This is a genomic window from Glutamicibacter arilaitensis Re117 (assembly GCF_000197735.1).
Lineage (GTDB): Bacteria > Actinomycetota > Actinomycetes > Actinomycetales > Micrococcaceae > Glutamicibacter > Glutamicibacter arilaitensis.
In genome coordinates, this window is sequence record NC_014550.1 from 1 (window position 1) to 56,505 (window position 56,505).

The 56,505-nt window shown below is 58.8% G+C and carries 57 protein-coding genes, 4 tRNA genes, 1 pseudogene and 1 riboswitch (1 of these 63 only partly in view); of the genes and pseudogenes, 32 read left to right on the forward strand and 30 right to left on the reverse strand.

Features of this window, described 5'->3' with window-relative positions; all coding sequences use genetic code 11:
- Positions 1-352 precede the first annotated feature (352 nt).
- The 11 genes from dnaA to AARI_RS00370 all read left to right on the forward strand — a co-directional run bounded on the left by dnaA (position 353) and on the right by AARI_RS00370 (position 11,401).
- Complete coding sequence (dnaA, locus tag AARI_RS00325; RefSeq protein ID WP_013347404.1) at positions 353-1,789, forward strand: chromosomal replication initiator protein DnaA; 1,437 nt, start codon at positions 353-355, stop codon at positions 1,787-1,789.
- A gap of 466 nt (positions 1,790-2,255) precedes the next feature.
- Positions 2,256-3,383 carry a DNA polymerase III subunit beta gene (dnaN, locus tag AARI_RS00330; protein ID WP_013347405.1) on the forward strand — a complete coding sequence of 376 codons (1,128 nt, stop codon included), beginning with the start codon at positions 2,256-2,258 and terminating at the stop codon, positions 3,381-3,383.
- Positions 3,384-3,441: 58 nt separating this feature from the next.
- On the forward strand, positions 3,442-4,605 hold the full coding sequence (gene recF / locus AARI_RS00335) for a DNA replication/repair protein RecF (RefSeq protein ID WP_013347406.1): 1,164 nt from the start codon (positions 3,442-3,444) through the stop codon (positions 4,603-4,605).
- Positions 4,598-5,155, forward strand: a complete 558-nt coding sequence (locus AARI_RS00340; protein WP_013347407.1) for a DUF721 domain-containing protein — start codon at positions 4,598-4,600, stop codon at positions 5,153-5,155. Before recF ends, AARI_RS00340 begins: the two co-directional genes overlap by 8 nt.
- 342 nt (positions 5,156-5,497) lie before the next feature.
- The gene (gene gyrB / locus AARI_RS00345) at positions 5,498-7,501 is read left to right on the forward strand and encodes a DNA topoisomerase (ATP-hydrolyzing) subunit B (RefSeq protein ID WP_081461199.1); all 2,004 of its coding nucleotides are present in this window, start codon (positions 5,498-5,500) and stop codon (positions 7,499-7,501) included.
- A 58-nt stretch (positions 7,502-7,559) separates the two neighbouring features.
- Positions 7,560-10,187, forward strand: a complete 2,628-nt coding sequence (gene gyrA, locus AARI_RS00350) for a DNA gyrase subunit A (RefSeq protein ID WP_013347409.1) — start codon at positions 7,560-7,562, stop codon at positions 10,185-10,187.
- Entirely contained in the window at positions 10,184-10,807 is a 624-nt protein-coding gene (locus tag AARI_RS00355) for a DUF3566 domain-containing protein (protein ID WP_013347410.1), read from the forward strand. Before gyrA ends, AARI_RS00355 begins: the two co-directional genes overlap by 4 nt.
- 122 nt (positions 10,808-10,929) lie before the next feature.
- Positions 10,930-11,003 (forward strand) — tRNA-Ile (locus AARI_RS00360).
- Positions 11,004-11,033: 30 nt separating this feature from the next.
- The gene (locus tag AARI_RS19980) at positions 11,034-11,153 is read left to right on the forward strand and encodes a DLW-39 family protein (protein WP_211286071.1); all 120 of its coding nucleotides are present in this window, start codon (positions 11,034-11,036) and stop codon (positions 11,151-11,153) included.
- A 7-nt stretch (positions 11,154-11,160) separates the two neighbouring features.
- Positions 11,161-11,233: transfer RNA gene (locus tag AARI_RS00365), tRNA-Ala, on the forward strand.
- Between the two features lie 95 nt (positions 11,234-11,328).
- A tRNA-Ala gene (locus AARI_RS00370) sits at positions 11,329-11,401 on the forward strand.
- 63 nt (positions 11,402-11,464) lie between these two features.
- Here AARI_RS00370 and AARI_RS00375 read toward each other — a convergent pair.
- Entirely contained in the window at positions 11,465-12,607 is a 1,143-nt protein-coding gene (locus AARI_RS00375) for a glycosyltransferase family 4 protein (RefSeq protein ID WP_041649179.1), read from the reverse strand.
- Positions 12,608-12,718: 111 nt separating this feature from the next.
- Here AARI_RS00375 and AARI_RS00380 point away from each other — a divergent pair, with 111 nt between their 5' ends.
- Positions 12,719-13,690 carry a bile acid:sodium symporter family protein gene (locus AARI_RS00380; RefSeq protein WP_013347412.1) on the forward strand — a complete coding sequence of 324 codons (972 nt, stop codon included), beginning with the start codon at positions 12,719-12,721 and terminating at the stop codon, positions 13,688-13,690.
- 131 nt (positions 13,691-13,821) lie between these two features.
- A complete protein-coding gene (locus tag AARI_RS00385; protein ID WP_013347413.1) occupies positions 13,822-14,691 on the forward strand; it encodes a DMT family transporter in 870 nt (289 codons plus the stop codon).
- 6 nt (positions 14,692-14,697) lie between these two features.
- Here AARI_RS00385 and AARI_RS00390 read toward each other — a convergent pair whose 3' ends face one another.
- Positions 14,698-14,904 (reverse strand): hypothetical protein, encoded by a 207-nt coding sequence (locus tag AARI_RS00390; RefSeq protein WP_013347414.1) that lies wholly within the window; start codon positions 14,902-14,904, stop codon positions 14,698-14,700.
- 170 nt (positions 14,905-15,074) lie between these two features.
- Here AARI_RS00390 and AARI_RS00395 point away from each other — a divergent pair, with 170 nt between their 5' ends.
- Entirely contained in the window at positions 15,075-15,620 is a 546-nt protein-coding gene (locus AARI_RS00395) for a peptidylprolyl isomerase (protein WP_013347415.1), read from the forward strand.
- A gap of 248 nt (positions 15,621-15,868) precedes the next feature.
- Positions 15,869-16,579 (forward strand): rhomboid family intramembrane serine protease, encoded by a 711-nt coding sequence (locus AARI_RS00400; RefSeq protein WP_049862517.1) that lies wholly within the window; start codon positions 15,869-15,871, stop codon positions 16,577-16,579.
- 481 nt (positions 16,580-17,060) lie between these two features.
- Here AARI_RS00400 and AARI_RS00405 read toward each other — a convergent pair whose 3' ends face one another.
- Positions 17,061-17,639 (reverse strand): LysE/ArgO family amino acid transporter, encoded by a 579-nt coding sequence (locus AARI_RS00405; protein WP_231849415.1) that lies wholly within the window; start codon positions 17,637-17,639, stop codon positions 17,061-17,063.
- Between the two features lie 121 nt (positions 17,640-17,760).
- Here AARI_RS00405 and AARI_RS00410 point away from each other — a divergent pair, with 121 nt between their 5' ends.
- Positions 17,761-18,633: an ArgP/LysG family DNA-binding transcriptional regulator gene (locus AARI_RS00410; protein WP_157867055.1), complete on the forward strand. Its 873-nt coding sequence runs from the start codon at positions 17,761-17,763 to the stop codon at positions 18,631-18,633.
- A 3-nt stretch (positions 18,634-18,636) separates the two neighbouring features.
- A riboswitch (guanidine-III (ykkC-III) riboswitch) is annotated at positions 18,637-18,704 on the forward strand.
- A gap of 11 nt (positions 18,705-18,715) precedes the next feature.
- Positions 18,716-19,033, forward strand: a complete 318-nt coding sequence (locus AARI_RS00415) for a DMT family transporter (RefSeq protein ID WP_013347419.1) — start codon at positions 18,716-18,718, stop codon at positions 19,031-19,033.
- Between the two features lie 60 nt (positions 19,034-19,093).
- Here the strand turns inward: AARI_RS00415 and AARI_RS00420 are convergent, their stop codons facing one another.
- Positions 19,094-19,351: a cell division protein CrgA gene (locus tag AARI_RS00420; protein ID WP_013347420.1), complete on the reverse strand. Its 258-nt coding sequence runs from the start codon at positions 19,349-19,351 to the stop codon at positions 19,094-19,096.
- Between the two features lie 222 nt (positions 19,352-19,573).
- On the opposite strand from AARI_RS00420, the gene AARI_RS00425 reads away from it, so the two are divergent.
- A complete protein-coding gene (locus tag AARI_RS00425) occupies positions 19,574-20,350 on the forward strand; it encodes a class E sortase (protein WP_013347421.1) in 777 nt (258 codons plus the stop codon).
- 175 nt (positions 20,351-20,525) lie between these two features.
- Positions 20,526-21,170: an anthranilate synthase component II gene (locus tag AARI_RS00435; RefSeq protein ID WP_013347423.1), complete on the forward strand. Its 645-nt coding sequence runs from the start codon at positions 20,526-20,528 to the stop codon at positions 21,168-21,170.
- 92 nt (positions 21,171-21,262) lie between these two features.
- Here AARI_RS00435 and AARI_RS00440 read toward each other — a convergent pair whose 3' ends face one another.
- The gene (locus AARI_RS00440; protein ID WP_013347424.1) at positions 21,263-21,787 is read right to left on the reverse strand and encodes a GNAT family N-acetyltransferase; all 525 of its coding nucleotides are present in this window, start codon (positions 21,785-21,787) and stop codon (positions 21,263-21,265) included.
- A 635-nt stretch (positions 21,788-22,422) separates the two neighbouring features.
- Positions 22,423-22,902: an NUDIX domain-containing protein gene (locus tag AARI_RS00445; protein WP_013347426.1), complete on the reverse strand. Its 480-nt coding sequence runs from the start codon at positions 22,900-22,902 to the stop codon at positions 22,423-22,425.
- 197 nt (positions 22,903-23,099) lie between these two features.
- On the opposite strand from AARI_RS00445, the gene AARI_RS00450 reads away from it, so the two are divergent.
- A complete protein-coding gene (locus tag AARI_RS00450; RefSeq protein WP_013347427.1) occupies positions 23,100-23,429 on the forward strand; it encodes a hypothetical protein in 330 nt (109 codons plus the stop codon).
- A gap of 369 nt (positions 23,430-23,798) precedes the next feature.
- On the opposite strand, the gene AARI_RS00455 is transcribed toward AARI_RS00450, so the two are convergent.
- The 16 genes and pseudogenes from AARI_RS00455 to AARI_RS00515 form a co-directional block, all read right to left on the reverse strand.
- Positions 23,799-24,188 carry a DUF6262 family protein gene (locus AARI_RS00455; RefSeq protein ID WP_041648253.1) on the reverse strand — a complete coding sequence of 130 codons (390 nt, stop codon included), beginning with the start codon at positions 24,186-24,188 and terminating at the stop codon, positions 23,799-23,801.
- Positions 24,175-24,375 (reverse strand): hypothetical protein, encoded by a 201-nt coding sequence (locus AARI_RS19985; RefSeq protein ID WP_041649181.1) that lies wholly within the window; start codon positions 24,373-24,375, stop codon positions 24,175-24,177. Before AARI_RS19985 ends, AARI_RS00455 begins: the two co-directional genes overlap by 14 nt.
- A 105-nt stretch (positions 24,376-24,480) precedes the next feature.
- Positions 24,481-24,609 carry a hypothetical protein gene (locus AARI_RS20240; protein ID WP_269446605.1) on the reverse strand — a complete coding sequence of 43 codons (129 nt, stop codon included), beginning with the start codon at positions 24,607-24,609 and terminating at the stop codon, positions 24,481-24,483.
- Between the two features lie 30 nt (positions 24,610-24,639).
- Positions 24,640-24,741: pseudogene (locus tag AARI_RS19990) on the reverse strand (hypothetical protein); the annotation flags it as partial.
- Positions 24,734-25,663 carry a tyrosine-type recombinase/integrase gene (locus AARI_RS19995; RefSeq protein WP_049862518.1) on the reverse strand — a complete coding sequence of 310 codons (930 nt, stop codon included), beginning with the start codon at positions 25,661-25,663 and terminating at the stop codon, positions 24,734-24,736. The pseudogene AARI_RS19990 and the gene AARI_RS19995, both read right to left, overlap by 8 nt.
- Positions 25,660-26,769, reverse strand: coding sequence for a tyrosine-type recombinase/integrase (locus tag AARI_RS00470; protein ID WP_041649182.1), 1,110 nt, complete (start codon positions 26,767-26,769; stop codon positions 25,660-25,662). The genes AARI_RS19995 and AARI_RS00470 overlap by 4 nt, the downstream gene beginning before the upstream one ends.
- Positions 26,770-27,063: 294 nt before the next feature.
- Positions 27,064-27,363, reverse strand: a complete 300-nt coding sequence (locus tag AARI_RS19040; RefSeq protein ID WP_049862519.1) for a TipAS antibiotic-recognition domain-containing protein — start codon at positions 27,361-27,363, stop codon at positions 27,064-27,066.
- Entirely contained in the window at positions 27,360-27,812 is a 453-nt protein-coding gene (locus AARI_RS19045) for a MerR family transcriptional regulator (protein ID WP_049862520.1), read from the reverse strand. The genes AARI_RS19040 and AARI_RS19045 overlap by 4 nt, the downstream gene beginning before the upstream one ends.
- Positions 27,813-27,826: 14 nt before the next feature.
- Positions 27,827-28,318 (reverse strand): VOC family protein, encoded by a 492-nt coding sequence (locus AARI_RS00480; protein ID WP_013347428.1) that lies wholly within the window; start codon positions 28,316-28,318, stop codon positions 27,827-27,829.
- Positions 28,319-28,610: 292 nt separating this feature from the next.
- On the reverse strand, positions 28,611-30,524 hold the full coding sequence (pknB, locus tag AARI_RS00485; protein WP_013347429.1) for a Stk1 family PASTA domain-containing Ser/Thr kinase: 1,914 nt from the start codon (positions 30,522-30,524) through the stop codon (positions 28,611-28,613).
- Positions 30,521-32,326, reverse strand: coding sequence for a protein kinase domain-containing protein (locus tag AARI_RS00490; RefSeq protein ID WP_013347430.1), 1,806 nt, complete (start codon positions 32,324-32,326; stop codon positions 30,521-30,523). Before AARI_RS00490 ends, pknB begins: the two co-directional genes overlap by 4 nt.
- On the reverse strand, positions 32,323-33,786 hold the full coding sequence (locus AARI_RS00495) for a peptidoglycan D,D-transpeptidase FtsI family protein (protein WP_013347431.1): 1,464 nt from the start codon (positions 33,784-33,786) through the stop codon (positions 32,323-32,325). Before AARI_RS00495 ends, AARI_RS00490 begins: the two co-directional genes overlap by 4 nt.
- Complete coding sequence (locus tag AARI_RS00500) at positions 33,783-35,180, reverse strand: FtsW/RodA/SpoVE family cell cycle protein (RefSeq protein WP_013347432.1); 1,398 nt, start codon at positions 35,178-35,180, stop codon at positions 33,783-33,785. The genes AARI_RS00495 and AARI_RS00500 overlap by 4 nt, the downstream gene beginning before the upstream one ends.
- On the reverse strand, positions 35,177-36,571 hold the full coding sequence (locus AARI_RS00505) for a PP2C family protein-serine/threonine phosphatase (protein ID WP_013347433.1): 1,395 nt from the start codon (positions 36,569-36,571) through the stop codon (positions 35,177-35,179). Before AARI_RS00505 ends, AARI_RS00500 begins: the two co-directional genes overlap by 4 nt.
- Positions 36,572-36,574: 3 nt before the next feature.
- On the reverse strand, positions 36,575-37,054 hold the full coding sequence (locus AARI_RS00510) for an FHA domain-containing protein FhaB/FipA (RefSeq protein ID WP_013347434.1): 480 nt from the start codon (positions 37,052-37,054) through the stop codon (positions 36,575-36,577).
- On the reverse strand, positions 37,051-37,866 hold the full coding sequence (locus AARI_RS00515) for an FhaA domain-containing protein (RefSeq protein WP_013347435.1): 816 nt from the start codon (positions 37,864-37,866) through the stop codon (positions 37,051-37,053). Before AARI_RS00515 ends, AARI_RS00510 begins: the two co-directional genes overlap by 4 nt.
- A 281-nt stretch (positions 37,867-38,147) precedes the next feature.
- On the opposite strand from AARI_RS00515, the gene AARI_RS00520 reads away from it, so the two are divergent.
- Positions 38,148-38,231 (forward strand) — tRNA-Leu (locus AARI_RS00520).
- Between the two features lie 84 nt (positions 38,232-38,315).
- Here AARI_RS00520 and AARI_RS00525 read toward each other — a convergent pair.
- Positions 38,316-38,771, reverse strand: coding sequence for a DUF523 domain-containing protein (locus AARI_RS00525; RefSeq protein ID WP_013347436.1), 456 nt, complete (start codon positions 38,769-38,771; stop codon positions 38,316-38,318).
- Positions 38,772-38,849: 78 nt separating this feature from the next.
- Here AARI_RS00525 and AARI_RS00530 point away from each other — a divergent pair, with 78 nt between their 5' ends.
- Positions 38,850-39,386 (forward strand): YdeI/OmpD-associated family protein, encoded by a 537-nt coding sequence (locus tag AARI_RS00530; RefSeq protein WP_013347437.1) that lies wholly within the window; start codon positions 38,850-38,852, stop codon positions 39,384-39,386.
- Here the strand turns inward: AARI_RS00530 and AARI_RS19515 are convergent.
- Both AARI_RS19515 and AARI_RS00535 read right to left on the reverse strand, forming a co-directional pair.
- A complete protein-coding gene (locus AARI_RS19515) occupies positions 39,375-39,536 on the reverse strand; it encodes a hypothetical protein (protein ID WP_013347438.1) in 162 nt (53 codons plus the stop codon). The two genes, AARI_RS00530 and AARI_RS19515, sit on opposite strands and share 12 nt — an antisense overlap.
- Before the next feature lie 9 nt (positions 39,537-39,545).
- Positions 39,546-40,595 (reverse strand): LacI family DNA-binding transcriptional regulator, encoded by a 1,050-nt coding sequence (locus tag AARI_RS00535; protein WP_013347439.1) that lies wholly within the window; start codon positions 40,593-40,595, stop codon positions 39,546-39,548.
- A gap of 150 nt (positions 40,596-40,745) precedes the next feature.
- Here AARI_RS00535 and uriH point away from each other — a divergent pair, with 150 nt between their 5' ends.
- The 9 genes from uriH (at position 40,746) to AARI_RS00580 (ending at position 47,737) form a co-directional block, all read left to right on the forward strand.
- The gene (uriH, locus tag AARI_RS00540) at positions 40,746-41,717 is read left to right on the forward strand and encodes a uridine-preferring nucleoside hydrolase UriH (RefSeq protein WP_013347440.1); all 972 of its coding nucleotides are present in this window, start codon (positions 40,746-40,748) and stop codon (positions 41,715-41,717) included.
- Between the two features lie 87 nt (positions 41,718-41,804).
- Positions 41,805-42,503, forward strand: coding sequence for a dienelactone hydrolase family protein (locus AARI_RS00545; protein ID WP_013347441.1), 699 nt, complete (start codon positions 41,805-41,807; stop codon positions 42,501-42,503).
- Between the two features lie 55 nt (positions 42,504-42,558).
- The gene (locus AARI_RS00550; RefSeq protein WP_013347442.1) at positions 42,559-42,990 is read left to right on the forward strand and encodes a universal stress protein; all 432 of its coding nucleotides are present in this window, start codon (positions 42,559-42,561) and stop codon (positions 42,988-42,990) included.
- Positions 42,991-43,077: 87 nt separating this feature from the next.
- Positions 43,078-43,794 (forward strand): LysR family transcriptional regulator substrate-binding protein, encoded by a 717-nt coding sequence (locus AARI_RS00555; protein ID WP_013347443.1) that lies wholly within the window; start codon positions 43,078-43,080, stop codon positions 43,792-43,794.
- Between the two features lie 42 nt (positions 43,795-43,836).
- Entirely contained in the window at positions 43,837-44,625 is a 789-nt protein-coding gene (locus AARI_RS00560; protein ID WP_013347444.1) for an enoyl-CoA hydratase/isomerase family protein, read from the forward strand.
- A 14-nt stretch (positions 44,626-44,639) separates the two neighbouring features.
- Positions 44,640-45,305 carry an alpha/beta hydrolase gene (locus AARI_RS18330; protein ID WP_013347445.1) on the forward strand — a complete coding sequence of 222 codons (666 nt, stop codon included), beginning with the start codon at positions 44,640-44,642 and terminating at the stop codon, positions 45,303-45,305.
- A 9-nt stretch (positions 45,306-45,314) separates the two neighbouring features.
- Positions 45,315-46,214, forward strand: a complete 900-nt coding sequence (locus AARI_RS00570) for a PfkB family carbohydrate kinase (protein WP_013347446.1) — start codon at positions 45,315-45,317, stop codon at positions 46,212-46,214.
- Positions 46,215-47,009 carry a Cof-type HAD-IIB family hydrolase gene (locus AARI_RS00575; protein WP_013347447.1) on the forward strand — a complete coding sequence of 265 codons (795 nt, stop codon included), beginning with the start codon at positions 46,215-46,217 and terminating at the stop codon, positions 47,007-47,009.
- On the forward strand, positions 47,006-47,737 hold the full coding sequence (locus tag AARI_RS00580; protein WP_013347448.1) for a glycerophosphodiester phosphodiesterase family protein: 732 nt from the start codon (positions 47,006-47,008) through the stop codon (positions 47,735-47,737). The genes AARI_RS00575 and AARI_RS00580 overlap by 4 nt, the downstream gene beginning before the upstream one ends.
- On the opposite strand, the gene AARI_RS00585 is transcribed toward AARI_RS00580, so the two are convergent.
- Complete coding sequence (locus AARI_RS00585) at positions 47,734-48,711, reverse strand: hypothetical protein (RefSeq protein WP_013347449.1); 978 nt, start codon at positions 48,709-48,711, stop codon at positions 47,734-47,736. The two genes, AARI_RS00580 and AARI_RS00585, sit on opposite strands and share 4 nt — an antisense overlap.
- 92 nt (positions 48,712-48,803) lie before the next feature.
- Between AARI_RS00585 and AARI_RS00590 the strand changes: the two genes are divergently transcribed.
- On the forward strand, positions 48,804-51,986 hold the full coding sequence (locus AARI_RS00590; RefSeq protein ID WP_013347450.1) for a beta-phosphoglucomutase family hydrolase: 3,183 nt from the start codon (positions 48,804-48,806) through the stop codon (positions 51,984-51,986).
- A gap of 93 nt (positions 51,987-52,079) precedes the next feature.
- On the opposite strand, the gene AARI_RS00595 is transcribed toward AARI_RS00590, so the two are convergent.
- The 4 genes from AARI_RS00595 to thiE all read right to left on the reverse strand — a co-directional run.
- Positions 52,080-53,486, reverse strand: a complete 1,407-nt coding sequence (locus tag AARI_RS00595) for a sugar porter family MFS transporter (protein ID WP_013347451.1) — start codon at positions 53,484-53,486, stop codon at positions 52,080-52,082.
- A 213-nt stretch (positions 53,487-53,699) separates the two neighbouring features.
- The gene (locus tag AARI_RS00600) at positions 53,700-54,983 is read right to left on the reverse strand and encodes a uracil-xanthine permease family protein (RefSeq protein WP_013347452.1); all 1,284 of its coding nucleotides are present in this window, start codon (positions 54,981-54,983) and stop codon (positions 53,700-53,702) included.
- Positions 54,984-55,010: 27 nt separating this feature from the next.
- Positions 55,011-56,435, reverse strand: a complete 1,425-nt coding sequence (thiD, locus tag AARI_RS00605) for a bifunctional hydroxymethylpyrimidine kinase/phosphomethylpyrimidine kinase (protein WP_013347453.1) — start codon at positions 56,433-56,435, stop codon at positions 55,011-55,013.
- Positions 56,432-56,505: the 3' portion of a thiamine phosphate synthase gene (thiE, locus tag AARI_RS00610; protein ID WP_013347454.1), read on the reverse strand. 568 nt of this gene lie beyond the right edge of the window; 74 of the gene's 642 nt are visible here — the last part of the coding sequence; its start codon lies beyond the right edge, outside the window — the gene reads right to left on this strand; it ends in the stop codon at positions 56,432-56,434. Before thiE ends, thiD begins: the two co-directional genes overlap by 4 nt.

Here is a 56,505-nt window from a genome sequence, read left to right on the forward strand (position 1 = left end):
AAAAATATGAGCGCAAGGTCAAATTGGCGCACGAGTACTGGCCTAACCCTCGCTTCGAGAGCCTGCCTGTGAATAATCTACCCCAAAGTTGTGGATTACGGCTGTGCATAACGAAAGAAATTTCACATGACGGAGGGAAAGTGCAGGTCATCTCACCGTGAAAAAGGCTTGATATCAAGGGAAAACCCGTTTTCCACAGTATTAACACCCTGTTTTTCCACCGGACTGTGCATAACTGTGTGGATGATGGATAGAATTGGCGCAGACGTTGTCCAAAAAACAACGTTTCGAGAGCCTGGAAACGGGTTTCTTGTGACCAAGATTGCATTTAAACGGAAGTGGGGCGCCCTTAGTGAGCAGCGACGAAACCAATAGCATTGGTAGCTCTTGGCGCCAGGTCATCCGAAAGATCGAGGATGATGATCGGGTCAAGGCGCGTTACCGTGCCTTCGTATCGCTCGCCAAGCCGCAGGGTCTGATTGGTACGACGCTTCTGGTTGCTGTTCCCAATGATCTCACGCGCGATATTTTGCAGACCCAGCTGCGCGAGCCGCTGGATGAAGCATTGCGCGAAGTCTTCCAGGACGATATCCGCTGCGCGGTCAGTGTCGACCTCTCGTTGTCGGACGAGCTCGAAGAAGATGAGCAGGAAACCAAGCCGGCACCACCAGCTGCGCCTGCCGTCGTTGAAGCTCCGGGCCCGCGCCCGCAGCCTGCACCACAGCCAACACCGCCGTCGAACTCCCAGGAATTCGGCCGGCTGAACCCGAAGTACATTTTCGATACTTTCGTGATCGGCTCATCTAACCGCTTTGCCCATGCCGCAGCAGTTGCTGTCGCCGAAGCTCCAGCCAAGGCTTACAACCCGTTGTTCATCTACGGTGACTCGGGCCTCGGCAAGACTCACTTGCTGCATGCCATCGGCCACTACGCACGCCACCTCTACAAGGGCATCCGTGTTCGCTACGTAAACTCCGAAGAATTCACCAACGACTTCATCAACTCAATCCGTGACGATGAGGGTGCAAGCTTCAAGCAGACCTACCGCAATGTCGACATCCTGCTGATTGACGATATTCAGTTCTTGGCTAATAAGGACGCTACGCAGGAAGAGTTCTTCCATACTTTCAATGCGTTGCACAACCACAACAAGCAGGTTGTCATCACCTCGGATCTGCCGCCAAAGCAGTTGCAGGGCTTTGAAGACCGCATGCGTTCACGGTTCGAATGGGGTCTGCTAACTGATATTCAGCCGCCTGAGCTCGAGACCCGTATCGCAATTCTGCGTAAAAAGGCCGATGCTGAAAATCTTTCGGCTCCAGGCGATGTCATGGAATACATCGCTTCACGCATTTCAACGAATATCCGTGAACTCGAAGGTGCGCTCATCCGCGTCACCGCTTTCGCCTCGTTGAACAACCAGCCGGTGGACCTTGCCTTGGCTGAAACTGTGCTCAAGGACTTGATCAGTGAAGATGGCGCCCAGGAAATCACGCCGTCGACCATCATCAAGCAGACTGCAGAGTACTTCGGGCTGTCTATCGATGAGCTGAACAGCAAATCTCGTACTCGTACTTTGGTCACGGCGCGACAGATCGCCATGTACTTGCTACGTGAGCTTACCGACATGTCGTTGCCAAAAATTGGTGCCGAACTCGGCGGCCGCGACCACACCACCGTAATTCACGCAGATCGTAAGATCCGTGAGCTCATGGCTGAGCGTCGCGCGATCTTTAATCAGGTCACAGAGCTAACCAACCGGATTAAGCAGAGCCAGCGAGAGCATTAAAGCCAAGAAATCACAGGTGTGGATAAGGCTGTGGATGATCTGGTGACGACCTGCGGATAAGTATGGGGTCCCATGTGGACGTTAAAAACCATGAAACTCAGTGTCAACAGGTTGATGGAACTGAGTGTCATGTTCAACCACAGATTGTTCACATGCACAATCGTGGTCGGGTCAGGGGATATGAGGCTTATCCACAGTATCCACAAGGGTTATTAACACTTCTCCTTTAAACACTTATTCATCCAAATAACGAGTCCACTCCCTCCCCAAGCCAAAAACCTGTGCAGAACAAAATTTATGTTGCTTCGTCCACACTTCATTCGCTGAGCTGACGTTGCGCTATCAGGGCGTGGCAAGATTAGATGGATAAAACGTGCAACTACCTGCTCTATGCTTAAGAACTTGGCGAGGGAAAAACCTTCTTGGCCTGACTTAAGACTTATGGGTTCCGAAAGGCGGATTTTTCGTGAAGTTCAGCGTTGAAAAGGATGTATTGGCAGACGCCGTATCCTGGACTGCTCGGTCCCTGGCGCAGCGCCCACCATCACCTGTTTTGGCTGGCATTCTCATCACCTCCCACGAAGGCCTAGTTCGCCTCGAGGGCTTTGACTATGAGATTTCCTCGCATATCGAGATCCCTGCAGATATTTCAGAGCAGGGCTCAATCTTGGTTTCTGGCAAGCTCTTGGCTGAAATTACCCGGTCACTGCCTAACTCGACAGTCACCATCGAAACTGACGGTACGAAGATCTCGCTGAACTGCGGTCGTTCACGTTTCCACTTGGCCACCATGCCAGTAGATGAATATCCAACCCTGCCTGAACTTCCAGCTATCGCCGGCACCATCGATGGCCAGGCATTCTCCGAAGCTGTTTCCCAGGTTATTGTCGCCGCTTCGAAGGACGACACCTTGCCAGTGCTCACTGGCATCAAGGTTGAAATCGAAAATGATCTGATCACCTTCCTTGCCACGGACCGCTACCGTCTGGCACTGCGTGAATTGAACTGGTCGCCAAACAAGTCAGAGATCTCGACTTCATTCCTGATCAAGGCAAAGACCCTGAGCGAAGTTGCCAAGACTCTCTCAAACTCCGGTGAACTGAAGCTCGCCTTGGGCGAAAACGGCGAAATGGTGGGCTTCGAAAGCTCCAACCGCCGCACCACCTCCTTGCTGATCAATGGCGAATACCCAAAGATCCGTTCGCTATTCCCAAGCGACACTCCAATCCATGCCACCGTTCGCACCAGCGAGCTGATGGAAGCTGTGCGCCGTGTATCGGTTGTTGCCGAGCGCAATACGCCTGTCCGCATGGCCTTCACCGATGGCCAGCTGACCTTGGACGCTGGCACCGGCGAAGACGCACAGGCAGAAGAAGCCATTGTTGCTGCCCTTCGCGGCGAAGACATCGTGGTTGCCTTCAACCCAACGTTCTTGTCCGAAGGCCTGAACTCCTTCAACACTGATTTCGTTCGCTTCTCCTTCACCAGCGCGCCAAAGCCAGCCATGCTGACCGGCCAGAAGAAATTGGATGAAGACGATCAGGACCAGTATCGCTACCTGGTGATGCCGGTTCGATTGCCAAACTCGAACTAATCAAATTTCGTGGTGGATGGCGTGAGCCATCCACCACCTCGTTTCCGTCAGGATTCCGGTGTATATCTCGCAGCTTTCACTCACGGGCTTCCGCTCGTATGCGCAGGCCGACGTGCACCTAGCCCCTGGAATTAACGTCTTAATCGGCCCTAACGGCGTCGGCAAGACAAATATTGTTGAATCCATTGGTTATCTGGCCAATCTGTCATCGCATCGCGTAAGCAATGACGCTCCACTGCTGAATTTCGAATCGGATCGCGCACTGATCCGCGGCACTGTCCATCGTGGTCCGCAGACTACGACGCTCGAGGTCGAAATCACCAGCGGCAAGATCAACCGGGCCCGCATCAACAGGGCCAACCCGGTACGCGCTCGCGAAATTCTGGGAATGGTTCGCACCGTGCTTTTCGCCCCCGAAGACTTGGCTCTGATCAAGGGCGATCCATCCAACCGGCGAAAGTTCTTGGATGAATTACTGGTTGCTTTGCGCCCGATTGAATCCGGCACAAAAAATGACTACGACCGCATCGTCAAGCAGCGCAATGCCCTGCTCAAGTCCATTCGCGGCAAATCCAAGCTGAGCACTTCGCAGGAGAACACCCTCAAGGCTTGGGATCTGCAGCTGACAATGACCGGTGCCCGGCTGATTCGCGGGCGACTTGATGTTTTGGCATTGATCCGGCCGTATATGCAGGCCGCCTACGCTGATTTAGCTGATGGCGCCAAGGACGCACGCGCCGTGTACCGTTCATCGCTCGAGGGCGAACTAGATGAAAACAGCCTGCCGGCCGAAGACCTGGAATCCTTGGAACAAGAAGAAATCCAAGAACTCCTGCTCACAGCCATTGAAGCTAATCGCAGCCGCGAAGTTGATCGAGGGATTTCCCTTTTTGGTCCGCACCGCGATGATCTGACCCTGATCCTGGGCCCCGCTCCAGCCAAGGGCTATGCTTCGCATGGCGAAACCTGGTCCTTCGCACTGGCCCTACGTCTGGCTGCCTACCGTGTTTTCGGTGATGATGATCCGCGCCCAGGTTCAGGTCCGATCCTGATCCTGGATGATGTGTTTGCTGAATTGGATACCACACGTCGCGATCGGTTGGCCCATATCGTTGCCGGTGCCGAACAGGTTCTGGTCACTGCCGCTGTTGTTGAAGATGTTCCCGAAGCGCTGAAGGGACATTTCTTCCAGGTCTCCCCTGGCCAGGTTGTCGATGCATGAGCCATCAGAACGCGATGAACACCGCTTCGATCCGGAGATCGATGCGGCAAAAGCGCTGCTCAACCGCATGCGAAAGCTGGCTGAAGAACGCGGCGAGACACGGGTAGACGCTGCCCGCATGGAAAAAGTGCGCAAGCGAAAGGCCTCCCGCCGTGGATTCGCGGCTGAAAAGCCAGAATCGGCCGAAGGCGCTATTCGCGATCCGCGTGCCATCGGTGACGTGGTCTCCCGCCTGTCCAAGGCCCGTGGCTGGAACACCCAAGTTGCCGTCGGTTCCGTGCTTGGACGCTGGGCGGAGATCATTGGGGCCGACAATGCAAAGCACTGCCAACCGGAATCCTTTGAGGATACGGTTGTGGTGATGCGCTGCGATACAACTGCTCGAGCTGCGCAGATGCGCCTAATGAGCCACGATATTCTCAAGAAGTTCGATGCCGAATTGGGCCCCGGAATCGTCACCGTGCTCAAGGTTCTGGGACCAAATGCTCCCTCTTGGCGACATGGCATGCGCTCGGTTGCCGGAAGAGGGCCGCGCGACACCTACGGGTAAAAATTGCTGGCACGGCATATGGCGCACTCACGGACCCGGAGGGTGGATCCCCCCACACTTGAACGCCACAGCCGCCTCAGAACATCAATTGCTTGCTATTGGTGGGCGATTTAGGCCTCAAAGTCATCGTTTATTTTGCTCTACGCGGTAGAATTAGAGGTAGTGAAATGACTTTGTCGCGGGCAAACCCGCTGCATCGTCCCTCCAGACCATGATTGCTTGACGCGCTGAATCCGACGCAGAGGGCAATCGCGCGCCAAATTCGAGGAGTTCGTAGCACCCGTGTCTACCGAAAATGCTTCACCGCAGGAACCGGCTGAAAGCCAAGCCGCAGCGGAATCGATGACTTCTAAAGTCGAACACACTTACGGCGCCCAGGATATTACCGTCCTCGAAGGGCTTGAAGCGGTACGCAAGCGTCCGGGCATGTACATCGGTTCCACCGGCCCCCGCGGCCTGCACCACTTGGTCTACGAAGTTGTCGACAACTCCGTCGATGAGGCGCTGGCTGGGTACTGCGACACCATCAATGTCACCCTGCAGGCCGACGGCGGCGTGCGTTGCGAGGACAATGGCCGCGGCATCCCAGTGGATGTCCACCCAACCGAGGGCAAGCCAACCGTAGAGGTTGTCATGACCATCCTGCACGCCGGCGGCAAGTTCGGCGGAGGCGGCTACGCGGTCTCCGGCGGCCTGCACGGCGTGGGCATCTCCGTAGTGAACGCACTGTCCGAGAAGGTCAACACCATCGTGCGCCGCCAGGGCCACGCTTGGCGCATTGGCTTCGGCAACGGTGGGCACACGACCCAGCAGCTGACCAAGGGCGAAGAAACCGATCGCACCGGCACCAGCCAGACGTTCTACCCGGATCCGGAGATCTTCGAGACCGTCGAGTTCGACTTCGAGACACTGCGCGCCCGCTTCCAGCAGATGGCCTTCCTGAACAAGGGCCTGCGCATCACCCTCACCGATGAGCGTCCCCAGGACAATGCAGAGCCTGAGGCCGAGGTCGAAGAGGAAATTGAGAACCAGGTAGTCAAGCCACGCACCGTGGACTACCTGTACAAGGACGGCCTGCTGGACTACGTCAAGCACCTGAACGCCGCCAAGAAAATCGAACTGGTCCACGATGAGGTCATCGCCTTTGAATCCGAAGATTCGAAGCGCGGCATCAGCCTGGAAATCGCAATGCAGTGGACCAACGCGTACGCCGAGTCCGTGCACACCTACGCGAACACCATCAACACCCATGAGGGCGGTACCCACGAAGAGGGCTTCCGCGCGGCACTGACCGGCCTGCTCAACCGCTATGCACGCGATAACAAGATCCTGCGCGAAAAGGATGACAACCTCACCGGTGAAGACGCCCGTGAAGGCTTGACCGCGGTCATCTCGGTCAAGCTCTCCGAGCCGCAGTTCGAAGGCCAGACCAAGACCAAGCTGGGCAACTCGATGGCCCGCGGCTTCGTGCAGGGCGTGGTCAACGAGGAGCTGGGCGACTGGTTCGAACGCAACCCGAATGTCGCCCGCGACATCATCCGCAAGGCACAGCTGGCCTCCCAGGCCCGCATGGCTGCCCGCAAGGCCCGCGACAACGCCCGCCGCAAGTCGCCGATGGAATCCTTCGGCATGCCGGGCAAGCTCTCGGACTGCTCTTCGAAGAACCCGGCCGAGTGCGAAGTATTCATTGTGGAGGGCGACTCCGCAGGCGGCTCGGCCAAGCGCGGACGCGACCCGCACACCCAGGCCATCTTGCCGCTGCGCGGCAAGATCCTGAACGTGGAGCGTGCCCGCCTGGACCGTGCGCTGGGCAATGCCGAAGTACAGGCGATGATCACTGCCTTCGGCACCGGCATCGGCGAAGAATTCGACATGGCCAAGCTGCGCTACCACAAGATCGTGCTGATGGCCGATGCTGACGTTGACGGCCAGCACATCACCACGCTGCTGCTGACCTTGATCTTCCGCTTCATGCGTCCACTGATCGAGCACGGCTACGTCTACCTGGCAGCCCCTCCGCTGTACCGCATCAAGTGGTCCAACGCAGCGCATGACTACGTGTTCTCCGATAAGGAACGCGATGATGCGCTGCTCGCCGGCCAGGCATCGAACAAGCGCCTGCCCAAGGACAACGGCATCCAGCGCTACAAGGGTCTGGGCGAGATGGACTACTCGGAACTGTGGGACACCACCATGGATCCCGAGCGCCGCACCCTGCGCCAGGTCACCATGGATGACGCCGCAGCTGCGGATGAGGTTTTCTCCGTGCTGATGGGCGAGGACGTCGAGTCCCGACGTAACTTCATCCAGCAGAACGCCAAGGACGTGCGCTTCCTGGATATCTAACCGGTCCCAGCCACCACAGATATCCACCGAAGACTTTTTTGACTTGTAAGGGAAGAAATTGAGCGACGAGCAAACCCCGGAAAACGCACCAATGGACGGCGAGATCATCGAGCCGATCCATGAAGGTGGTCGCGTTGACCAGATCGACCTGCAGACCGAAATGCAGCGTTCGTACCTTGACTACGCCATGGCCGTGATCGTCGGCCGTGCGCTGCCGGACGTGCGCGATGGCCTGAAGCCAGTGCACCGCCGCGTGCTGTACGCGATGTACGACGGCGGCTACCGCCCGGAGCGTTCGTACAACAAGTGCGCCCGCGTGGTCGGCGAAGTCATGGGCCAGTACCACCCGCACGGCGACACCGCGATCTACGATGCGCTGGTGCGCCTGATCCAGGACTGGGTCATGCGCTACCCGCTGGCCCTGGGCCAGGGCAACTTCGGTTCCCCAGGCAACGATGGCGCCGCCGCCCAGCGTTACACCGAAACCAAGATGGCCCCGCTGGCCATGGAAATGGTCCGCGACATCAACGAGAACACCGTTGATTTCCAGGACAACTACGACGGCAAGAACCAGGAACCAACCGTTCTTCCGGCCCGTTTCCCGAACCTCTTGGTCAACGGCTCCTCCGGCATCGCCGTGGGCATGGCCACCAACATTCCACCGCACAACCTGCGCGAAGTCGCCGAAGGCGTGCAGTGGTACCTGCAGAACCCGGAAGCTTCCCGCGAGGAACTGCTCGCCGAGCTGATGCTGCGCGTCAAGGGCCCGGACTTCCCATCGGGCGCCATGATCCTGGGCACCAAGGGCATCTCCGATGCCTACCGCACCGGCCGCGGCTCGATCACCATGCGTGCAGTGGTCAACGTGGAGGAAATCCAAGGACGCACCTGCCTGGTGGTCACCGAGCTGCCATACATGGCCAACCCGGATAACCTCGCGGTGAAGATCGCCGAACTGGTGCGCGATGGCAAGATCTCGGGCATCGCCGATATGCGCGATGAGACCTCGGGCCGTACCGGCCAGCGCCTGGTGATCGTGCTCAAGCGCGACGCCGTGGCCAAGGTAGTGCTGAACAACCTGTACAAGCACACCGAGCTGCAGTCCAACTTCTCGGCCAACATGCTCGCGATCGTCGATGGCGTGCCACGCACGCTGCCGCTGGACGGCTTCATCCGCCACTGGGTCACCCACCAGATCGAAGTGATCGTCCGACGCACTGAATACCGCCTGAAGAAGGCCGAAGAAGAAGCCCATATCCTGCGTGGCCTGCTCAAGGCCCTGGACGCTTTGGACGAGGTCATCGCCCTGATTCGCCGTTCGGCCACCACCGAAGCAGCGCGCGACGGGCTGATGGAGCTGCTGGATATCGACGAGGACCAGGCACGCGCCATCCTGGATATGCAGCTGCGCCGCCTGGCCGCACTGGAACGACAGAAGATCCAGGATCGCCATGCGGAGCTCGATCGCATGATCGCCGAATTCAAGGCCATCATTGCTGATCCAGCCCGCCAGCGCCAGATCGTTTCCGAGGAACTGCAGGAAATCGTCGCCAAGCACGGCGATGACCGCCGCACCAAGGTCTTGATGGGCTACGACGGCGACATGAGCGTCGAAGACTTGATTCCTGAAGAGGAAATGGTCGTCACCATCACGCGCGGCGGCTACGTCAAGCGCACCCGCATCGACAACTACCGTTCGCAGGCCCGCGGCGGCAAGGGCATCAAGGGTGCAAACCTGCGCGGGGACGACGTGGTCGAGCACTTCTTCGTCACCTCGACCCACAACTGGCTGCTGTTCTTCACCAACCACGGACGCGTGTACCGCACCAAGTGCTACGAATTGGCTGAGGCCGGTCGTGACGCCAAGGGCCAGCACGTGGCGAACGTGATGGCTTTCCAGCCTGATGAGCACATCGCCCAGGTGCTGGATCTGCGCACCTACCAGGATGCGGCATACCTGATGCTCGCTACCCGCAACGGCCTGGTGAAGAAGACCCGCCTGGAAGATTACGACACCAACCGCACCGCCGGCGTGATTGCAATCAACCTGCGCGAGGACGATGAACTGGTCTCCGCGCAGCTGGTCAGCGAATCAGATGACGTGATGCTGGTCTCACGCAAGGGCCAGTCGGTCCGCTTCACCGCCACCGATACCGCGCTGCGCCCAATGGGCCGCGCGACCTCCGGTGTTACCGGCATGAAGTTCCGCGAGGGCGATGAGCTGCTGGCAGCCGACGTGGTCCGCGATGACTCTTACGTGTTCACCGTGACCAACGAGGGCTACGCCAAGCGCACCACGGTTGCCGAATACCGTGTGCAATCCCGCGGTGGTTTGGGCATTAAGGTGGCAAAGCTCAACGAGGAACGCGGCGAGCTGGTCGGTGCGCTCATCGTGGACGAGACCGACGAAGTCCTGGTTGTGATGGGCTCGGGCAAGGTAGTCCGCTCGGCCGTATCGCAGGTTCCATCCAAGGGACGAGACACCATGGGCGTCATCTTCGCCAAGCCCGATAAGAAGGACCACATCATTGCGGTTGCCAAGAACTCCGAGACTGAGCTCGAAGAGAACTTGGAGGAAGATGCCGTAACGTTGGACGCAGAAAACACGATCGATGAGTCATCGGCTGCGCCAGAAACCGAATCCGGCGCGGAAAACGATGACGACACTAACGGAGGTAACGCATGAGCACGCCCTCGACGCCACGCCCCAGCGGCAGTGCCCCGAAGAGCGCCGCGCCGCGACCTACCCAGGTAAAGCGTCCGGCTCCAACCGGCACCGGTGCCCGTCCGGCTAACGCCGGAGCACGACCAGCTGCAGGCCAGCAGCGCCCAGCCGGTGCTCGTCCAGCCGGACAGCGCCCAACTGGAGCGCCGCAGCGTCCAACCAGCCAGCAGCGTCCGGCTAACGGCCAGGACCGCCTGGTTCGTCCGGCGCCCAAGGCAAAGGTCCGCAAGGCCCGCCTGCTGGTCTCCAAGGTCGAGCCGTTCTCGGTACTCAAGCTCGCCTTCCTGCTCTCGGTAGCCTTCGGTGTGATCACCGTGGTCGCCGCCGTCGGCATCTGGGCAGTTCTGGACCTGACCGGAACTTTCGACTCGTTCAACCAGCTGATGCGTGATGCTATCGGCGCGGACGGCAACTTCGACCTGCGCGACTCCATGTCGCTTGGCCAGGTAGCTTCCTACGCAACGATCATCGCCGTAGTGAACGTCGTGGTGATTTCCGTGGTTTCCATGCTTGGCGCGGTGCTGTACAACATCGCAGCTTCGCTGGTTGGCGGCGCCGGTGTGACCCTCACCGACGACTAAAAACACCCCATGTCGAGCCCGGGATTCATGCTGTGATGCATGACACCCGGGCTCGATTTGTATCTTTAGAAAAACACCGGTAAAGTTTTATTTCGTTCCGAAGGGAATAAAAACAAAAGCAAGGGCGTATAGCTCAGGCGGTTAGAGCGCTTCGCTGATAACGAAGAGGTCCCAAGTTCAAGTCTTGGTACGCCCACAGAATCCTTGCTGGAGAGAAGGAGGAGAAATGAAAAAGTTCCTAGTTCTCGCATCGATCGCGACTGCTGCAGTAGTCTTGGTCAAGAAGGCGAAGGCTTCGTCGGAAACAAAGGAAACCTGGCATCAGGTAGCCGATAAAGTTTCCTAAAGCTTTTGGGGCCTTAGCTCAGTTGGTAGAGCGTCTGCTTTGCAAGCAGAATGTCAGGAGTTCGATTCTCCTAGGCTCCACAAAAGAAATCGGCGGAAAGTGAGAACTTTCCGCTAATTCTTTTTGATTGGTTCGAAAGAACTGATCGCGGAGCGGAAGCTTCAAAACTAAATACGGGGCCTTAGCTCAGTTGGTAGAGCGTCTGCTTTGCAAGCAGAATGTCAGGAGTTCGATTCTCCTAGGCTCCACATTTGCCAAAAGGCGGAAAGTGAAAACTTTCCGCCTTTTGCGCTACCCGGAACGGAATTTGCCTAGTTCCGGATCTTGGCGGTTCGCACCTGCTCATAGTGGCCGAGCAACTGCTCGCCAATACTGTGCCAAGAACGGTCCTGGACACTGCTCAACGCAGCACTGGCAAAGGCCAAGCGCTTCGCATCGTCATAGGCCAAGTCGCTCACCCGACTGCGCAGCTCCTCGAGGTTTCCCGGCTGATAAAGCCAGCCCGTGCGGGAAGAGTCCACAAGATCCAGCGGCCCACCCCGGCCAACGGCTACTACCGGCACGCCACAGGCCATGGCCTCCTGAATGGTCTGGCAGAAGGTCTCCGAAGACCCGGGGTGAACGAAAATATCCATCGATGCCATCACCTCGGCCAGCCGCTCACCGGAAAGGAATCCAGTGAAGTGGGCGTTGGGCAAGATTTCGCGTAATTCGTCCTCGAGCGGTCCGGAACCCACGATCACCAAGCGTGTATTCCCCAGATCAGCCAGGGCCTTCAGGTCAGCGACCTGCTTCTCTGCCGCTAGCCGGCCCACATAGCCAATGACCACTTCGTCATTCGGCGCGACAGCCCGCCTGAATTGCTCACTGCGCAGCCTAGGGGTGAACTGAGCGGTGTCTACTCCCCTACCGCAGATGGCAAGCCGCTGAACGCCCAGAGATTGAAGCTGCCGGCAGGAAAACGTGCTCGGTACCAAGGTCCGGTCTGCGGCCGTGTGAATCGCTCTGACGTGCTCCCAGAGCCTTTGCGTAAGCCATGGCATCTTATAGCGTGCGGCGTAGCTGGGAACTTCTGTCTGATACAGCGCCACCGTGGGCAGATCCAGCTCCTGCGCAGCACGAAGTGCCTGCCATCCGAGGATGAACGGACTGGCCAGATGAACCACGTCGACTTGTTCCCGAGCCAGCAGCTTGCGCAGACGCCAGACGCTGGCGGTAGCTACCCGGACTTCGGGATAGCTCGCCAATGGAACGGAGGGCACCGTGATGATCTTGAAGCCTTGGTACACCTTGGGGACACCTTGTCCGGACAGCTCGCCGGCTAGCGAGCTGTTGGGGGTGATGACAACGGCCTCGTGGCCGGCCTGCCTCAGGTGATCCAAAGTCTTGAGGATTGAGTTGGTTACCCCATTGAAATGGGGAAGGAACGATTCAGCGACGATTGCTACCTTCACATCTTCAGGATGCACATCGTGGATGACGCGCAAGTAAATATGGCAGGATAACGGGCTTAACTTCAGCTATCTCGTTGTGAGACGCAACTATTTAGTGGCAAAATACGGTAAATGCACAGTGAACAGCCCGGCCCGGATGCCGTAGCGAGCAAAGCCAAAAAATTGGACAAGGACTCACGTATCGCCGTGCTGCTTTTCCCCGTGCTGATTTTGCTCGGCGGCTTGTGCGGAATGCTTCTCCCCCAGGCTTTTGCGGGGCTCGCAGGGTGGATCAATCCCCTGCTCATGGTGATCATGTTCTGCATGGGATTGACGTTGGCCCTGCCGGACTTTGCCTTGGTATTCAAGAATCCCTTGCCGGTGCTCGGCGGCGTAGCCGCACAGTTCATCGTGATGCCACTGGTGGCCTGGCTGGTGGCTGCGCTGCTGCAGCTTGAACCGGCATTGGCCGCCGGACTGATCTTGGTTGGCTGCGCGCCGGGCGGTACAGCATCCAATGTGGTTTCCTATCTGGCTCGAGGCAATGTTGCCCTCTCTGTGGCGATGACCTCGGTTTCTACTTTGCTCGCTCCATTGCTGACCCCGGTGCTGGCACTGTGGCTGGCCGGCCAGTACATGCCTGTGGATGCCAGTTCCATGGCCATCAGTGTTGTTCAGATTGTCTTAATCCCTGTCGTGCTGGGCATCGTGCTGCGAATGCTGTTCAACCGCATCGTCACCAAGATCAATGCTGTGCTTCCATGGCTCTCGGTGCTGGCTATTACCTTCGTGGTGACAATCATCGTTGCTGGCAGTGCGCAGACTATCTTGACTGCGGGGCTGCTGGTTCTGGTGGCGGTGGTATTGCACAACTCGCTGGGCCTGGCACTGGGATATGGCATTGGTGTACTGCTGCGTGTCCCAACAGCCTCCCGACGAACAATAGCCATTGAAGTAGGTATGCAAAATTCCGGCCTGGCCGGCGGATTGGCGAAGCAATATTTCTCACCAGAAGCCGCTTTGCTCGGTGCTGTATTCTCTGTTTGGCATAACTTATCCGGTGCATTAGTTGCGGCATACTGGCGACGAAAAGACGCTGAATAGCCCGGAAATACTGGGATTCACTTTCTATATTCCAAAAGAAGAATATTTTGATTCCTTGAAGAAATCAGGGTGGGCGCGGGCTTCTGCCGTAGCAAGGCTAGAACCACGCGGAGAAACTGTAATCTTAGCTGGTGACCATCTTGCTCGCCTTGGTCGGAATCATCGGGATTTCGGCATCGGGCCCCATCATTGCAGCCTTCCCGGGCGTACCAGTGCTTTCCATGGCCTTTTGGCGCAACGGAGCTGCGGCTGCTGTCCTCAGCGCACCGGCACTGCGCAAGAACCCCAAGGCCTATCTGCACATGACCTCGCGAGAGTGGTTCTTCACCGGGATCGCTGGGGTAGCTCTTGCCTTGCACTTCGTATGCTTCATGTATTCGATGCGGCTAACCAGCGTGGCAGCTGGAACGGCACTGGTATGCATCCAAGGAGTCTGGATCGCGATGTTCCAGGTTCTGCGCGGAACTAAATATCGTACGCAGGTCTTCCTCGGCATGGGAGTCGCTTTACTTGGGGCCATCGTCATTACCGGATTCGACATGGGTCTGGGACGCGATGCCATAGTGGGAGACCTGCTGGCACTAGCAGGCGGCATCCTCGCCGCGGTGTACACGTTAGCTGGTTCCGTAGCTAGGCGGACTCTGGGAACCACTACATATGCCTCGAGCTGCTATGCAATTACCGCGGCAGTGCTGTTGGTACTTTGCTTCCTTACCGGAACGCCGATTTGGGGCTTCGACGCTCGCGGGTGGATTGCGATCATCTTGCTGACCTTGTGCGCGCAGATCTTTGGCCACACAGCCATGAACCATTTGCTATCCGTGCTCGGCCCACTGACGGTTTCTACGCTGATTCTGCTCGAGATTCCGGGTGCCGCCATCTTGGCCGCATTGTTCTTGGGACAGGTAGTTTCCATCGCTACCTATGCCGGGTTGGCTGTGATCCTCGTTGGGCTTGCCCTGGTGATACGAGGGCAAGCCCAACCAAAAACCGAGGTCTAGACAGATTTACTTGTCATCTTCGAGGATTTCACGGATTTCTTCCACGCTGGCTTCTCGCGTCTGAACAGGCTGATGCGGCTGTGCCGGTACTGGCTCGTTTTCCCATGGATCCTCGATTGGTTTCGAGGCCTTCCACACGGCAACCAGTACTGCGACAAGTCCCGCAATCAGGCCAACGGCTAGTACTTTTCCTACTTTGCTCTTCTTGCTCATGCGTTGCTCCTGATCAAAAAAATTCACGCTAACCGACAGTTCAAGACTAGGCAGTTCCGTCCCCAGTAGCCAGCATTAGCTGGGCTTCAGCCTGATATTGGCCTAAATTTTCACTCAACGCGTACGTCAGCATTTAGCGGGTCGAGCATAGATCATGGAAGAATGAAGGCATGACCGCAAACGCAACTCATAAAGCCACGATTCACACTACTTTGGGCGACATCGTTGTCGATCTCTTCGGCAACCACGCACCAAAGACCGTTAAGAACTTCGTTGGCCTGTCGACCGGTGAGCAGGAGTGGGTACACCCAGAATCCGGTGACAAGAAGACCAACACCCCGCTGTACAGCGGAACCATCTTCCACCGCATCATTGCTGACTTCATGATTCAGGGTGGCGACCCACTGGGCCAGGGCTTCGGCGGCCCAGGCTACCAGTTCGATGATGAAATCCACCCAGAACTGAACTTCAACGAGCCTTACAAGCTGGCTATGGCCAACGCGGGTATCCGCATGGGCCGTGGAACCAACGGTTCGCAGTTTTTCATCACCACTGTTCCAACCGCCTGGCTTCAGGGCAAGCACACCATTTTCGGTGAAGTTGTTGAACCAGAATCACGCAAGATCGTTGATGCGCTGAACGCTGTTTCTACCGATGGCCGCGACAAACCACTGGAAGACGTCGTCATCAACTCGGTCGACATCGAGACCCTGTAACCACACAGACGCACCAACCCGAGGCTCCGGCGATTCCTTAACGGTTATTGTCGGGGCCTCGGGCTTTTAATCCTTCTCTCTCACATGCAAGGCAGGTACCGATGTCCTACGGACAGGTTTCCCCAGAAGGCCAAGCTGCGCCTACGTGCTTCAGGCACCCGCAGACGATCTCTTTTGTTTCGTGCAACCGCTGTGGACGTCCGGTCTGCCCGCAATGCCAGGTCTCGGCACCTGTTGGAGTGCAATGCGTGGAGTGCGTCGCCCAAGCGAACAAGCGTCTACCGCAGCAGAAGACCCAGTTCGGCGGCCGGCTGCGCGCCGGGGCGCCAATCGTGACCTATACGTTCATCGGGCTCAATGTCCTGGTGTACGTGCTGCAGTGGGTCATTCCCGGACTCACCAACCAGCTTGTTCTGGCACCTGCACTGGCGGCCTATGAGCCATGGCGGCTGATCACCAGCGCCTTTGCCCACTCCACGAGTTCGCTGCTGCATCTGGCGATGAACATGTACGGCGTCTACATTTTCGGCACCATGCTCGAGCCGCGGATGGGGAGACTGCGTTTTACCTGGCTCTATCTGCTCAGCGCCTTCGGTGGTTCCTTGGGGATCCTTCTGCTTAGCGCACCACTGAGTGCAACGCTCGGTGCGTCGGGCGCACTGGCAGGCCTGTTCCTCGCGACTTTCGTAGTGTTCCGCTCCAATAAGCAAGCGCTTCGCTCAATGGGAATCATCCTTGCACTGAACGTGGCTCTTGGCTTCTTCGTGCAGAGCATCTCCTGGCAAGGGCACTTGGGAGGCGCAATTCTGGGCATTCTTGCCGCTTGCTGCATCGTGCTTATTCCACGGAGTAATCCACAGCGTGCTCGCATTCAGATACTTTTGCTCACAGCCTTGTCGGTAGCGCTGCTGACGGGGATCTATGTTTCAACGGAAGCTGTGAAGTGGCCACTTGGATAGTTCGAAAAGAACTGCGTTAGTTATCCACACCGATTATCCACATTGTTAATAACTTACAAGCGTGTAAGTATCAGAGGGTAGGTGTTATTAACACCCCTACTCCCCCATGAATTCAGGGATATTCATCTTCGGGTACACAATACTCACATCTTTACCCACATCTGTGGATAAGTTTTAAACAACCCCTGTAGATAGCGCATATACGAATCGACAGGTTGTTAATAACTTGGGGTTCGAAAGTTTAAACGAACCACTGGGTTGGTATGGAATTCAGGGCGCTTAGGCCTTATCCACAACCGGAATCCACAGTGTTAATAACTTACAAGCATGTCATTTTGAATCGAGATATATAAGTTGACTAGTGTGAATATCTGAATCCTCGCTCGCTAGCCAAAGTTCTCCCCGGTTGTGGATAAACTTGTGAACAAGTGTTTATAAAACTTGTGCACACCGGCTGTGGATAAGCGCTTTATCCTGTGGATTAGTCGGTGATGATGGGCAGGATGAGCGTGGTGGCAAACAAGATCATGAGCAGCCCTACGAGTACATCAAGTACCTGCCACGCTTTGGGCTTGGCGAAGAATGGCGCAAGGAAACGTGCGGCATAGGCAAGCGCGAAAAACCAAACGAAGCTGGCCACGATTGCACCGACTGCGAAATAAGCTGCGCCCTCTGCCTGGGAAGTCGCGATCGAGCCGAGAAGCAGCACCGTGTCGATATAAACATGCGGGTTGAGCCAAGTTAGGGCCAAAACTGTTCCGATAACGGAAATCTTGGCTGTGCGGCCCTGTATGGCTGAAACTTTGAGTGCTTCAGGTTTTACTGCTCGGCGGAAAGCGAAAATCGCATAACTTAGCAGGAAGATGAAACCCCCAACGCGGGCAAACACCAGCAACAATGGGGCTCGTTCAACCAGTGCGCCCATGCCGCTGGCGCCGGCCGTAATCAGGATTGCATCCGAGAGTGAGCAAACCAATGCGGTGATAAGAACATGTTCTTTCCTGATGCCTTGGCGCAGGACAAACGCATTTTGTGAACCAATGGCGACGATGAGGGACAAGCCAGTGGTGAAGCCGAAGACTAGGGATCCGAAGAACATGTACAAACTGTAGGAGATTCGTAAATCGACGTCGAACTTAAGATCCTGAATCTAGATTAGAGTTCCTTATGTGAATCTGGATGTGGAACACCTTGAAACCCTGTTGGCAGTCGTTGACGCCGGAAGCTTCGACGACGCATCCATTGATCTAGGAGTGACTGCCTCAGCGGTCAGTCAGCGGATCAAGGCTCTGGAGAACCGCCTTGGTGCCATCTTGCTGGTACGCAGCCGTCCTGTCGTTCCCACCGATCAGGGAACCAGAGTACTGCGCTATGCGCGCCAGATGTCGTTGCTCAGCGCCGAGTTTTCTGCCGAGGTTGCTTCCGAACAACCCATTGCCGTTGCCGTCGGAGTTAACGCCGATTCGCTGTCTACCTGGTTTGCCCCGGTATTCGCCGAGCTTGCCAAGTACGAAGATTTGTCCTGCGAATTCGTGCGTACCGATGAAAACAGGGGACTGGAACTGCTGAGGACCGGTAGGGTCAGCGCCGTAGTTACCAACGCTGTGGACACCATCCAAGGCTGTACAAGCCATAAGCTGGGCACGATGCGCTATCGCGCAGCGGCGAAATCTGCCTTTGCGCAACGCTATGTGCCAACCGGGACCGCAGCAGAGCTCGTTCATGCTCCGATGGTGGTGTATGACCGTGAAGATCCTTTGCAATACGACATGCTCAAGCAAGTGGCCGGGGCCGAAGCACGACCGGCAGCGCAGGTTCATTACGTTCCGGATTCGATGCAGTTTGTCGCTGCCATCGAAGCGGGAATGGGGTGGGGGATGGTTCCTGAACCACAGCTGCTCAAAGCTAGCGATCTACGCGTGCTCGATGAGCAATGGTTTATTGATGTGCCGCTGTATTTCCAGCGCTGGTCGGTGGACTCGAAGATCTTGGGCTGCATAGGTGACATTCTGGTCACAGCAGCCCGTGATCATGGTCTGCATTTGCTAGCCTGAAGTGGTCACCAGCAATGAATGCTTGGACCCGGACGAGGGAGCCGTACCCGGAGAGCGACAAGACGGCCAGAAAGAATCTGGCATGTATTGGATTGTTTTGATCGTTTCCGGACTATTTGAAGCGGTGTGGGCTATCGCGTTAGGAATGAGCGATGGCTTGTCCAAACTGGTTCCGTCAATCGTCTTCTTCGTCGCCTTGGCTATTTCCATGGGCGGATTGGCCTACGCCATGAAAGAGATCCCCGTCGGCACGGCGTATGCCATCTGGGTTGGCGTTGGAGCCTCCCTAGCAGTCATTTATTCCATGGTCACTGGGCAAGAAGCGTTCAGCATCTTGAAAATGGTCTTTATTCTCGGACTGGTTGGTTGTGTCATCGGGCTGAAAGCCGTCAGCGACTAAAAGGAAAAGCTCGGGTTAAAAAATATCGCCGGCCCCCAAGACAGGGAGCCGGCGACGTGGCTATTTCCAGCCTGTTGTCATGAAGAATCCGACCATCGCGATGCCGAAACCGACCACGATGTTCCATCCGCCGATATTCGGAATTGGGTACAGAGTCTGGGAAACGTAATAAACGATGATCCATACCAGGCTGAGAAGCATCAAGCCGAACATCACTGGCTTGTACCAGCCTGGCATCGGCTTATCGATGGCATGGGCGCTCTGGCGCGACTCCTGCGGCTGTGAATTCTTCTTGCGTCGTGGCTTTGACTCCGGCACTCGAATGCTCCCTCGGCTTCATCTGCTTAATGTAGTAAATGTGGGCGACCGTCAGGTCTTCCCGGTAGGCTTGGGTGCAAGAATGCTGAGAACTGCTTGATGCATTCCTACGTAGTTTCCATACTAGCCGTTACCCGCTGCAACAACGGGGTTTTGGACAGCTTCGGCCCACGTTAGTTGACCTATTTCGTGCATTTCGTTGCCTTAAGGAGCCAGACCGCCGTGAATCGATCTGCCACTGCGCCGGGCCGTCGCCTGCAGCGCCGACAAACCTCGGCAGGAAGCCGTGTTGTCGGCTTCTTCGGCGAACTGATGATTACTCTTGGCATCCTGCTGATGCTTTACGTGGTTTGGGAACTGTGGTGGACGAATATTGATTCTGCGCAGGCTCAGAAGGAAGTCACCGCAAACCTCGTGGAAGAACTTGGCGAGGTAGTGGTCCCCGAAAAGACAGAGCAAGAAGAAGTGGAAAAGGACTACGGTCCGGCTCTGGTAACGGAAGTATCGGCCGGCGAAACCTTCGGCATCATGTATTTCCCGCGGTTTGGTGCCAACGGTTCGCACCACCCGGTGACCTATGGCGTGGAAGACCGCGTGATCGATAACCTCGGCATTGGATACTATCCAACCACGCAACAACCGGGGGAGATGGGCAACTTTGCCGTTGCCGCCCACCGCCAGACCCATGGCCAGGTCTTCTGGGATATCGACAAACTGCAAGAAGGCGACAAGATCTACCTGCAGACTTCAGAGGGGTATTACACCTACACCTGGTATGCCACCGAAATCGTGGCTCCATCCAACGGAGACGTCCTGTTGCCCACCCCACACCAGTGGGGCGTAGAACCGACTAAATCCATCTTGACCATGACTACATGCCACCCCAAGTACTCAACGCAGCAGCGAATGATTGCGTATTCGGAACTGACCGATTGGCGCCCGCTTGATGCTGGCCCTCCAAAGGAAATCCGCGACATGGTCATTGAAGCAACGAGCTAGGAGAACAGATGTACGCCTGGATTTTTAGAAATCTGCCTGGCCCTTTGTGGCTTCGAATTTTTGAAGCATTGATTCTCATTGCTGCGATCGTGCTATTACTGATGATGTACGTTTTCCCGTGGCTGAACCAGTACATCAGCCCATTCACCGATTCAACGATTGGCCAAAGCACCCCGTGAGCAGCACCAAGATCCTTGTGATCGATAACTACGACAGTTTCGTGTACACCCTGGTGGGTTACCTGCAGGAGATGGGCGCGGAAACCACCGTTTACCGCAATGACGATTTGAGCGTCGAGGATGCGCGCGCCATGGCTGCTGAGTATGACGGCGTGCTGATCTCTCCAGGCCCAGGCGAGCCTGCAGGCGCGGGCGTTAGCATTGATCTGATCAAATGGTGCGGTGAGCAGCGTAAGCCAATGCTCGGTGTCTGTCTTGGCCATCAGGCCCTGGCTGAAGCCTATGGCGGGACGGTCACGCACGCTGAGGAATTAATGCACGGCAAGACTTCCTTGGTTAACCATGAAAATCATCCGGTCTTCAATCAGGTAGCCAACCCGTTCACGGCCACGCGTTACCATTCCTTGGCCGCGGTGCGCGAGAGCATTCCTGCTGAGCTTGAAATCATTGCAGAAACTGCCGGGGGAGTCATCATGGGATTGGCTCACCGCGAAGCTCCACTATGGGGGCTGCAATACCATCCCGAGTCTGTCCTGACCGAGCAGGGTTACCAAATGCTCGGTAACTGGCTGGAATTCGTAGGACTTGAGGGGGCAGCCAAGAAGGCCGCCGCCCTGAGTCCGCTATTCAGCGGAGAATAAACTGTCCGCTAACGATCGTTTTCGATGCACCACAAGGGGAACGGCTTGCGGGACAAGAAACCAGGCATTGGTGGTGCCGGGGAGCAAAAGGGCTATTTCAGTTCACGGCTGTGGCGTCGTTCTGACACGGGCGGATCGAAACGGGTGTCCTGCAGTGTCCCTCCATCATCTAGCCACCCACGCTTGGTGTAGAAATCGATGGCTCTTTTGTTGTTGGCTTCAACCCATAGAAAAGCTCTGTCGTACCCCAGGGCAACGAGCTTCTCCTCGGCGGCCGTGAACAACGCTGAACCTGCGCCCTTGTCCCACCACTGTGGATGCACATTAATTGCGTAGAGCTGCCCAAATGCAGTATCGGAATCTCCGGTGGCGGGCCCGAGTATGCAAAACCCAACGACCTGGCTTCCTGATTCCGCCACCAAGTGGGATGTTCCTGGTTTGGGGTTGGCTATGTTTCTAGCCCAGCCCTCTGCATAGCGTTCACTGTCCATGGCGTCGAGGTACTCCTCGGTCATCACGCCCCGGTAGGCGGCTCTCCATGCCGAGATTTGGATGTCAGCCAACGTGCTTGCGTCGCCTTCAGCGGGCTGTCGGACAATGATATTTGCACTGGTCATGCGTTGAAATGTACCAACCGAATGCTGAAGAGGAAGAACGTATGACGAGCAGCGGCGAACTGACCTGCGGTCTAAATTGACCTCGACTAGGGGGCGGTTTTCCTGTGTCGCTGGTAACCGATGGTTTTAAGGATCGGTTCGCTTGGATTTCAATTCCTCGCAAGAGGAACCGCAACCGGGACGCTGTTGACCGGCTTTGATAGTCGAAGGCAACTAGGGCGACAGGGTTTCCCAATAGCGAACTGGTACATGCTTGTATATTGGTCCCATGCGCGCCATAGAAACAGTTCACGCTGAACCACGCGACTCGGATGATTCGCCCTGCTATCGAGTCAATTTTTGGGAACAACCTCTTCCTGGGTACGGATGGAACTTAGATGCTTTTGTACTGGTTGAGGTGAAGGACGTATCAGAGGCACTCCGTTGGGTGGAGGAGCACGCGAATGGACGGCCCTTCGAACTGTTCGCAGAAATGGACTCCGAGCCCGAGAAACCGTTCGGCGCTCCGCGAAAAGCAACTCTTGTACGTTTGCTCGGAAACAACCCCAATGCCGGTTAAACCTGTGAAGGTATCAATATTTGACGTTTGGTATTAGCCCTAAATGATGTTTCGAGCGGTCCCAGTAGAGGAAGGGCTACCGGGCATCTTCATCATCGAAGAAACGCTGAGCGTCATCTAAGACCGGGTCTATCCATTCAAACCGTTCAAGCGCTCGGATTTGATCCCGGGAGAACCATGCAATGTCCGAGATCTCATCGGCCTCGACAGCAGACGCATCCCCTAGTAATTGACATAGGTAGACGGTCGTTACGTAGCTGACCAGATCTCCATTTGGATACTTGTTCAACAGGTTGGTGCCACCATAGCTGTCAAGAACGGAATGAATTTCAATGTCAGCACCGATTTCTTCTCTGACTTCGCGTTTCAAAGCGTCCCTTGGTCCCTCAAGAGGTTCCACGGCTCCACCGATCAACCCCCATCGGTTCCCTGCAACATGTAGTGCCAGAAGATAATGAGCATTATCGTCTCTGATTACTGCGGTTACTCCCGGCAGGACCAACAGGCGAGGCCCAATTAGTTGCCTTAACCCGGCAACATAGTCTGATACTGGCATGGCATAAGGCTACGACATGAAACCTGCGCCACACGGGAACCCTCAGCGGAACAACGGAGGTGTCCGGAAAGGGATCCTATGCTGTGATAGCTTCTGACAAGCTGTACCGGTTGGGTGGCTCAATCCAAGATTGAACGGATGCCCTCGTAGTAAGGCTCAACAATCGCGGGTGGATCGCTGTTAAGGAAGACAGATGCGTGGTGAAATTGTTTGGTAAAGGGCGTCGCGGTGATGACATCATTTTTGAACTTGCCGCGATCGCCAGCTGTGCCGTCCACCCCAAGTTTTTGGATGACTCAGTAGTATCAACGGCCAGCGTTGACGATGATTACCTCGACTTCTCGGAGCATCTGAATTGTTTCGTTGACACGGTGGAGGAGAGATTTGCTGCGGACGGTCGACTGCAAGCATCATTCGTGTGGAGTGAGTGGACGCGGCACATGAGTGGGCTTCCACAGGAGTTCGTTCCTCTGAGGATTGCCCAAGTTCATTTCCAGCGTCTCATGGACCGATTGGCAAAATTCTGAGTGGAGTCGGCAGGCGCCGAGGGAAGACCTGCCAGGCACGATCGTCCCTTTGACGAACCGCATTCGAAGCGTCCCGTATGCCGGTCGACTACCGGAACGCACCGCGTTCTGACTTGGATGGTAGAAGTTTTGTGAATTCGCAGGAAAGTCGACCGTTCCGTTAGCCCCATCCGGTGAAGTGACCGGTGACGGGGCGTGAAACGGAACTATCTTGCCCTGCCTTCGGGTGCCGAATGCTTGCACCGATAACGATCGTTAACTAGAGTCCGGTCAGACGTGGACATGACGTCCAGCACGCGACTCAGCGGATCGGAAGTCTTCCTGGTGGACGTAGTTATCTTGAGCCGTCTATCAAGCGGCTCGGCCTCGTCACCGTTCCGCCGTCGATGCCCGTAGTCGCCCTAGGGCGTGTTCCAGTTGCTTCCGGAGTTGCTGGTTCTCGGTGATGAGGTCCCGGGCGCGCGCGTTGGCAACTTCGAGGCGGCGTAGCAGGGATGCCTCTGTGGAACGTTGGGGCGCGGGCAGGGGTGAGCCATCCGAGCCGTGCTGTAGGTCGCGGAGCCGTCGAATCTCGATGCAGATATCGGGCTGGGTGTAGAGCCAGGACCGTGAGACCTTCGCCTTTTGCGCGACGATCTGAAAGGTAACCGCGCCGCCCTCGCGGTCGAGGTCGCGAAGAGCCTGGATGGCTTTGGCACGCGTGTTCTCGTGGCGTTGCTGGGCGGCGGCGATCAGGTGATGGCTGTTATCGGCATGCATCAGGTGCTGCCTCGCCGTCTTGGTCGCGTTCCAATGTGGTGATGATCTGGTCGAGGTTCCCCAGGACCTGCTGGTTCATCTCGATCAGTCGTTGCTGGCCGCGGGCTTCGGCCGCGGTGATGATCTGCACGACCTGGTGACGATGTTGCCTGTGCTCGGGCAGGAACTCTGAGGTGGTGACGAACATCGGGCAGTTCAGGCACGCGTTCGCGTGCGGGCAGGACTTCTGGACTGGCAGTCCGCAGAAGCCGTTGGGTAGGGCCTGGGTCGCTCGCCCGACCCGTTGCTTGGCCTAGGCCGCCTCGGCCAATGGTCCGTCGGGGTCGAGGGTGACGGTTTCGCCCTTGATGTTGACCTTCCGCGCGGCTTCCCAGTGCCGGCGGATCGTGGTGTCGCTGAGCCGGGCGTAGTGGGCTGTCATGACGTGGGAGTCGTGGTCGAGAATTCGCCGGACTACTTCTTGGGGGACGTCTCGGTTGATTAGCCTGGTGCCCAGGGTGTGCCGGAAGCTGTGCGGGACGACGCGAACGGGTTGGCCGTGCTCGTCACGGACGGCGCAGCGCTTGAGCCAGCGGTGAAGGGCCTTGCGGTAGACGCCGTCGCTGACCGGCTCCTCGCCGTTGTCGTTGTGGGTGACGCGGGGGGAAGAGCACCGGCGTCCCGTCCGGCCAGTCCTCTTGGAGGCGGTGTCGCTGCGCGGTGATGGCGTCGGCGAGGTCGGCGTCGATGGGCACCAGGGCCTCGCGTTTCATTTTGTGGTTGAGGTAGCTAAGGTAGGGCGCGCCCTCGCCGTCGTAGGCGATGCAATCGGTCGGCAGGCGGACGGTGTCGGTGATGCGCAGCCCGCACCCCATCAAGATCTGCGTGATCAGCGTGTAGCTGGGGTTGTTCCACTTGGCGAGGTTGTTCGGGTTCTCCAGTTGGGTCATCACGGTTTCGCTCAGCGCGCGAGGTTGCCGGATGGCTTCCTTGGGGAAGTCCTCGCTGTAGAACATCACCGCTGAGGGCAGAGAGTCATCCCAGCCGTGTTGCCGGATGGTGGTGAAGAACAGATTCAGCTGCCCGATTAGCATGCGGTGTTTCACGGTGCCCGAGTATCGGGCGTGCAGGTGGGTGAGGTAGCGTTCCAGCGCCTCCCGGTCCAGCTGTCCCAGCCCCTGGATGGAGGGTGCCGCAGCGGTGAGGAACTGCCCGAAAGAGGTGACCGCCCGGGTGCCCGAGGAGACGCTGACCACTCCGAGTCCCGTGGCCAGGCGCCAGCGGGCCCATCGTTTGGCCAAGGCCTTGAGCCAGAGCTGTGGGATGTCCTCGAACGAGATGCGGGCGAGCCGCTTGTCCTTGATGCCGAGCTCACGCAGCCGCCAAACATCCCGGCCGTACTCGGTGTCCCAACTACTCGACTGACGGTACGTTCGGCGTCGAACGCGCCCCGTCCTCGGTAGTTGTTCGGGTATCAGCGGGCTGGGTGTGCTCACAGTTGTACCTCTCTGCCGGTGAACCAGCCCGATTCCTCCAGCGCCCGGCGGGCGTCCTCGGCACTCAGATGCCCGTAGACGGCGGCAGTAGTGGTGATGTCGGCGTGGCCGAGCAGCTTGGAGACGATCTCGATGGGCACACCGTCACGCAGCATCCGGGTGGCCGCGGTGTGGCGGTACCAGTGCGGATCGAAGTTGATCCCTGTACGTCGGCGCAGCCGTTTGACCAGGTCGTAAACGGCTGTGTAGGTCAGCGGGTGACCGTGGGGTCGACCCCACAGGTTCACAAAGACGTAGTCGGAGTCCAGATCGCCGTACTCCAGATACAGATAGTCGGAATAGAGCCGAACCAACTCTGCACTCACCGGCACCGTCCGCGGGTTGCGTGACTTGGAGCGTGCACCGTTGCCGTTGACCCGACGCTGAACCGTGATCTGGGACTCAGCCGCGGCGATGTCCTCATGTCGTAGACCCAGCGCCTCCCCGATCCGCATCCCGGTGTCAAACAGCATGGCGAACAGGAACCGGTCCCGCAGATGGCCACAAGCATTGAGGATCGTCTGCACCTCGGCGGCGGTTAATACGCGCGGGAGTTTGCGCTGCGCGCTCAGCACGATGGCGCGCCGTGGCTGCGGTGTGCCCTTGCTGATGTGATGCAAGAACGGCTTCCAGCCCGAGCTTCGGCCTCCGGCCGGCTGCCACGTCTTCAGCAACTTCCCGAGGTCGATGCCGTGGCGCGCGGAGTGCTGATAGAACGCGTTGAGAGCGGAGAGCTTGCGATTGACGGTCGCTTCAGTGCAGTGGTGTTCCACCGTCGGCAGGATCGAAAGCGACCCGTCGCGCAGGGTCAGCGGACGGCGCAGCCAGGCGACGAACTCAGCGACGTTCTCCAACCGCACCTCACGCCAGTCCAGGGCCTGGCCACTGAGGAACTCAAACCAGTCCTTCAAATCGTGGGCGTAGGCCTTGACCGTGTTGGGCGACCGCTCAATCTGGGTCAAGTACGCCAGGTACCGTTCTATCGGAGCCACCGGGGCCCCGTCATCGCCCAGCACCGTCCATGACTCCCCGCCATCGAACGGGGAAAGCACACGCTGGACAGACATCAGTCCTCCGTGCGGCGCATCATGACAGCCTGCGTCCACGGCGACTTCGGGCACCTGGACACATTCTGCGGTTTGGTCGAGCCGCCCAATCTCGATCGACGGAGACGACGGCCCGTCCTCATCCTCTGAGTACCAGGGGTCATCGGAGCCTTTCTGGGTGTTTGTGAGGGTGAGAGCGCTGGCGGTCCGTTCGAGACGGACGCGCGAGGGCTGAGCATGCGGATGCTGAAAGTTGTGCAACCTACTTCCGAAAGTGACAACGGCGACGCGGAAGCTTCTCGTCCGTCGCGTCCTCTACTTGAGGTTGGTCGCGATCCAGGCCTGCATCGCCTCTCGGATGACCTCAGCGTTCCGCTGTCCTCCGTAAGTTGCAGCGAAACGTGCATCTGCGACATAAAGCTCCGACAGCCCGGTGTAGGCATCGCGGTCGGGGACACGTCCTCCCCAGTATTCAGTCACCCAGCGGTGGTGCGCAGCTACCAGAGCTTGAAATTCCGCGCCAGTAGGGTTGCCTCCGGAAGTCGCAGCATCGCGGAGTGCGGCATTGATATCGAGGCTTCGCTCATCGTCGGTTCGACGTTGATCCGCGCTCATCTGGTCGCGGCGCTTGACGCTGTGCTCCCAAGCGCCGTCCCCCACCGTTCACGCACTTCACTCTCATGCTGGGCATGGTCGAATCCGGCGAAGATTTCCTGGATAGTCATAGTCTGGCCTTTCGTTACCGCCTCCAGCGTGTCCCGGACGGCATTAATCTGTTGATTGGTGCGGTCTCTTCGCTCTTCCAAAAGGGCGAGATGAGACCTGATTGCCTCGGCGAGTGTTGCATCGTCGTCGAGGGCAATTTGGATGGTCGCGAGCGGAAGCTCCAATGAGCGCAGCGACAGAATCCGGTAGAGCCGCGACAGCTCAGCGTCCCCATAGAATCGGTACCCGTTCTCAGCAACCCGCGAAGGTCGCAGCAGGCCGATCTGTTCGTAGTGTCGCAGGGTTCTACTTGTGACGCCTGTCGCTTGCGACACGTCTCTGATCGGCCACTCCGGCATGGGTGTACTCCTGGTTAGTTTTCGCTCGGGTTAGGAACGACGGATTCGGGGGCCTCGAAGTCCCCTGTGATCTGATCGTTCACCCATGCCTGCGCCGCAGTCTGGTCGACCATTCGCGGCGCAGTCAGCGTCACGGTGTTGCCGTCCGGATCTGAGAAGGTGACATCGGTCGTGAACCAGGGCGTATCGATCGGACCGGTGACATTGCCGCCAGCGCCGCGGATAGAGTCCGCGACTTCGTCGAGGTCGATCTGACCTGCGGCAAAGGACGCCGATACGGTGCCGCGCGCCGCCGTGCCCTGAGTCATGAGGATGTCCTGATACTTCTCACGACGCAGGTGAACGAGGGAGGGCACCCCGCCGGGCCCGGGGATAGTCGCCAGCGTCACGAAACCCGCGGACGCGTAGAAGGCTTCCCCAGCCGTGAGGTCGCTGACAACCAGGTTGATAAACATTGGCATTGGGTAGATCGACCGGTCGATGTCCGGTCCGTTTTTCTCAGTCATAAATATTACAATGCCAGTTGACGTTACGGCAGAGTCAAGCCGATAAGCCTTAAGGTCAAAGTCGAGGCGGCTGGGGCGACCCAGCGGGCGCTCTTGCCGGATGCCGAGCTTTACCGGGCCACCAGCGCTGGATAGATCGAGTTGCGCAACACGCCTTGAGGACTTGGACGGAAGCACCGACGACTTCGGGTGTCCACACAGGCGGTAGCGATCGTCGCCTCATGGACACAGTCCAAGACACGAAACCGCAGGTCAAGGCAAGTCATCGATCCCCGACTCTAGATAACGATCGTTATCCGTTTTCCCGAGGGGGACCTGGGCGATCCGGTGGACCATTTCCGCTGGACGGTGGCGAATCTTCGCCGCTAGGTGAAGATTCGTCGGTCGAATCATCGGATTCTTCCGAGTCCGGGGATTCGCTCTCGGGCGGCGATGATTCTTCGGTTGGCTCTGGCTCTGGCTCTGGAGCCTTAGCCACCGAAATCTTCACTAAGCTGCCCTGGGGGACATCGTCCCTGGCTGCAGGTGACTGCTTGAACAAAGTGCCTTCCGCATAGTCAGCGGTTACGACCTCATCGAACTGAGCTTCCAGCCCGATGTCTTCAGCGCCAAGCTTTTCTTCAGCTTCCTTGCGGCTCATCTCGGTCACGACCGGAACGGTCACCATGCCTGTAGAAAGTATTAGATCAACTTCGCTGCCGGCCTTTACCTTGGAACCCAGCTCAGGGGTGGTGCCAATGACCCAGTCGGTTGGAATAGTTGCCGAGTTCTTGCGGCTGACTTCACCAACCTCCAAGCCTGCCTCACGCAGAGCATCGCGAGCAGCGGTCTCCGACTGGTTCGCCAGATCCTTAGGGATCGTGCGCTGCTCGGAACCGTCAGAGATGAACAAGGTCACCGTGGAGTCCTTGGAAGCCATGGCGCCTTCTTCAGGCTCGGTGCGGGTTGCCTTGTCCTGCTCTACATCATCGCTGAATTCATGTTCCACACGCACCTGGAAAGTGGCGTCGCGCAACGCGGCCCGTGCATCATCTTCAGTCATTTCCAAGACCTTGGGTACGGCAACCGGTGCCCGCTTCTCGGCCTCGGTTTGAATCGAGCGAATCACCAAGAAACTTGCGATACCAACAGCGAGCAAGGCAATGATGGTCAGCAAGATGATCAAGCCGCGATTGGACTTGTTGCGCCGCTCGGATCCATGGGCTTCTTCTTCGGCGAAAACTGGATGCTGGCTGGTGTGCGGAGCTGACTGCGCAATGAAACTGGTCTCAGTCTCGCTGTGCGTGCCGTAGATCGGCAGAGTGTAGGTGGATGGCGCTGATTGCTCATCATGGAATTCAATGCCGTTCAGCGCATCTTCCAAGGCCGCGGCAAACGCTCCGGCGGTTTGGAATCGATCATCGCGTTCCTTGGACAGAACCTTGGAAACGATTGGGTCGAAGATCGGATCAACGCCGTCCTTGACGTCGCTGAGGGTCGACGGGATTTCGCCAACATGCTGATATGCGACCGAAACCGGTGAATCACCGGTGAACGGAGGCTCCTGGGTCATCAGCTCATAGAACAAGCAGCCAACGGAGTAGATATCCGAACGGAAATCGACCTGTTCACCACGTGCCTGCTCAGGAGAGAAATACTGGGCAGTGCCAACCACGGCAGCGGTCTGCGTCATGGTTGCCGAAGTATCCACTGCTCGCGCAATGCCGAAGTCCATCAACTTCACGTGACCGGCATCGGTCACCATCACATTGGCAGGCTTGATGTCACGGTGGACAACATTTTTATGATGCGAATGGTCCAAGGCATCGCACACGCCGCGGGTTACGTGAACTGCGAAAGCGGCATCAATGTCCCCCGAAGCAATAACCTGCTTCAGGGTATGGCCGGTGACGTATTCCATGACCATGAAAGGCAAGCGATCACGGTGGAAATCGGTGGCCGGAAGCTCGCCGGTGTCGTACACCGAAACGATGTTCGGGTGGCTCAGGCCGGCAACAGCCCTGGCTTCACGGCGGAATCTATTGACCACCATCGGGTTGCTGGCAGTGTCCGGGCGCAGCACCTTCACGGCGACCTTGCGCGAGAGGACCTCGTCGGTGGCCAAATATACATCTGCCATGCCGCCGCGGCCAATCAGCGATTCGATCTCATAGCGGTCATTGATCAACCGTGGCAAGCCGGGAGGCAAAGCTTCATTGTCGCTCATGGGGCTTCGCTTTGCTCCGGCTTTGCAGCTTCTGGGGATTCAGTTGCCGTCTCCGAAGGGGATTCGGATTCTTCGACTTCTTCTGGTCCGGCGGAAATATCCAAAGTCACCGTGGTGCCAGGCTCTACTTCGCTTTCGGCAGCAATATCCTGTTCAAGCACGGTGCCGGCTACCGAAGGATCATTGCGTTCCTCGCCCTTGGCTACAGCCAAACCGGCATCCTGGATGCGCTTTTGCGCAGCTTCAAAGCTCATGCCGGTCACTGAAGGGACGGCAACGGTTTCAGGAGCCATGGCGTACGTGATTGAAATGGTTTCGCCCTCTTCAACACTGCCAGTTGGGTTCAGCGAGATCACTTCGCGTGGCTCGTACTCGCTGGTTTCCTGCGGAGTCGAGTCAACGACCAGGCCCTTGCCCTCGAGTTCAGCTGTCACGGTGTCGATATCCTGGCCAACCAGCGAAGCCGAAACCTCTACGTAGGTCACGGTTTCACTGGGCGTCGGGGAAGAAGACTCGGAAGTTTCTGAGGCCTCGGTGGTTTCTTCCGAAGGTTCAGTCGTTTCCTCGGTAGGCGAGGGCGATTCAGAGAGTTCGGAGCTCTGGGTAACCGAAGCAGTAGGTTCGTTGTCCTTGTCGCTGCTCATGGCAGGGATCAGCCAAGCCAGCAACGCAATCACTGCGGCCAAAGCGATGATGACAATCAGCGGGATCAGCCAAGGGCTGCGCTTGGAGGCAGGTTCCATGGCTGGATCCTGGGCATCCGCGTCTTCGTCATCGAAGCCCTCAGCGGCACTTGACCCGGAGAATCCACTGGCAGCGCGAGCAGGTTCCACCACGGTCGGCATGGCGTTGGTCATCGTTGGCGCGGAATCAGCACGCGGCACCACCTGGGTGGAGTCGTTATCCATGTTGACCACTTGGGTAGCGTCATCGGAGATTCCGGTGGCCAGCATGCCAGGCACAGCTAAGGTCGCGGTGTTGGTATCACCGGAGCGCAGCGCATCGGCAGCCTTGGCCAGTGCGGTTGCGTCCTTCGGACGGTCTGCTGGGTTCTTGGCCAGCATCGACATGATCAGCTGGCGTACCGGAGCCGGAATGGTATCTGGCAGTGCCGGGGGAGCATCGTTGACCTGTGCCAGGGCAATGGCGATTTGGGACTCGCCGGTGAACGGGCGACGTCCTGCCAAGCACTCATAGCCGATGACACCCAGGGCATAGATATCCGAGCTGCCGGTGGCCACCTGTCCGGTGGCCTGCTCTGGTGCCAGGTACTGGGCGGTGCCCATCACCTGTCCGGTGGCGGTCAGCGGAACCTGGTCGGCCAGTCGAGCGATGCCGAAGTCGGTAATCTTCACGACGCCCGAAGGCATCACCAGGATGTTGCCCGGCTTCACATCGCGGTGCACCAGGCCGTGCTCGTGGGCTGCCGCCAGCGCGCGGGCGGTCTGCGCGATCAGCGAGAGCGTGCGGTCCACCTCGAGCTTGCGCTCGCGTTCGATGATGGTGGACAACGGTGGGCCGGGAACGAGCTCCATCACCAGATAGGCGGAGCCCTGTTCCTCGCCGTAGTCGAAGACACCAGCGATGCCGGGGTGGTTCAGCAGCGCGGTGTGGCGTGCCTCCACGCGGAAACGCGTCAGGAAGCTCTCGTTGTCGGTGTATTCCTCTTTGAGGATCTTGATCGCGACCAGACGTCCAAGGACCTGGTCTCGTGCTTTCCAAACTTCGCCCATGCCGCCGATCGCAATGCGATCGGTCAGCTTGTAACGACCGCCCAAGGTGGTGCCGGTTACTGGCCTCACTTGTTGAACACCGCCTCTAACATCGTCTTCATCAGTGCACCAACCGTGTTGTGGCCGGTGTCATAATCTACGTCTTGGATATTGACCGTGATGGCAACCTGCGGGTCATCGGCCGGCGCGAAACCGGTCATCCAGGAGTTCACCATGCGGGGTCCACCCGGTTCTGATGGCCGCTCCGAGGTGCCGGTCTTGGCGCGGAAATCCACGCCGGGAACGCGGGCGTTCATGGCGGTACCGTGCAGGACCGGGCCTTCCATCAGCTCGGTGAGCTGTTCGGCAACTTCCGGGGTGGTGGCCGTGGAGAACTTCTCCGGCTTCGGATCCTCAATCACCCGCAGATCCGGCGCAATGACCTTGTCGATCAGGTTCGGCTTCATGATCACGCCGTCGTTGGCGATGGCCATGGCAACCATGTTCATCTGCAGCGGGGTAGCCTTGTTTTCCCATTCACCGATGGCCATCTGCGCCATCTGTGCTTCAGATGCCTCGGCCGACGGGAACTCGCTCGGCACGACATTCTGCGGGATGCTCAGCTGCTGGCCGTAGCCGAAGCGCTCGGCCACCTCGGTGAAGGCATCCTTGCCGACTGTCTGGCTGATCTCGATGAATGGGGTGTTGCAGCTCTGGGCAAAGATGAACTCGAGCTTCGCGCGGGTGTCGCGTGCACAGATGCCCTCGCTGAAGTTGTTCAGCGGTGTATTCGTATGCGGATAATTCTTCGAGACCGGGTTGTCGATGGGGGTCTCCATATCGAACTTGCCGGATTCCAACGCCGCGACGGTGCTGATGATCTTGAACGATGAGCCGGGAGTCACCGGGTTGGTGATGGCCGGATTTAGGTAGGGGCTCAGGCCATCGATGTTGCTGATTTCCTTCAGGTTCTCAGCAGCCTTGGCGGTGGAGTGCACTGCCAACAGGTTCGTGTTATAGCTAGGCTTGGAAGCCATCGCCAGGATGTCGCCGGTCTTCGGATTAGTCACGATAATCGTGGCCTTCAAATCATCCCTGATCGCATCGAAAGCGGTCTTCTGCAGCTGGCCATCGATGGTCAGTTCAACGGACGCACCTTCGGAACGGGTTCCGGTGAACATCGCCGATAAGCGGTCGAAGAGCAGATCCGAACTAGTGCCGGTCAACCAGTCGTTCAACTTCGACTCGAGCTGGGTGGTGCCATTCGCGAGGGAATAGTAGCCAGTCAGATGAGCGTAGGTGTTGGGGTCGTTGTAGACACGCTGGAACTCGAACTGGCCATCATCGGTTGGAACCGATTCGGCAATGGGCTTGCCATCAACCAGGATCGCTCCGCGCGGCAAGTCGAATTCACGGAAGAGCTGGCGCTTGTTCAGCGCGTTTTCCGAAAGCGACTCGGCATCGAAGAACTGAATGTAGCTCAGTCCACCAAGACAGATGATGAACAAGGTGGTTAGCGCAACCCAAACGCGTTTGATTGCATGATTCACTTCTTGGTCACCACCTTGGTGCTATTGGTAAAAGTCGTTTGAGCGGATGCAAATTCATCGGTTGGTCCTACTACGCCAGTCTTTGGGCGGCGCGAGTTATGGGAAATCAGAAGTAACAACGAGATGATGATCCAGTTTGCCAGCAGTGAGGAACCGCCAGCGGCCATGAATGGCGTGGCCAAACCAGTGAGCGGGATCAGCCGGGCGACGCCGCCGATGATCACGATGCACTGCAGACCCAGGGTGAATGACAGGCCGGCAGCCAAGAGCTTGCCGAAGGTATCAGCCGAACCCAATGCGGCACGCAGTCCGCGGGAGATCAGCAGCATGTAGAGCAGGACGATGGCAGTCAGGCCGATCAGGCCGATCTCTTCACCGAAGGAAGCGATGATCATATCGGAGTTGGCCAGCGGCACGCGGTACGGCGAACCAGCGCCCAGGCCAGTACCGAACAAGCCGCCGTCAGCCATGCCGAACAAGCCTTCAACGATCTGCATGCTGCCACCCGTGGCCTGATAGATCTCCGGATCAAAGGCATTGAGCCACACGTCGAAGCGGCGGGTTACGTGGCCCATCGTCAGTCCGGCGACAATGCCGCCGACGACAACCATCAATGCGCCAATGAGCACCCAGGAAATACGGGCGGTAGCCACATAGATCATCACGATGAATAAGCCGAAGAACAGGATCGCGGATCCAAGGTCACGCTGGATTACCAGCACGCCAATGGACAGCAGCCATGCAATAACCATGGGAGCCATATCGCGCAGGCGTGGCAGTTGCAGCGGTCCGAACTTGCGTCCCGCCATCAAGATCAAGTCGCGGTTCGATGAGAGATACCCAGCGAAGAAGATCGACAAGGTGATCTTCGCGAGTTCACCTGGCTGCATCGAGAAGATGCCAATGCGAATCCAGATGCGGGCGCCGTTGATGGTGACACCGAGGTTTGGAATCATCGGAAGCAAAAGCAGGAACACTGATGCAAGCAGGGCAATATATGTGAAGCGCCGCAAGATGCGGTGATCCTTGATTGCCCACAAGACTACGCACGCAATGACGATGGCAATGGCAGTCCAAAGCAACTGTCGAGCCGACTGTGAAGTGCCTTTTGCCAAGTCAATTCGGTGAATCATGGCTAGCCCAAGTGAGTTCAAAGCCACCGTGATTGGAAGTATTGCCGGATCGGCATATTTGGCGAAGATGCGCAGCAGCACGTGGACCGTCAGCGCCAAAGCCGACAGAATGCTGATCTGCACGTAGAAGTCGGTGTTGTCCACGCCGTCGGTCGAGCTGCCTACGAGGTAGAACGCTGCTCCGCCGACGCACAGGGCCAGAAGCACGAGCAATAGCTCGAGATTGCGCCGTGGCACCGGTGCAGTTTGCACTTCGGTCATTGCATGATCTCCTGGCAGTAGGCGGGCAGGTTGGTTGAGGCATCGGAATCAGTAGCTCCGGGAACAGTGACCGGGCAGTTCTGCTTCGCGGTGACCAAAAGTTCCTGGATGATCATCTGGGCATGCTGTTGGTTCTCTGCCGAGATGGTCGATTCGACGCGGTGGCGTGAATACTCCGGCAAGGCCTCCAATGGAACCTTGCTGACCGTGGCGACTTCAGAGAGCGAAATGGGTCCAAGCTCCTGGGGGACGCCCTTGTAGATTGCGACCTTGCCGTCTACCGTTCCAACGAAATACTGGGTCTGGGTCCACATATAGCCCCAGACGCCCAAGGCGATGACCAAGAATGCCGTGAAAGTCAACAGGATCGGCATTAGCCAACGACGTTGCTGGGTTGGCGTATCCAAAGGATCCAGGACTTCACCAGCGGCAGGGGAGCGGTGGGTCAGCAAGGCTGCGGCACGGCGTTCCCCGGTGTGCTGGGTAACCACAGGAATCTGGCCGGTCTGCGTTGCCAGTTGGGCGGCGCCCACCAGCAGGTGCGGACGCTGGGAAATCTCGTGGCGAAGCAGCGAGGCGCTGGCTTCAACGTCGCCTTCGGCGGCAATGGTCAGCTGGCCGGTATCCGGCGCGGGTTCCTGCTCGGCAGGTTCTTCACCTTCGATGACCGAATCTTGGACCACTTCGAACATCACCACGGTAACGTTATCCGGCGCACCATTTTTCAAGGTGATGGCAACCAAATCATTGACCGCTTCGTCCATGTCCGGAGTGCTGCGGATGATCTGTTCGATCACGGGAACGGGTACCGCGTCGGTCAGCCCGTCGGAGCACAGCATCCAACGTTCCCCAGGTTCTGCCTGGAACTGGTCGACATCCAGCTCCGGTGAAGCATCTGAGTCGCCCAGCACGCGCAGCAGCACGTTCTTGTGGGGGTGGACTTCGGCTTCTGCGGGCTTGATGCGGCCTTCATCGACCAAACGCTGAACGAAGGTGTGGTCTTTGCTGATTTGTTCAAAGACACCGTGCTTCAGCCGGTAGGCCCGGGAGTCGCCAATGTGTGCCATGTGAAGGGTATCGCCCGAGAGCAGCAGAGAAGTGACAGTGGTTCCCATGCCGGAAAGCTTGGGATTGGCGCCAACGAGTTCATTGAGCACCAGATTGGCTGCCTGGATCTCATCTGGAAGGGCGTTTTGCGGATCTGCTGTTCCATCGTGGTCAAGGTGCACCAGATCAAGCACGGTAGAGGCCGACGCGACGTCACCGCCGACGTGTCCGCCCATGCCATCGGCGAGTACTGCAAGGTACGCGCCAGCATAAGCGGAATCGTCATTCTTCTTGCGAACCCGGCCCACATCGGATTTCGCAGCGAATTTTAGTTTCAGGGCCATAGGCTAGGACTTCAATTCCATGACAGTCTTTCCGATGCGGATTCGCTGGCCGGGTTCCACGGCCTGGGCACGTGAGAGCTGGCTGTCGCCCACAAAAGTTCCGTTGGTCGAACCGAGGTCTTCAATGAACCAGCGCGAGCCCTGCGGGAACAGTCGGGCATGGCGCCCGGAAGCATAGTCATCATCAAGAACGACGGTGGCATCCTGGGCGCGGCCGAACAAGATCGGCTGGCCGCGGAGCGGAATGCTGCTGCCAGTCAACGGGCCTTCCACAACTTCTAAAGTGGTGGCGGCCTTGCGGGCAGGCACTTCTGGTTCAGCTAGCTCTGGGTTCTTCTTCAGTTCCCGGGCACTGGGCTTGCCGGTGCGGGCACGTGAGCCGATGGCCAAATCGCGACGCATTGATCCGACGACGCTCAAGACCAGCAACCAGATGAGGACCAAAAAGCCCAATCGGAACAAGCTTAGAACCAGATCGTTCATGCGCGGCCTCCGTTGTTTGCGGTAATCAGTCGAAAGACGATTTTTGTCTGTCCGATGGTAATGATCGAACCGTCAAATATACGGGTTTCTTCCGAAATCTTCTTGCCATCTACGTAAGTACCGTTGGTGGATCCCAAATCGGTGACGACAAAGCTGGTTTTGCCACGGGTCTCTACCCGAACATGCTGGCGGGAAACACCCGAATCATCCACTGGAATATCAGTGCTTGCCGAACGGCCCAACACGATGGAATGGTGATTCAACGCGAAACGCTGTCCGGCGACCTCCAAGATCGCCTGCTTCTGCATTGGCTTATTGGGGATTTCAGCAATCGGACGCACCGTTGGACGTGGCTGTGCGGTTGTCTTCGGAGCAGCAACAGGTGCTGCTGGTGTGGTTGCCGGCCTCTTCGCCGGTGCTGAGGCCACTGGCCGCGCGCTGGATTCCTTGACCGAGCTGGCAATTTCCATTTCGCCAGGCTTGAAATCACCCTTGGAAACGAAATGGATCATGACATCGCCACGAACTGAGTAGTCCTGGGCGACCGCATGCTCGGCGGTGACCTTTGCCATCTCATTGACCACGCCGCGGCCCCATCCCTGGGCGGTGTTGTAGTCCTTGGAGCTTAATGAGACGACGAAGTCATTGGCTGCGAGGCTGCGGCCTTCGCTGATCGGCATGATGCCGCGGTCCATCTCATTGCGTATGGCGGTAGTCAGTTCGACTGGCTTGAGATCTGCGGTGCTGGTGCCACGAAAGAAGCTAGTGACGACCTTCTCTAAGCCGCGTTCGACATTGTCGAGAAAGCCCATTATCCGTGCTCCTTTCCTTAGGGTCCATGGCTGGTTGGCGGGAGGCTGCATCCACCCTGACCAAGCTGCGAACACAGAACTTCATAATCGATCTTACTGTTTTCAGCTGTGCAAATGCCGAAAAGCTTCGAGGAACTCAAGTGCATCAATATCAACGATAAATGCCGAAAAAGGTTCCTTGTGTGTCGCTAACCACAATCAGGGGTTTCGATTAGGCGAACGGAAAATGTATGTGTAGGCTATTTCTTGTTGCAAAGAACGAATGCAGCAAAAAAGAATATGCGCGAGTGGCGGAATTGGTAGACGCGCTGGCTTCAGGTGCCAGTGATCGCAAGGTCGTGGGGGTTCAAGTCCCCCCTCGCGCACAAATGGAAAATAGCCTCTGATCTTCGGATCACGGGTTATTTTTTCGTTAAAAGTGAAACTGAATCGTTACCTTCCAAGGTGTGTCAGAGTGCCGAACTTCCGCTGACAGTGACGCCGCGGCGCTTGAGCAGCGCAGCAAGCACTCCATCGCCTTCGACGAGCTTTCCGTAATGCGTGCCATCGTAGATGCGTCCGCAGCCGCATGAAGGACTGCGATCTTGCAAAATCGCTTCGGTGATCCCCTCGCGCTGAATGACAGCCACGACTTTCTGAGCACCGTCAATAAACTGATTGCTGACATCTTCACCGTTGATATCAATAACTGCACCTAGGCCGTCCAGTACCGCTTGGCCGTCGCCCCCGACGATTTCTGCCGGTGGCCGGGGCGTTGGCAGATTTCCAAGCTCTTCGGCGCAAAGCGCGATGGCTTCGTTGTGTTCCACGGATTCGAGAATTTCCGGGTCGGTTTTAGCCTTGCCGTCATATCGGCAAGGAATGCCAGCCAGGCAGGAGCTAACGAGTATCCGGCGGTGAATCACAACAGCAGAATAGCTAGAGGTACGGGCAAGGCTTCTGTGCCATAGACTGCCCTTTAAGCAGTGGAGAGGGGAATTCTGATGGCGGTATCGAATGAAGAAATTGAATTGCGTGGCACAGTTGACCTGGTCAATGAGCGGAAGATCCTGAGGCTGGAGCAGGAATCCAGTGATAAATTGCCAAGCCGCGGCCAGGTTGCGGTGGAGCTGCTTTCAGCTCATGAAGGCCACACGATTGTGGTTGATCCCGACGGACGTCGAGGCCATTGGCTGGCCCTTGATAACCTGGGGATGCCCCAGCTGCCAGCTGAGGCAGGCGAACAGGTGCTGCTGACCGCACGGGTGGCCGGCACCTGGCCGGAAACGAAGATTCCGCAGGATTTGGCCGGTGCCTTGGATGAAGCTGACGATCTAGAACAGATGTGGGCCGGTCTGACTCCGATGGCACGGTGGGAATGGGTGCGCTGGGTTGGTGCCACCAAGAACCCGTCTACCCGCGAACGCCGGGTGGAGGTCAGTATTTCCAAGCTGCGCGACGGCAAGCGCCGCCCGTGCTGTTTCGATTTGTCATCCTGTACCGATCCAGAGGTGGACAAGGGCGGAAAACTAATCCAATAGCGGCAATCTGTGTACGGCTGACTCTATTTCGGAACCCGAAGGAGCTTCCGGCCCGGTGATCAGGCTCAGCGCTCCGCTGGAGATCACGACTAAGCCCAGAGCAACGAGCAAAGCGATGACGGCGGTGACCTTGGCGGGCCATTTACGCATGTTCACTAGTTAGTTTCCTTTGTTGTTCAGCGTCGATCCACGAACAATCAACGAACTTGGCAGCATGCTCTGCAGTGGATCAGGAGTCTTGCCGTCCAGCAGCGCACGCAATTTCAAGGCGGCCTGGCGTCCGCCTTCTTGGGCGTTGAGCTGGACCGAGGTGATAGAAGGGTTGGACGTCGCTGAATAGGGCAGGTCGTCGAATCCGGCTACCGCAAGCTGCTGTGGAATGCTGATCCCCAAGTGGCGGGACGCGTGCAGCACGCCAAAGGCATGGTTGTCGGTGGCGCAGCCCAAGGCGGTAACGCCGGAATCACGCCACTGGGTCCAGCGCTGGGTAAAGGCGGCTGAAGCCGCGGTGACATCAATCATCGAGCTGGCAACAGAAGATGGCAGCACCTTGATCCCGTAGTCGGCTGCGGCAGCCAGGAAAGCTTCACGGCGCACTGCCAAGGTTTCGGTGCCAGTGCTGGCATCAAGATATGCGGCCTTAGTGTGTCCCTGTGCGGCAAAATGCGCAACGACCTCTCGAGCGCCCTGGGCAACATCCATATTCACCGCTGGAATCCGAGGATCGATGCCCGGAGCATCCAGGGCTACCAGCGGAAGGTTGCTAGAAATTTCTTCAAGGAAGTCCTGACTCGGGGCGTGGACCAGCAGGCCTGCCGGGCGAAGGCCCATGATCTTCCTGGTTTCAATGGCGCTGGGGGAGACGCCTGCGTCGGTGACCGAAAGCAGCAGCTGGTAGTCGCTGGCCAGAACCGAGCGCACCCCGGCGATGACCTTGGCGAAGAACGGGTTGGAGATATCGGGGGCCACCAAAACCACCAGCGAGCTGACACCTTTGGCCAGCGAGCTGCCGATGCTGTCAACGAAGTAGCCCAATTCGCGGATGGCTTCACGTACGCGCTGTTCATTGACGGCAGATACGCGGCCCGCTGACTTTCCGTTGGCCACAAGTGAAACAGTTGCGGTGGAAACGCCGGCATGTTCAGCGACCATCGCTGCGGTGACGCGACGTGGAGCGCGCGAGTTGCCGGAGTTCTCACCATTGTTCATGGCTCTATCGTAGTCGGAAACGTGATGCGCGACAGCTTTCCGTTAAGCGCTTGACGGTGGCGTGCAGACGCGAAAGAATTATCAAGGGATAATAATCCACCCTCCACGACTAAGCTGCCGGCGCTCAGCTGGCAGAGCGAAAGAAGATCCATGACCCAGGACAATACTGCCCCGCGCAAGATCATTTTGGACTGCGACCCGGGTCATGACGATGCGGTGGCAATGATTCTGGCGCACGGAAATCCGAAAATCGAGCTCTTGGCCGTGACCACCGTTGCCGGTAATCAGACCCTGGACAAGGTCACCACCAACGCACTGGTTGTGGGCACCATTGCCGGCATCACCGGCATTCCCTTCGCCGCAGGCTGCGCCCGACCGCTGGTGCGCGAGGTGGAAACCGCCGGAGACGTCCACGGGGATTCCGGAATGGACGGCCCGGCGCAGCCCGAATCAACGATCGAACTCGATGAGCGCCACGCGGTGGATGTCATCATCGATCTGGTGATGAGCCACGAGCCAGGTGAAATCACCTTGGTGCCCACCGGCGCCTTGACCAATATCGCGTTGGCGGTACGCAAGGAACCACGCATCGTCGAGCGCGTTCGCGAAGTGGTGCTGATGGGCGGCGGCTACCACACCGGCAACTGGTCGGCAGTGGCTGAATTCAATATCAAGATCGACCCGGAAGCGGCTCACATCGTCTTCAACGAAGCCTGGCCGGTGGTCATGGTCGGACTGGATTTGACCCACCAGGCCTTGGCAACCGCCGATGTCGTGCAGCGCATTGAGCAGATCGGCACCGGGCCTTCGCAGTTCGTACGCGAACTGATGGACTTCTTCGCCCAGGCCTACCGTGATCACCAGGGCTTCGACGCTCCGCCGGTCCACGACCCGTGCGCCGTAGCGTACGTGATCGACCCGGACATCGTGCGAACCGTCAAGGCACCGGTCAGTGTCGAATTACGCGGCGAGCTCACCTTGGGAATGACCGTCACCGACTTCCGCGCACCAGCATCCGCCGACTGCAATACCTCGGTGGCCGTGGACCTGGACCACGAGGGGTTCTGGAACCTGGTTGTAGATGCCCTGGAGCGTATCGGCGAGGTCACAGCCGGGAAATAGAACAACTTGGGCGCAATGTGGGGCAGGTCAATGCCAATCTCACCCAGACCTGCATAAACTGGAAGCACACGCACAGCAGGAGGCACCATGACGGACAAGACCCCGCATCAGAACGTGACTTTCCCTTCTTCAGGCCCGCAGGCGCACGGTTATCTAGCCGTTCCCGAATCCGGCAAGGGTCCGGGGGTCATCGTGATCCAGGAATGGTGGGGACTGGCCGACCATATCCGCGACGTAGCAGACCGGCTGGCGGCCCTGGGCTTCGTAGCGCTGGCCCCGGACCTCTACGGCGGATCGATCACTCATGACGGCGAGGAAGCTGTGCAGATGATGTCCCAGCTGCCTGAAGCCAAGGGTGCGCAGCTGCTGAGCGGCGCGGTGGATTACCTGCTGGCCAGCGATCACGTGACCAGCGAAAAACTGGGTACCATTGGCTTCTGCATGGGCGGCGGCTTCGTGCTGCAGCTCGCTGCGCAGCAAGGCGAAAAAATCGCTGCCGCGGTGCCGTTCTACGGTGTCGGCCAGGGCGTGCCCAACGATTTTTCCGGTGTCCGCGCGGCCATCCAAGGCCACTACGCGAACTTCGACCAGATGTACCCGCCGCAGCAGGCCAAGGCGCAAGAAGAGCAGATTCGCCAGGAATCAGGGGCGGAAGTCCAGTACTTCTACTACGACGCCGACCACGCATTCCACAACGACGAGAATCCTGCCGGCAATTACGATTCCGAGCAGGCTGCCGTCGCTTGGCAACGCGCCGTGGACTTTTTACAAGCTAAAGTGGCCTGAAGGCCATAAAGTGTTACCCATCACTTAATGCATGACTCATATAAAGGAGAGCAATATGTCTGAAACCATCATCGTAGGCGTCGACGGTTCCGAAACCGCACAGCGCGCTGCCCGCCGGGCTGCAGAACTCGCCGTCAAGCTCGACGCTGACCTGGTGGTCATCACCGCTCACGCATCGGATAACACCGAGGTCGTCTCCATCGGTTCCGATACCTGGATCCTGGACGATGCAGAGCAGGCCCGCAAGCTGGCCCAGCGCGTTGCCAACGACGTGAAGAACGCTGTTCCAGGCGTGAAGATCACCGCTGCTGCCGGCCGCGGCAAGCCAGGCGACGTGCTGATCTCCGATGCAGAAGACCGCAAGGCTTCGATGATCGTTGTCGGTAACGTAGGCATGAAGGGCCTGGGCCGCGTGCTCGGTTCCGTAGCTTCCTCGATTGCCCACTCGGCACCGTGCGACGTTCTGGTCGTCAAGACCGACAAGTAAGTCTCCCAGACTTCCCAAGTGCAGGCGGGCACCGATTTCTCGGTGCCCGCCTGCACTATTTAATCCGGCACAGCGTAGGCTTAACCCGTGCAAAAACTTTCAATCGCCTACCAAACCGGCGTCACCCCAGGCAAATGGATAGACCGCTTCGTTGAACGGTATCCCGCCGTAGATTTGAAAGTCTGGCGAGAAGACGAGGGGCAGATCCTGGACCTGCTGGCCACCGGGGAAGCCGATGCAGTTTTCGTGCGCTACCGCGGGGAATCACCCAAGGACGCAACAAGGCACGTCATCCCGCTTTATGAAGAGCTGGAAGTAGTTTGTGCAGGCAAAGACCACGACGTGGAGTACTTCGAAGAATCGGTTCCCCTGGAAACCGTCGAGTCCTTCCCGCAACTTGATTTGGCCGACTACCCGCTATCGACCGGTGGCATTCCGGTAGCCATGGAAGTTGTCGCTTCCGGAGCCCAGGTGCTGCGCACCCAGCAGTCCATTGCCCGGCTCTTTGCGCGCAAGGACGTGGTGGTCCGCTTCATTGAAGACGGTTCGCCAACGCAGGTTGGCATCGCGTGGCCCTCGGTGGCCGAAGATACGACCCTGCTTGAAGAGTTCATCGGAATTGTCCGCGGACGTACCGCCAGTTCTTCGCGACAGACTTCGGTGCGCAACCAGGAGCAGAAGGCCAAGCGCATCAATGAGCAGAAGAAGGCCAAGGCCAAAGCTCAGGCTAAGGCAAAACAGCAGGACAAAAGCTCATCGAAGAGGCCGCAGGGTGCCAAAGCGAAGCCACGCAAACACCGCTGAGAATCCAATAGGTGACGCGCGTTACGTGAGAGAGTTAGGGGTATGAAACAATTCGATACCCTCAGCCTGAGCACCCAGGGCTCGGCCCTCATCGTCACTGTCAACCAGCCAAAGTCGCTGAATGCACTGGCCAAGGAGGTCGTCAACGACCTCGAGGCTTTCCTGGACTGGTTCCAGGGCACCGGTTTTGCATACCGCGGCGTGATCCTCACCGGCGCGGGGGAGAAATCCTTCGTCGCCGGCGCCAACATCGTGCAGCTGCGCGAAATGGACCCGGAAGCGGCGCTGGCCTACGGCCGCCAGATGCACGCGGTCACCGAACGCTTGGAGAAGCTGCAGGTCCCAGTGATCGCCGCGGTCAATGGCTTCGCCTTGGGCGGCGGTTGCGAACTGGCCCTGGCTTGTGACTTCATCTATGCGTCTGAGTCGGCCAGCTTTGGCCAGCCAGAAGTCAACCTCGGGCTGGTTCCAGGCTTCGGCGGGATGGTCCGCCTGCCACGCCGCGTAGGTAATGCGATGGCCAGGGAACTGATCTTCACCGGACGACGGATCAAGGCCGCCGAAGCACTGCGCATTGGCCTGGCCAACCGCGTGGTTCCTGCCGGGGAACTGATTGACCAGGCGGTAGCGGCCATCGAGGAAGTCGCCAAGGTCGCGCCGACCGCCGTGGCCAATGCCAAGAACGCGCTGATGGACATGGATGGACTCAATACCCACGACGCCTTGCTGGTTGAGGCAGACTCCTTCCAGCAGGCCTTCAAGACCGCTGATTCGGTGGAGGGCCGTGCCGCGTTCGTGGAAAAGCGCGCTCCGCAATTCCCGGGCAACTAGCCGAAACATCAGCAATGCACTACGGAGCGCGCCAAGACCAATACCTGCAGTTCTACGAACCGCAGCACATCACCGCTGCAGGCGCTGTGATGATCATCCACGGCGGATACTGGCGCGAAAAGTACACCGCTGAACTTGGCGTGCCGCTGGCAGAAGATCTCGCTGCCCGCGGGATCCCTGCCTACAACCTCGAATACCGGCGCGGGCCGGGCAGCGCAGCGCAAATGCTGGCCGATGCCCGGCTCGCGCTGGGCCTGATTAAGGAAGAAGGCCCGATCACGCTGATCGGGCATTCGGCCGGAGCCCAATTGGCCTGCGTGCTGGCCGCTCACGATGAACGCGTCTCGCAGGTGATCAGCCAGGCCGGGGTGCTGGACCTTGAAAGCGCCCAGCACCTGAAGCTCAGCGATGGTGCGGTGGACCAGATGCTCGCAGGCGCGTCATTGAGCGCCTACAGCCCGGTGGAATTATGGCCTATGCGCGCCCGTGTCGTAATCTTTCATGGACGGGATGATGCCGATGTTCCGTTGAGAATTGCCCGCAGCGCAGCGCAAAAAGCCGCCGCACTGGGACAGGAACACAGCTTCGCACTGTTCGCCGGCGATCACTACACGTGGATCGATCCGCGCAGCAGCCAATGGGCCGCCTGCGTACGCGCGCTGTCCCCACTGCACTACTGAAGGAGCAGCATGAACCCGACCGTGATCGGCGAGGCCCTCGTTGACGTCTTGGCCTCCGGCATTGCCCCAGCCCAGGAGTTCGTTGGCGGCAGTCCGTTGAACGTCGCGGTTGCGCTCTCCCGCCTGGGCTACCCGGGTACCCTGATTTCTCGTTGGGGCGCCGACGACAAGGGCCGGAAAATCGAGGAATACCTCAAGGACAATAACGTCGCCTACCTCGGCGGCGCCGATGACGAGGCCACCGTGATCGCCCATGGCATCCTGGATCCGGCTGGCGGTGCGGCCTTCGCTTTCAACGCCTACTGGCAGATGCCGACCATTGGCCCGGAACTGGCCCAGGACGCCGAGCTGGTGCACACCGGCTCCATTGCCACCTTGTTCAGCCCCGAGGAACTGCTGCCGCTGCTCTCGGCCGCACGCACCCACGCCACCATCAGCTATGACCCGAATCTGCGCCCATCGCTGGTCACCAATCACGCCCAGACCGTAGCCGAGGTTGAACGATTCGTCGGCCAGGCCGACGTGGTGCGGGTTTCCGGTATCGACCTGAAGTGGCTGTACCCGATGCGCTCGGTGCGCGATTCAGCCCGCGCCTGGCTGGATATGGGGCCGGCGATTGTCGTGTCCACCGCCGGATCCCAAGGATCGTGGGGCGTGGTGCGGGCCGGGGATGCCGAATTCACTTCGCCGTCCGTTGAGGTGACCGACACCGTGGGGGCCGGGGATACCTTCACCGCCGCGCTGCTGTGCTGGCTGGCCGAGCACCAGATGATTGGCGCGGGAAACCGCGAGAAGCTGAACCAGCTGAAAATCTCAGAGCTTTCGCAGGCCTTGGAATTCGCGGCGATGGCCGCCGCGGTGACCGTGCAGCGTGCCGGGGCGAACCCGCCGCACCGTGAGGAGCTGTAGATGATCAAGCTGATCGCCTCTGATCTGGATGGCACCATCGTTTCGCAGAATGGAACCATTTCCGAGCGCACCAAGCGCGCCTTCATCGAAGCGCGCGACTCGGGCATCCAGATTGTCTTTGTTACCGGACGCCCCTTCCGCTGGCTCACCCCGGTCATCGAGTCCTTCGGCGGGCTGGGCAAGGTCATCTGCTCCAACGGCGCGGTGCTCTACGACTTGGAACAAGATGAAGTGATCTGGTCGCGCACGCTCAGCGCAGCCACCGCCCGGCGGGCCACCGAAATCATCTTGGAGCTGGAACCGCAGGCCTCCTTTGCCGCCGAAACCACCAAGGGATTGCACTTGGGTGATGGTTTTGCCGACCGCCATCACAAGTCGGGGGTGCAGGCAGTATTGGATCTGGCTAGTGATTCCATTGATTCCGAGGGGATCGTGAAGTTCCTTGCCCGTTCCAATACCATGCCCATCGACCAGTTCTATGCCTCGGTGCAGCCGCAGCTGGCAGACCTCGTAGAAGTCACGCACTCGGCCTTTGACGTATCGTTGCTGGAAATGTCGCGGGTGGATATCCATAAGGCCACGACGCTGCATGAATACTGCCAGCGCTTGGGCATCACCGCCGATGAAGTGATGGCTTTTGGTGATATGCCAAATGACATCGAGATGCTTGAATACGCAGGCCACGGCTACGCGATGGCCTCCGGGCATCCGGCCGCACTGGCCTCCGCCCGCTTCCGCGCACCAGCCTTGGCTGAGGACGGGGTAGCCCAGATCATCGAGAAGCTGCTGAAATGACCTACGCCTTCTCGCACCGCGGGGTACGCACCTGGAATGAAGAAAACACGCTGATTGCTTTCCAGCGCGCCGTAGATCTGGGAATCACCCATCTGGAATCGGATGTGCACGCTTCGGCCGACGGCACCGTCTACCTCTTCCACGATGAAACCCTGGACCGGGTCACCGACGCCAGCGGGAACTTCAACGACTGCACCGATGAGCAGCTGGCTCAGATCCGCGCCGGTGGGCAGCCGCTGTGCACCCTCGATGCCCTGCTCGATGCGTTCCCGCAGGCCACACTGAACCTGGATGTAAAAGACGAGCAGGTCATCGGACCGCTGGCCGCGCTGATTGAACGCAGAAAAGCCCACGGGGCCATTGCCCTGGCAGCCTTCTCCACGGCACGCAGCGCCGCGGTCAGCCACCTGCTCTCGGCACCGATACGGCGCTCGCCGGGACAGCGTGAACTGGTGCTCATCTGGCTGTGCGCCCACCTCTTGGGCTGGGTGCCCAAGCGGATGCTGGCTAGCTACTGGGCCGTGCAGGTGCCGTTGAAGCAGGGCCCGCTTCCGGTGGCGACCCGCCGCTTCATCAAAGCGGTCCATCGCGCAGGAGCGCAGGTGCATGTGTGGGTCATCGATGACGAACCGACCATGCGGCTGTTAATGGACCGCAAGGCCGACGCCATCATGAGTGATGACGCGGCCTTGCTGGTGCAGGTTCTCGGTTCTCCCGCAGCTGGCTAGGAAAGATCCAGGGTGTCCAGCACGGTCGGGGCATTTTCCTGCAGTCGCTCATCGCTGACATCCAGCAGCAGGCGCAGCCAGGTCTCGTGCTGCGACAGCGGTGCTACCAAGCAGGCTGGATTGATCAGGTCGTAGAGTTCATCTGGTGAACCGTAGGCAGCGAACTGGTCCAGGTACGCGAAGAGCACCTTCATCACGCGCTCATCGCTGGTCTGGCAACCCCACGCCTCGCACATGGCGGCCAATGGGGTATTGAGCGAGGAGAACGGATGCGCCCAGTGCGCCGACGCCAAATTCAGGATGCGGCCGTGATCGTCTGGCTCAGCTGGCACCACTACCTGGGAAAGGTCGAAGTTTCCATGCTCCAGGCTCAGCGGAACCGGCCCTGAATGCAACGTGGCCGCGGCCTTCTTGAGCGTATCGATGTGCGAAGCCATTTTGTCCGCACTGGAGCCATCCACATGCAGGGGGTGGGCAGAATCCAGCGACACATGCATGGTCAGGGCTTGTTCGTACTGCTCAGGCAGGAACTGTGGATCCACCACGGTTACCCCTGAATCGAAGAATTCTTCTTCACGGCCCATCAGTGCGACCTGGAAGGAACCGAGCGAGGCCATGGCCAGCTCCCAGTTCTCCACCGTGTCACCCAGATCGGCCAGGGTGTGGCCGTAGTCCGGGCTGAGCATGTAGCCAGCCATGCGGTCGATTGCCACCGGCATGACGACCCGATCAGGCAGCAGCGTTCCGGCAGTCACGGTAGTCGCCGCTTCGGAGGTCAGTCCAGGAGCGTTGGCGCTGAAGATCAGATCAGCGGCATCGGTCTGGACTACAGCTTGGATCTGGTGCAAATTGGCAGGCCAGAAATCAGGTCCTGCGGTGCGTTGGATGCCGTAGGCCTCGCACGCAGCATCGATCCACTCGGCGGTTGCTTCACGCCAGTCATCGGAATTCCATACATCTATCCACTGAGCCACATTCTTATCGTAGTATGTCGAAGCAAGCGCATTCAGTTGCTACGGTAAGGAATACGTCCCGCAGTACGCACCCAAGTCGAAGGATTTCGATTGTGAACGCATTTCGTCCCGAGTACCGACACCGTGATTACAAAGCTGTCCTCTTTGATCTGGATGGCGTGATCACCCCTACTGCGTTATTGCATCGCAAGGCATGGGAAGAACTCTTCACCGCTTATTTCAGCGAACATCCGGGCGTGTCTGCCTACACGTCTGAGGATTACTACAACTTGCTCGACGGCCGGCCGCGCTATGAAGCGGTGGCCGCAATTCTTGCATCCCGCGGCATCTCATTACCGCGCGGAAGCGAAAGCGATCCTGCCGGGACCAACAGCATTTGCGCCCTGGGCAATATGAAAAACGATAAATTCACCCAGGTCCTGCACCGCGACGGAATTGATCCCTACGCGGGCTCGCTGGCGTACCTGCAGCAGGTCCTGGGTGCCGGGCTGAATGTGGCTGTGGTTTCTTCTTCCCGCAATGCCCGTACGGTGCTGAAGGCCGCCGGGCTTGAAGAGCATTTCCCGCTGGTAATCGGTGGGCAGGAGGCTGCCGCCCGCGGTCTAGCAGGAAAACCGGCTCCGGATACCTTCTTGGCTGCCGCGGCGGATCTGGGCTGGCGCCCCGAGGAGTGCGTGGTCATCGAAGATGCCACCAGCGGGGTGGCCGCGGCGCGTGCGGGCGGCTTCGGCGTCGTCGGCGTGGCACGTGAAGACAACGCGGCGGCACTGCTGGAAGCCGGCGCTGATTTCGTGGTCGAGGACCTCTCGGAGCTGGTTTCCGAGCAGGCGGTGAAAGCTTGGGAGGAGGACCCCTGGTCCATCGCCCGCACCGGGCACCGCGAGAGCAGCGGCGCTGAAGATACGGTCTTCTCCTTGGGAAACGGCTTCCTCGGTTCACGTGCGGCACAGCTGGGCCTGGGGGATCAAAGCGGCGGTACCTTCATCAACGGGCTGCACGAGGTCTGGCAGATCCGCCACGCGGAAAGCGCCTTCGGCTTGGCTGAAACCGGCCAGACGATGATCAGCGCCCCGGACTTCCGGACCTTGCGGGTATTCATCAATGATGAGGCGCTGGAAGTCGGACGCACCGAAATGCTGCGCGATGACCTGCGCCTGGACTTCCTCGATGGCACCTTGAACGCGCATACGCTGTGGCGGACCGCTGAGGGACACCGGATCGAGGTCAAGTCCCGCTCCATGATTTCCTTTACCGACCGGCATTTGGCGGTGCAGGATATCCATGTGCGGCTGCTGGATGCTCCGGCGCAGGTGCTGATCCAGTCTTCGGTGATTGGCTACCGCTCAACACGCACGGTAGCTTCCCCAGAAGAGACCGATGCCGGGGGACCGGTTGATCCGCGCAAGAGCGAAGAAGCCAGTGCCAATCCGCTGAATCCTGCCGGAACCTTTGCCGAGGACGCCCGGCTGGGCATCTCCTATGAAGTGTCCGGTTCTGGCATGAGCGTGGCGGCGATGGTGGAACACCAGGTGGCCATCACCGGTGGGGCGCAAGCTGACTTGTCGATTTCCCGCAAGGCAGCCGATGAACGTGCAGATGAGGTGATCAGCACCCGGCTGGGAGCTGGCCAGGGCGTCCGCGTTTCCAAGTTCGTGGTGTACCACTCCTCCCGCCGCCACCCAGCCCAAGAGATGCTCTTGCGCTCGGAACGTGTCTTGAAGCATCTGGTGCCACTGGGTATCGACGAGCACTTCCGCACCCAGCGCCGCTTCCTTGCCGATTACTGGGAGCGCAGCGATGTTCAGGTGGACTGCGATGACCCGGCGCTGCAGCGCAAGATCCGTTGGAACCTGTTCCAGCTCGCCCAGGCAGCTGGTCGGGCCGATGGCCTGGGGATCAGCGCCAAGGGCGTAAGTGGCAATGGATATTCCGGGCATTATTTCTGGGATACCGAGATCTACGTGATGCCGTTCTTGACCTATACCAATCAGCAATGGGCCCGCAACACCCTGCGGGCCCGCGTTTCGATGCTCCCTGCATCCACCCGCCGGGCGCGCACCATGAACGAAGCAGGGCTGCTTTTCCCTTGGCGGACCATCAACGGTGAAGAAGCCAGTGCCTACTATCCGGCAGGTACAGCCCAGTACCATATCAACGCCGACGTGGTGTATTCGCTGAACCGCTATCTGAGCGTGATGGAGGATGACGAGTTCCTGCTCGCTGGTGGCGCGGAAATTCTGGTGGGTACCGCACGCATGTGGGCATCCTTGGGATTCTGGCGTGGAGAGCCCGGTGATGAACGGTTCCATATCCACGGTGTCACCGGACCCGATGAGTACACCGCGGTAGTCAATGACAATCTCTATACCAACGTGATGGCCCGGTTTAACCTGCGCCGAAGTGCTCAGCTGCTGACCGAGATGGCGCAGGAGCGTCCGCGTGACTACGCGCTGCTGGCTGACAAGTATGCGCTGGAAGAAGAGGAAATCCTGCTGTGGCTTAAGGCCGCGCACTGCATGCATATTCCGTATTCGGAATCAGTGGGAATCCATCCGCAAGATGAGCATTTCTTGAATCGCGAGGTCTGGGATCTGGAGAATACCGCCGCGGATAAGCGGCCGCTGCTGCTTCACTACCACCCGCTGGTGATCTACCGTTTCCAGGTGATCAAGCAGGCTGACGCGGTGCTGGCCTTGTGGTTGCGCTCCAGCGACTTCACTGCCGAGCAGAAACTCGCTGACTTCAACTACTACGATCCGCTGACTACGGGAGATTCGACTTTGTCGGCCACGGTGCAGTCCATCTTGGCAGCCGAGGTCGGGTACCGGGATCTTGCTTTGGAGTATTTCGAGCATGCGCTGAACGTGGATCTGGACAACCTGCATGGAAACACCGCAGACGGCGTCCATGTGGCTTCCACCGGAGGCGTGTGGTCGGCGCTGATCTATGGCTTTGCCGGGTTGCGCGATGACGATGACCGGCTGTGCTTCGATCCGCGCCTGCCAGAAAAGTGGCGGTCGCTGAGCTTCAGCCTGGGCTGGCGGGGGATGCGGATCGCGGTCGAACTCAGGGCCCGCTCCATCGAGTTCACCTTGCAGGGCGACTTCTCGCGACCGATCTGGGTACGCGGTGAGCAAATCGACCTGCAACCCGGGCAGGCTCTGGTGGTACCGCTGCCTGACCAGGGACCGGCACTGGAAGGCCGGCCAAGTTTGGATCATGTGCTGTCCTTGCAAAGAGTTGCCGGCGTCGAAGTGCCCAAGAAGGCCTGGTAGACCCAGCCTGTACGGCAAGAGGGAGGCCAAGAACCGATCCGGTTCTTGGCCTCCCTCTTTGCGTGCAGTGCCCGCTAGGGGCCGCGTTGCCCCTTAAAGCGTCATTTCCTCGAGCTTGCGCCCCTTGGTTTCCTTGACTAGGAAGATCACGAAGACCAAGGAGAGCAGGGCGAAGAAGGCATAGATGCCGTAGGCCAAGGCCAAGCCTGCTTCTGCCAGGGCCGGGAAGGAAGTGGAGACGATGAAGTTCGCAATCCACTGCGCAGCGGCGGCTACGCCCAGCGCCAATGCGCGGATGGAGTTCGGGAACATTTCGCCCAGGAGCACCCAGACAGCTGGCCCCCAGGTCGCGCCGAAGCCGACGACGAACAGGTTGGCTGCGACCAGTGCGACGATGCCCCAGCTGCCCGGAAGCTCGACGGCACCGTTGGTGGTGACCGACTGGGCAAAGGCGACGGCCATCATGCCCAGTGACACGGTCATGATTGCCGAGCCGATGGTCAGCAGCAGCTTGCGGCCGATCACGTCGATCAGCAGCACGGCCACGATCGTGGCCACCACATTGGTGATCGAGGTGATCAGCGAAATGGTGAAGGAGTCGGACTCGGCGAAGCCCACGGACTTCCACAGCGTGGTGGAGTAGTAGAAAATCACGTTGATGCCGACGAACTGCTGGAATACCGATAGCAGGATGCCGGTCCAGACCAGCGGGTGGAACCCGAAGCGGCCGAGCAGGTCCTTCAATACCTGGCGGCGTTCAATGTGCACAGTAGCTCGGATTTCTTCGATTTTGGCTTCGGTTTCGGTGCCGGCCTGCATGCCTATATCGCGGGTGAGCACGGTGGCGGCTTCCACGTAGCGGCCACGCTCAACGAGATAGCGCGGGGATTCAGGCAGGCGCAGGACCAGCAGGCCATAGACTACGGCCGGAACGATCAGCGAGAGGTACATCCAGCGCCAGGCGGCCAGGCCGAACAGGCCGATGGCATCCGCGGAGCCCATGACGAAGACGAGCAGGGCGCTGACGAGGAAGGCCACGAAGATGCCCAGCACGATGGCCATCTGCTGCATGGTGCCCAAGCGCCCGCGATGGGCTGCTGGGGAAACTTCGGCGATGTAGGCCGGGGCGATTACCGAGGCGAAGCCCACGCCGATGCCGCCGACAATGCGCCAGAGGATCAAGTCCGCAACGCCGAAGCACAGCCCGCAGCCCAGGGCCGAGATGAGCAGCAGCATCGATGCAATGAGCATGGTGCGCACGCGGCCCACGCGTTCGGAGACGACGCCGGCCACCCAAGCGCCCACGGCTGCGCCCAGCAGGGCGCAAGATACGGTGAAACCGATGGTCACTGCGTTGAGCCCGAATTCGTGCTCGACAGCGTCCACGGTGCCGTTAACGATTGATGAGTCATACCCGAAAACAAACCCACCCAATGCCGCGCCGAGGGCGATGAAGATGAGCCGTGCGGATAGTTTTCCGTCTGATGTAGTCGCAGTCACAAATAGTCATGCTATCGGATTCGACCCCACCAACAATGGCCAATTTTGGCTTTTGAATGGGAGATGAATCACATTTTGGAAGGAGTCCTTACTTTATCTTGCCGTGAGCCGCTTCCGGCTCCGGATCTCTTCCCACACCAGTGGGGGAATTCAAGCAAAACGGCCGGCCGCCGCCACGATTTTTCGTGACGGCGGCCGGCTGGATGCATTTGATTACTGCTTCGCAGGTTTCTGCGAGTCGGCCAAATCATTTCCGCGCGCCTTGGCGACAAGGCTCATGACGTGGAAGACCACCAAGGTCGCGATCGAGCCCAGTGCGATGCCGCCGAGCTGGAATTGGCCGAAAGCGATCTCCTTGGTTACCGCGATCGCGATGATCAGGCCGGTGCCTGCGGTCATGAGGTTGATCGGGTTGCCGAAGTCCACCTTCGCCTCGATCCACAGGCGGGCACCGACGATGCCGATCATGCCGTAGAGCACGATGCCCAAGCCGCCGATGACGCCCACCGGGATGGTGCCGATCAGCGCGCCGAACTTCGGCAGGAAGGCCAGGGCCATCGCCACAATCGCCGCAACCCAGTAGGCCGCAGTGGAGTAGACGCGCGAGGCGGCCATCACCCCGATGTTCTCGGCATAGGTGGTGGTGGCCGAACCGCCGCCGAATCCGGCGAGTACGCTGGCAGCGCCATCGGCCATCAGCGCACGGCCGTTGAACTTCGACAGGTCGCGATTGGTCATCACGCCCACGGTGCGCACATGGCCGATGTTCTCGGCGATCAGCACGAACACCGCAGGCAGGAACATCAGCGCAGTGTCGAAGTGGAAGGTCGGGGTGTGGAATTCTGGCAGTCCGATCCACTCCGCGGCAGCAACCGCCTTGAAGCTCACCTGCCCCTGGGCCAGCGCAACAAGGTAGCCGCAAAGAAGTCCCATGAGGATCGACAACCGGCCCAGCAGGCCCTTGAACGCAACGGTCGCGACCACGGTAAAGATCACCGTGAGGAAAGTGGTCAGTGGGAACTCGGTCATGGGAACCAGCGTTGCGCTGGCCAAATTCAGGCCGATGAGCGCCACGATGGTGCCCATGACCACCGGCGGCATCAGGGCGTGGATCCAGCCGGTGCCGGTCTTCTGCACGATCAGCCCGACAACGAACAGCAAGGCCCCGGTCATCACGATGCCGCCCAGCGCGCCGGACATGCTGTGCGACTGGGTGGTCGAGAGGACCGGGGCAATCATCGCAAAGGACGAGCCGAGGTAGCTGGGCACCTTGTTCCTGGTCATCAGCAAGAAGATGACGGTGGCCAGGCCGGTGAACAGCAAGGTCGTGGTGACCGGGAAGCCGGTGATGGTTGGCACCAGGATGCTGGCGCCGAACATCGCCAGGATGTGCTGGGCTCCGATGGAAACGGTCTGCGGCCAATGCAGCCGCTCATCCGGGGCAACTACCTCACCTGGGGTGATGGTCCTGCCGTTGCCGTGAATGCTCCAACTCATGATTCCTCTTCCCGGGCCCTGCGGGTTTTAGGCCGTAGAGAAGTCTACTCGGTTCTCGTGCGCCTGCGCGAAGAAAGAGCGCTCATGTTCCGCGGAGCGGATGAAAGCGGCCTCCATGCGGGCCCGCAGCTGCGGATCTGCCTGCTCGAACGCCTGGCGGACCATTTCGATGGCCTGCTCGGTGGCGGAATCGAATTCCTCGGATGCATAGGTTTCCAGCCATTGCCGATAAGGATGCTCGGCATGGTTGGCTGCCGCCAACCGCTTGCCGATGTCCTGGTACAGCCAGTAGCAAGGCAGGATCGCGGCAATCAGCTCCCCGTAGCTCTCCTGGCTGGCAGCCAGGTGGTTGGTGTAGTTCAGCGTGATGGCGCTGGGCGTATCAGCGAACTCGTCCAGGTAGCTGCCGTGCAGCTGCAGCTCGCCATCGAGGATGCCGTTGGCGCCACGCGACCAGAAACGCTGGGCACCGAGATCCGGCGCCATCGAGCTGGCCAGCGAAAGCACCTTGGCATAGCGCAGCAGATACAGCGCATCCTGGGCGATGTAGTAGTGGAAGTCTTCCCGGTCCAAGGTGCCCTCGGATAGCCGGGTGATGAAATCCAGCTGGTCGATTTCCTCGCGGATGGGCTGGATCTTCTGCCACCAGTCGCCCATTGGATCTGCGGTGCCGAAGAAGTCGATGAAGTGGTTGACCGGGCCGTGGCCGCTGCCCACCTGCAATTGGTCGGCCGCTGCGATGGCCTTGGAGAGATAGGACTTGGACTGCTCCAACGCGGCGATCCAATCTCCAGTGGCAGCGAAGCGGGTAGCCAGAGTGCTGGAAAGGGTGCAGCCGGTGCCGTGGGTGTTCCTGGTGGCATGGCGCGCTCCGTGCAGCTCCAGCTGCACCCCGCCCGCCGACACCAGGGCATCGGGGCAATCCGCCCCGGCCAGGTGCCCGCCCTTGGCCAGCACCAGCGTGTCGTGCTTGGCAGCCAGCCGCTGGGCCTGGCGCAGGGCTTCGTCCCAGGAAGGGGCCACAGGCTCGCGCAGCAAGCTGGCCAGCTCCAGCAGGTTCGGGGTAATCACCGTGGCGCGATCCAGCAGTGAATCAAGGGCCGATTCGTCGTCGAGCAGGCGATCCCCGCTGGTCGCCACCATGACCGGGTCCAGCACGACGGGGGCGTCAACAGTTTCCAGCCAGCTGGTGACTGCGCGGATCACCTCGGCGTTGGCCAGCATCCCGATCTTGATCGCATCGATGCGGATATCTGTACTCACGGCTTCGAGCTGCGTGAGGACGAAATCGCCGCTGATCGCCTGAACTCCGGATACCCCATGGGTGTTTTGCGCAGTCAAAGCGGTGATCACGCACATTCCGTAGCCGCCGTTGGCGGCAATGGCCTTCAGATCCGCTTGGATTCCGGCGCCGCCGGAAGGATCGGAGCCTGCGATGGATAGGATGTTCATTTCGAGGCCTCCCAGGCTGCGACCAGCTGCGCGCTGGCAAGTTGCGGATCTTCGGCGTTGCAGATGGCGC

What these genes read in the sequence shown, in the direction of transcription:
- AARI_RS00355 (WP_013347410.1), top strand. Translation starts at nt 10,184, where the DNA reads ATGAGCACGCCCTCGACGCCACGCCCCAGCGGCAGTGCCCCGAAGAGC.
- AARI_RS00575 (WP_013347447.1), top strand. Translation starts at nt 46,215, where the DNA reads ATGATCAAGCTGATCGCCTCTGATCTGGATGGCACCATCGTTTCGCAG.
- pknB (WP_013347429.1), bottom strand. Translation starts at nt 30,524, where the DNA reads ATGAGCGACAATGAAGCTTTGCCTCCCGGCTTGCCACGGTTGATCAAT.
- AARI_RS00455 (WP_041648253.1), bottom strand. Translation starts at nt 24,188, where the DNA reads ATGCATGCCGATAACAGCCATCACCTGATCGCCGCCGCCCAGCAACGC.
- AARI_RS18330 (WP_013347445.1), top strand. Translation starts at nt 44,640, where the DNA reads ATGCACTACGGAGCGCGCCAAGACCAATACCTGCAGTTCTACGAACCG.
- uriH (WP_013347440.1), top strand. Translation starts at nt 40,746, where the DNA reads ATGACCCAGGACAATACTGCCCCGCGCAAGATCATTTTGGACTGCGAC.
- AARI_RS00510 (WP_013347434.1), bottom strand. Translation starts at nt 37,054, where the DNA reads ATGAACGATCTGGTTCTAAGCTTGTTCCGATTGGGCTTTTTGGTCCTC.
- AARI_RS20240 (WP_269446605.1), bottom strand. Translation starts at nt 24,609, where the DNA reads ATGACAGCCCACTACGCCCGGCTCAGCGACACCACGATCCGCCGGCAC.
- AARI_RS00535 (WP_013347439.1), bottom strand. Translation starts at nt 40,595, where the DNA reads ATGAACAATGGTGAGAACTCCGGCAACTCGCGCGCTCCACGTCGCGTC.
- AARI_RS00600 (WP_013347452.1), bottom strand. Translation starts at nt 54,983, where the DNA reads ATGAGTTGGAGCATTCACGGCAACGGCAGGACCATCACCCCAGGTGAG.
- AARI_RS19040 (WP_049862519.1), bottom strand. Translation starts at nt 27,363, where the DNA reads ATGAGCGCGGATCAACGTCGAACCGACGATGAGCGAAGCCTCGATATC.
- AARI_RS00480 (WP_013347428.1), bottom strand. Translation starts at nt 28,318, where the DNA reads ATGACTGAGAAAAACGGACCGGACATCGACCGGTCGATCTACCCAATG.
- AARI_RS00570 (WP_013347446.1), top strand. Translation starts at nt 45,315, where the DNA reads ATGAACCCGACCGTGATCGGCGAGGCCCTCGTTGACGTCTTGGCCTCC.
- AARI_RS00415 (WP_013347419.1), top strand. Translation starts at nt 18,716, where the DNA reads ATGTATTGGATTGTTTTGATCGTTTCCGGACTATTTGAAGCGGTGTGG.
- AARI_RS00470 (WP_041649182.1), bottom strand. Translation starts at nt 26,769, where the DNA reads ATGTCTGTCCAGCGTGTGCTTTCCCCGTTCGATGGCGGGGAGTCATGG.
- AARI_RS00560 (WP_013347444.1), top strand. Translation starts at nt 43,837, where the DNA reads ATGAAACAATTCGATACCCTCAGCCTGAGCACCCAGGGCTCGGCCCTC.
- AARI_RS00445 (WP_013347426.1), bottom strand. Translation starts at nt 22,902, where the DNA reads ATGCCAGTATCAGACTATGTTGCCGGGTTAAGGCAACTAATTGGGCCT.
- thiD (WP_013347453.1), bottom strand. Translation starts at nt 56,435, where the DNA reads ATGAACATCCTATCCATCGCAGGCTCCGATCCTTCCGGCGGCGCCGGA.
- AARI_RS19045 (WP_049862520.1), bottom strand. Translation starts at nt 27,812, where the DNA reads ATGCCGGAGTGGCCGATCAGAGACGTGTCGCAAGCGACAGGCGTCACA.
- AARI_RS00505 (WP_013347433.1), bottom strand. Translation starts at nt 36,571, where the DNA reads ATGGCCCTGAAACTAAAATTCGCTGCGAAATCCGATGTGGGCCGGGTT.
- AARI_RS00380 (WP_013347412.1), top strand. Translation starts at nt 12,719, where the DNA reads ATGCACAGTGAACAGCCCGGCCCGGATGCCGTAGCGAGCAAAGCCAAA.
- AARI_RS00545 (WP_013347441.1), top strand. Translation starts at nt 41,805, where the DNA reads ATGACGGACAAGACCCCGCATCAGAACGTGACTTTCCCTTCTTCAGGC.
- AARI_RS00530 (WP_013347437.1), top strand. Translation starts at nt 38,850, where the DNA reads ATGGCGGTATCGAATGAAGAAATTGAATTGCGTGGCACAGTTGACCTG.
- AARI_RS19515 (WP_013347438.1), bottom strand. Translation starts at nt 39,536, where the DNA reads ATGCGTAAATGGCCCGCCAAGGTCACCGCCGTCATCGCTTTGCTCGTT.
- AARI_RS00550 (WP_013347442.1), top strand. Translation starts at nt 42,559, where the DNA reads ATGTCTGAAACCATCATCGTAGGCGTCGACGGTTCCGAAACCGCACAG.
- AARI_RS00395 (WP_013347415.1), top strand. Translation starts at nt 15,075, where the DNA reads ATGACCGCAAACGCAACTCATAAAGCCACGATTCACACTACTTTGGGC.
- AARI_RS00500 (WP_013347432.1), bottom strand. Translation starts at nt 35,180, where the DNA reads ATGACCGAAGTGCAAACTGCACCGGTGCCACGGCGCAATCTCGAGCTA.
- AARI_RS00340 (WP_013347407.1), top strand. Translation starts at nt 4,598, where the DNA reads ATGCATGAGCCATCAGAACGCGATGAACACCGCTTCGATCCGGAGATC.
- AARI_RS00390 (WP_013347414.1), bottom strand. Translation starts at nt 14,904, where the DNA reads ATGAGCAAGAAGAGCAAAGTAGGAAAAGTACTAGCCGTTGGCCTGATT.
- AARI_RS00580 (WP_013347448.1), top strand. Translation starts at nt 47,006, where the DNA reads ATGACCTACGCCTTCTCGCACCGCGGGGTACGCACCTGGAATGAAGAA.
- AARI_RS19985 (WP_041649181.1), bottom strand. Translation starts at nt 24,375, where the DNA reads ATGTTCGTCACCACCTCAGAGTTCCTGCCCGAGCACAGGCAACATCGT.
- AARI_RS19980 (WP_211286071.1), top strand. Translation starts at nt 11,034, where the DNA reads ATGAAAAAGTTCCTAGTTCTCGCATCGATCGCGACTGCTGCAGTAGTC.
- gyrB (WP_081461199.1), top strand. Translation starts at nt 5,498, where the DNA reads ATGACTTCTAAAGTCGAACACACTTACGGCGCCCAGGATATTACCGTC.
- AARI_RS00515 (WP_013347435.1), bottom strand. Translation starts at nt 37,866, where the DNA reads ATGGGCTTTCTCGACAATGTCGAACGCGGCTTAGAGAAGGTCGTCACT.
- AARI_RS00440 (WP_013347424.1), bottom strand. Translation starts at nt 21,787, where the DNA reads ATGACCAGTGCAAATATCATTGTCCGACAGCCCGCTGAAGGCGACGCA.